This window comes from Agrobacterium vitis (genome assembly GCF_013426735.1).
GTDB lineage: Bacteria > Pseudomonadota > Alphaproteobacteria > Rhizobiales > Rhizobiaceae > Allorhizobium > Allorhizobium vitis_D.
Window position 1 is genome coordinate 171,186 of sequence record NZ_AP023272.1, and the last position, 56,540, is coordinate 227,725.

The 56,540-nt window shown below is 57.4% G+C and carries 57 protein-coding genes and 2 tRNA genes (2 of these 59 cut by a window edge); 26 read left to right on the forward strand and 33 right to left on the reverse strand.

Annotated elements, in window-relative coordinates:
* The 4 genes from H1Y61_RS00830 to H1Y61_RS00845 all read left to right on the forward strand — a co-directional run.
* Positions 1-453, forward strand: partial view of a glucokinase gene (locus H1Y61_RS00830; protein WP_174109650.1) — the 3' portion only. The gene continues 570 nt to the left of window position 1, outside the view; 453 of the gene's 1,023 nt are visible here — the last part of the coding sequence; the start codon falls outside the window, past its left edge; it ends in the stop codon at positions 451-453.
* Positions 454-557: 104 nt separating this feature from the next.
* Entirely contained in the window at positions 558-2,348 is a 1,791-nt protein-coding gene (locus H1Y61_RS00835) for an ABC transporter ATP-binding protein (RefSeq protein WP_180573438.1), read from the forward strand.
* 87 nt (positions 2,349-2,435) lie between these two features.
* On the forward strand, positions 2,436-3,248 hold the full coding sequence (dapB, locus tag H1Y61_RS00840) for a 4-hydroxy-tetrahydrodipicolinate reductase (RefSeq protein WP_174109816.1): 813 nt from the start codon (positions 2,436-2,438) through the stop codon (positions 3,246-3,248).
* A gap of 45 nt (positions 3,249-3,293) precedes the next feature.
* The gene (locus H1Y61_RS00845) at positions 3,294-3,929 is read left to right on the forward strand and encodes a 2,3-bisphosphoglycerate-dependent phosphoglycerate mutase (protein ID WP_174109648.1); all 636 of its coding nucleotides are present in this window, start codon (positions 3,294-3,296) and stop codon (positions 3,927-3,929) included.
* Between the two features lie 54 nt (positions 3,930-3,983).
* Here H1Y61_RS00845 and H1Y61_RS00850 read toward each other — a convergent pair whose 3' ends face one another.
* The 7 genes from H1Y61_RS00850 to H1Y61_RS00880 form a co-directional block, all read right to left on the reverse strand.
* Entirely contained in the window at positions 3,984-4,520 is a 537-nt protein-coding gene (locus H1Y61_RS00850) for a TIGR02281 family clan AA aspartic protease (protein ID WP_180573439.1), read from the reverse strand.
* A 129-nt stretch (positions 4,521-4,649) separates the two neighbouring features.
* Positions 4,650-5,279 carry a uracil phosphoribosyltransferase gene (gene upp / locus H1Y61_RS00855; RefSeq protein WP_060719365.1) on the reverse strand — a complete coding sequence of 210 codons (630 nt, stop codon included), beginning with the start codon at positions 5,277-5,279 and terminating at the stop codon, positions 4,650-4,652.
* 84 nt (positions 5,280-5,363) lie between these two features.
* Positions 5,364-6,362: an adenosine deaminase gene (locus H1Y61_RS00860; RefSeq protein ID WP_180573440.1), complete on the reverse strand. Its 999-nt coding sequence runs from the start codon at positions 6,360-6,362 to the stop codon at positions 5,364-5,366.
* The gene (locus H1Y61_RS00865) at positions 6,359-7,579 is read right to left on the reverse strand and encodes a phosphopentomutase (RefSeq protein WP_180573441.1); all 1,221 of its coding nucleotides are present in this window, start codon (positions 7,577-7,579) and stop codon (positions 6,359-6,361) included. The genes H1Y61_RS00860 and H1Y61_RS00865 overlap by 4 nt, the downstream gene beginning before the upstream one ends.
* 147 nt (positions 7,580-7,726) lie before the next feature.
* The gene (locus H1Y61_RS00870; RefSeq protein ID WP_087727021.1) at positions 7,727-8,311 is read right to left on the reverse strand and encodes a TadE/TadG family type IV pilus assembly protein; all 585 of its coding nucleotides are present in this window, start codon (positions 8,309-8,311) and stop codon (positions 7,727-7,729) included.
* Positions 8,308-8,931: a TadE/TadG family type IV pilus assembly protein gene (locus H1Y61_RS00875; RefSeq protein WP_180573442.1), complete on the reverse strand. Its 624-nt coding sequence runs from the start codon at positions 8,929-8,931 to the stop codon at positions 8,308-8,310. The genes H1Y61_RS00870 and H1Y61_RS00875 overlap by 4 nt, the downstream gene beginning before the upstream one ends.
* 226 nt (positions 8,932-9,157) lie before the next feature.
* On the reverse strand, positions 9,158-9,604 hold the full coding sequence (locus H1Y61_RS00880; RefSeq protein ID WP_409068151.1) for a pilus assembly protein N-terminal domain-containing protein: 447 nt from the start codon (positions 9,602-9,604) through the stop codon (positions 9,158-9,160).
* Positions 9,605-9,981: 377 nt separating this feature from the next.
* Here H1Y61_RS00880 and H1Y61_RS00885 point away from each other — a divergent pair, with 377 nt between their 5' ends.
* The 11 genes from H1Y61_RS00885 to H1Y61_RS00935 all read left to right on the forward strand — a co-directional run bounded on the left by H1Y61_RS00885 (position 9,982) and on the right by H1Y61_RS00935 (position 20,047).
* Entirely contained in the window at positions 9,982-10,167 is a 186-nt protein-coding gene (locus H1Y61_RS00885) for a Flp family type IVb pilin (RefSeq protein ID WP_174109643.1), read from the forward strand.
* Positions 10,168-10,352: 185 nt separating this feature from the next.
* Complete coding sequence (locus H1Y61_RS00890) at positions 10,353-10,538, forward strand: Flp family type IVb pilin (RefSeq protein WP_070147518.1); 186 nt, start codon at positions 10,353-10,355, stop codon at positions 10,536-10,538.
* Between the two features lie 203 nt (positions 10,539-10,741).
* A complete protein-coding gene (locus H1Y61_RS00895; RefSeq protein WP_174109642.1) occupies positions 10,742-11,260 on the forward strand; it encodes an A24 family peptidase in 519 nt (172 codons plus the stop codon).
* Positions 11,261-11,370: 110 nt separating this feature from the next.
* A complete protein-coding gene (cpaB, locus tag H1Y61_RS00900) occupies positions 11,371-12,180 on the forward strand; it encodes a Flp pilus assembly protein CpaB (RefSeq protein ID WP_174109641.1) in 810 nt (269 codons plus the stop codon).
* Positions 12,177-13,754 (forward strand): type II and III secretion system protein family protein, encoded by a 1,578-nt coding sequence (locus tag H1Y61_RS00905; RefSeq protein ID WP_180573443.1) that lies wholly within the window; start codon positions 12,177-12,179, stop codon positions 13,752-13,754. The genes cpaB and H1Y61_RS00905 overlap by 4 nt, the downstream gene beginning before the upstream one ends.
* Before the next feature lie 11 nt (positions 13,755-13,765).
* Complete coding sequence (locus tag H1Y61_RS00910; protein WP_174109639.1) at positions 13,766-14,458, forward strand: CpaD family pilus assembly protein; 693 nt, start codon at positions 13,766-13,768, stop codon at positions 14,456-14,458.
* A 27-nt stretch (positions 14,459-14,485) separates the two neighbouring features.
* Positions 14,486-15,772 carry a CtpF protein gene (locus H1Y61_RS00915; protein WP_087727018.1) on the forward strand — a complete coding sequence of 429 codons (1,287 nt, stop codon included), beginning with the start codon at positions 14,486-14,488 and terminating at the stop codon, positions 15,770-15,772.
* A gap of 49 nt (positions 15,773-15,821) precedes the next feature.
* A complete protein-coding gene (locus H1Y61_RS00920) occupies positions 15,822-17,300 on the forward strand; it encodes a CpaF family protein (RefSeq protein WP_180573444.1) in 1,479 nt (492 codons plus the stop codon).
* Between the two features lie 3 nt (positions 17,301-17,303).
* Positions 17,304-18,308 carry a type II secretion system F family protein gene (locus H1Y61_RS00925; RefSeq protein ID WP_180573445.1) on the forward strand — a complete coding sequence of 335 codons (1,005 nt, stop codon included), beginning with the start codon at positions 17,304-17,306 and terminating at the stop codon, positions 18,306-18,308.
* A 10-nt stretch (positions 18,309-18,318) separates the two neighbouring features.
* Entirely contained in the window at positions 18,319-19,299 is a 981-nt protein-coding gene (locus H1Y61_RS00930; RefSeq protein ID WP_180573446.1) for a type II secretion system F family protein, read from the forward strand.
* A gap of 370 nt (positions 19,300-19,669) precedes the next feature.
* Positions 19,670-20,047: a hypothetical protein gene (locus tag H1Y61_RS00935; RefSeq protein WP_180573447.1), complete on the forward strand. Its 378-nt coding sequence runs from the start codon at positions 19,670-19,672 to the stop codon at positions 20,045-20,047.
* Between the two features lie 94 nt (positions 20,048-20,141).
* Here H1Y61_RS00935 and H1Y61_RS00940 read toward each other — a convergent pair.
* A tRNA-Leu gene (locus H1Y61_RS00940) sits at positions 20,142-20,228 on the reverse strand.
* 395 nt (positions 20,229-20,623) lie between these two features.
* On the opposite strand from H1Y61_RS00940, the gene H1Y61_RS00945 reads away from it, so the two are divergent.
* Positions 20,624-21,037 carry a BA14K family protein gene (locus tag H1Y61_RS00945; protein ID WP_174109635.1) on the forward strand — a complete coding sequence of 138 codons (414 nt, stop codon included), beginning with the start codon at positions 20,624-20,626 and terminating at the stop codon, positions 21,035-21,037.
* Between the two features lie 250 nt (positions 21,038-21,287).
* On the opposite strand, the gene pheT is transcribed toward H1Y61_RS00945, so the two are convergent.
* From pheT to infC, 11 genes are all read right to left on the reverse strand, one after another.
* Positions 21,288-23,726 (reverse strand): phenylalanine--tRNA ligase subunit beta, encoded by a 2,439-nt coding sequence (gene pheT, locus H1Y61_RS00950; RefSeq protein WP_180573448.1) that lies wholly within the window; start codon positions 23,724-23,726, stop codon positions 21,288-21,290.
* Between the two features lie 92 nt (positions 23,727-23,818).
* Complete coding sequence (locus H1Y61_RS00955) at positions 23,819-24,451, reverse strand: 3'-5' exonuclease family protein (protein ID WP_180573449.1); 633 nt, start codon at positions 24,449-24,451, stop codon at positions 23,819-23,821.
* 3 nt (positions 24,452-24,454) lie between these two features.
* The gene (locus H1Y61_RS00960; protein WP_235680802.1) at positions 24,455-24,730 is read right to left on the reverse strand and encodes a DUF2442 domain-containing protein; all 276 of its coding nucleotides are present in this window, start codon (positions 24,728-24,730) and stop codon (positions 24,455-24,457) included.
* Positions 24,711-24,947, reverse strand: a complete 237-nt coding sequence (locus H1Y61_RS00965; RefSeq protein WP_180573451.1) for a DUF4160 domain-containing protein — start codon at positions 24,945-24,947, stop codon at positions 24,711-24,713. Before H1Y61_RS00965 ends, H1Y61_RS00960 begins: the two co-directional genes overlap by 20 nt.
* A 4-nt stretch (positions 24,948-24,951) precedes the next feature.
* Entirely contained in the window at positions 24,952-25,371 is a 420-nt protein-coding gene (locus H1Y61_RS00970; RefSeq protein ID WP_180573452.1) for an ASCH domain-containing protein, read from the reverse strand.
* Positions 25,368-26,453: a phenylalanine--tRNA ligase subunit alpha gene (pheS, locus tag H1Y61_RS00975; RefSeq protein ID WP_180573453.1), complete on the reverse strand. Its 1,086-nt coding sequence runs from the start codon at positions 26,451-26,453 to the stop codon at positions 25,368-25,370. Before pheS ends, H1Y61_RS00970 begins: the two co-directional genes overlap by 4 nt.
* A gap of 125 nt (positions 26,454-26,578) precedes the next feature.
* Entirely contained in the window at positions 26,579-26,983 is a 405-nt protein-coding gene (gene rplT / locus H1Y61_RS00980; protein WP_012654655.1) for a 50S ribosomal protein L20, read from the reverse strand.
* Between the two features lie 39 nt (positions 26,984-27,022).
* Positions 27,023-27,226 carry a 50S ribosomal protein L35 gene (gene rpmI, locus H1Y61_RS00985; RefSeq protein WP_012654654.1) on the reverse strand — a complete coding sequence of 68 codons (204 nt, stop codon included), beginning with the start codon at positions 27,224-27,226 and terminating at the stop codon, positions 27,023-27,025.
* A 227-nt stretch (positions 27,227-27,453) separates the two neighbouring features.
* Positions 27,454-28,809 (reverse strand): sensor histidine kinase, encoded by a 1,356-nt coding sequence (locus H1Y61_RS00990; RefSeq protein WP_180573454.1) that lies wholly within the window; start codon positions 28,807-28,809, stop codon positions 27,454-27,456.
* Entirely contained in the window at positions 28,803-29,471 is a 669-nt protein-coding gene (locus H1Y61_RS00995) for a response regulator transcription factor (protein ID WP_174109629.1), read from the reverse strand. Before H1Y61_RS00995 ends, H1Y61_RS00990 begins: the two co-directional genes overlap by 7 nt.
* Before the next feature lie 1,447 nt (positions 29,472-30,918).
* Positions 30,919-31,455 (reverse strand): translation initiation factor IF-3, encoded by a 537-nt coding sequence (infC, locus tag H1Y61_RS01000; protein WP_041696081.1) that lies wholly within the window; start codon positions 31,453-31,455, stop codon positions 30,919-30,921.
* A 203-nt stretch (positions 31,456-31,658) separates the two neighbouring features.
* Between infC and H1Y61_RS01005 the strand changes: the two genes are divergently transcribed.
* Positions 31,659-32,468, forward strand: coding sequence for an alpha/beta hydrolase (locus H1Y61_RS01005; protein ID WP_180573455.1), 810 nt, complete (start codon positions 31,659-31,661; stop codon positions 32,466-32,468).
* Positions 32,469-32,643: 175 nt separating this feature from the next.
* Positions 32,644-33,258: a transglutaminase-like cysteine peptidase gene (locus tag H1Y61_RS01010; RefSeq protein WP_174109627.1), complete on the forward strand. Its 615-nt coding sequence runs from the start codon at positions 32,644-32,646 to the stop codon at positions 33,256-33,258.
* 64 nt (positions 33,259-33,322) lie between these two features.
* On the opposite strand, the gene mbfA is transcribed toward H1Y61_RS01010, so the two are convergent.
* The 3 genes from mbfA to cmk form a co-directional block, all read right to left on the reverse strand.
* Positions 33,323-34,306 (reverse strand): iron exporter MbfA, encoded by a 984-nt coding sequence (mbfA, locus tag H1Y61_RS01015; RefSeq protein WP_180573456.1) that lies wholly within the window; start codon positions 34,304-34,306, stop codon positions 33,323-33,325.
* 160 nt (positions 34,307-34,466) lie between these two features.
* Positions 34,467-36,170 carry a 30S ribosomal protein S1 gene (gene rpsA, locus H1Y61_RS01020; RefSeq protein ID WP_041696077.1) on the reverse strand — a complete coding sequence of 568 codons (1,704 nt, stop codon included), beginning with the start codon at positions 36,168-36,170 and terminating at the stop codon, positions 34,467-34,469.
* A gap of 167 nt (positions 36,171-36,337) precedes the next feature.
* Complete coding sequence (gene cmk, locus H1Y61_RS01025) at positions 36,338-36,982, reverse strand: (d)CMP kinase (RefSeq protein WP_041697339.1); 645 nt, start codon at positions 36,980-36,982, stop codon at positions 36,338-36,340.
* 269 nt (positions 36,983-37,251) lie between these two features.
* Between cmk and H1Y61_RS01030 the strand changes: the two genes are divergently transcribed.
* The 3 genes from H1Y61_RS01030 to H1Y61_RS01040 all read left to right on the forward strand — a co-directional run bounded on the left by H1Y61_RS01030 (position 37,252) and on the right by H1Y61_RS01040 (position 39,685).
* On the forward strand, positions 37,252-37,638 hold the full coding sequence (locus H1Y61_RS01030; protein ID WP_012654645.1) for a TIGR02300 family protein: 387 nt from the start codon (positions 37,252-37,254) through the stop codon (positions 37,636-37,638).
* A 151-nt stretch (positions 37,639-37,789) separates the two neighbouring features.
* A tRNA-Ala gene (locus H1Y61_RS01035) sits at positions 37,790-37,865 on the forward strand.
* A gap of 440 nt (positions 37,866-38,305) precedes the next feature.
* Positions 38,306-39,685, forward strand: a complete 1,380-nt coding sequence (locus H1Y61_RS01040; RefSeq protein WP_180573457.1) for an MFS transporter — start codon at positions 38,306-38,308, stop codon at positions 39,683-39,685.
* Positions 39,686-39,766: 81 nt separating this feature from the next.
* Here H1Y61_RS01040 and H1Y61_RS01045 read toward each other — a convergent pair whose 3' ends face one another.
* Positions 39,767-40,237, reverse strand: a complete 471-nt coding sequence (locus H1Y61_RS01045) for a hypothetical protein (RefSeq protein WP_180573458.1) — start codon at positions 40,235-40,237, stop codon at positions 39,767-39,769.
* 300 nt (positions 40,238-40,537) lie between these two features.
* Between H1Y61_RS01045 and H1Y61_RS01050 the strand changes: the two genes are divergently transcribed.
* Positions 40,538-41,173, forward strand: a complete 636-nt coding sequence (locus tag H1Y61_RS01050; protein ID WP_156619226.1) for a trimeric intracellular cation channel family protein — start codon at positions 40,538-40,540, stop codon at positions 41,171-41,173.
* 64 nt (positions 41,174-41,237) lie between these two features.
* Here H1Y61_RS01050 and irrA read toward each other — a convergent pair whose 3' ends face one another.
* Complete coding sequence (irrA, locus tag H1Y61_RS01055) at positions 41,238-41,654, reverse strand: iron response transcriptional regulator IrrA (RefSeq protein ID WP_070147497.1); 417 nt, start codon at positions 41,652-41,654, stop codon at positions 41,238-41,240.
* A gap of 307 nt (positions 41,655-41,961) precedes the next feature.
* Here irrA and fabA point away from each other — a divergent pair, with 307 nt between their 5' ends.
* The 3 genes from fabA to fabI are packed head-to-tail and all read left to right on the forward strand — an operon-like array spanning position 41,962 to position 44,547.
* Positions 41,962-42,477 (forward strand): 3-hydroxyacyl-[acyl-carrier-protein] dehydratase FabA, encoded by a 516-nt coding sequence (gene fabA, locus H1Y61_RS01060; RefSeq protein ID WP_012654640.1) that lies wholly within the window; start codon positions 41,962-41,964, stop codon positions 42,475-42,477.
* A 34-nt stretch (positions 42,478-42,511) separates the two neighbouring features.
* Entirely contained in the window at positions 42,512-43,735 is a 1,224-nt protein-coding gene (fabB, locus tag H1Y61_RS01065) for a beta-ketoacyl-ACP synthase I (RefSeq protein WP_012654639.1), read from the forward strand.
* Positions 43,736-43,740: 5 nt separating this feature from the next.
* On the forward strand, positions 43,741-44,547 hold the full coding sequence (gene fabI, locus H1Y61_RS01070; RefSeq protein ID WP_180573459.1) for an enoyl-ACP reductase FabI: 807 nt from the start codon (positions 43,741-43,743) through the stop codon (positions 44,545-44,547).
* Between the two features lie 76 nt (positions 44,548-44,623).
* Here the strand turns inward: fabI and H1Y61_RS01075 are convergent, their stop codons facing one another.
* From H1Y61_RS01075 to rimP, 9 genes are all read right to left on the reverse strand, one after another.
* Positions 44,624-45,640, reverse strand: a complete 1,017-nt coding sequence (locus H1Y61_RS01075) for a class I SAM-dependent methyltransferase (RefSeq protein ID WP_180573460.1) — start codon at positions 45,638-45,640, stop codon at positions 44,624-44,626.
* Positions 45,641-45,813: 173 nt separating this feature from the next.
* Positions 45,814-47,958, reverse strand: coding sequence for a polyribonucleotide nucleotidyltransferase (gene pnp, locus H1Y61_RS01080; RefSeq protein ID WP_087727186.1), 2,145 nt, complete (start codon positions 47,956-47,958; stop codon positions 45,814-45,816).
* A gap of 420 nt (positions 47,959-48,378) precedes the next feature.
* Positions 48,379-48,648: a 30S ribosomal protein S15 gene (gene rpsO / locus H1Y61_RS01085; protein ID WP_060719398.1), complete on the reverse strand. Its 270-nt coding sequence runs from the start codon at positions 48,646-48,648 to the stop codon at positions 48,379-48,381.
* A gap of 204 nt (positions 48,649-48,852) precedes the next feature.
* Positions 48,853-49,782, reverse strand: coding sequence for a tRNA pseudouridine(55) synthase TruB (gene truB / locus H1Y61_RS01090; RefSeq protein ID WP_071202364.1), 930 nt, complete (start codon positions 49,780-49,782; stop codon positions 48,853-48,855).
* Between the two features lie 4 nt (positions 49,783-49,786).
* On the reverse strand, positions 49,787-50,200 hold the full coding sequence (rbfA, locus tag H1Y61_RS01095) for a 30S ribosome-binding factor RbfA (RefSeq protein ID WP_180573461.1): 414 nt from the start codon (positions 50,198-50,200) through the stop codon (positions 49,787-49,789).
* Positions 50,201-50,364: 164 nt separating this feature from the next.
* Complete coding sequence (gene infB, locus H1Y61_RS01100; protein WP_180573462.1) at positions 50,365-53,145, reverse strand: translation initiation factor IF-2; 2,781 nt, start codon at positions 53,143-53,145, stop codon at positions 50,365-50,367.
* 103 nt (positions 53,146-53,248) lie between these two features.
* Entirely contained in the window at positions 53,249-53,944 is a 696-nt protein-coding gene (locus H1Y61_RS01105; RefSeq protein ID WP_235680804.1) for an RNA-binding protein, read from the reverse strand.
* A complete protein-coding gene (gene nusA / locus H1Y61_RS01110) occupies positions 53,944-55,560 on the reverse strand; it encodes a transcription termination factor NusA (protein ID WP_012654630.1) in 1,617 nt (538 codons plus the stop codon). Before nusA ends, H1Y61_RS01105 begins: the two co-directional genes overlap by 1 nt.
* Before the next feature lie 58 nt (positions 55,561-55,618).
* Positions 55,619-56,233 carry a ribosome maturation factor RimP gene (gene rimP / locus H1Y61_RS01115; RefSeq protein ID WP_087727004.1) on the reverse strand — a complete coding sequence of 205 codons (615 nt, stop codon included), beginning with the start codon at positions 56,231-56,233 and terminating at the stop codon, positions 55,619-55,621.
* Positions 56,234-56,534: 301 nt separating this feature from the next.
* On the opposite strand from rimP, the gene H1Y61_RS01120 reads away from it, so the two are divergent.
* Positions 56,535-56,540: the 5' portion of an MFS transporter gene (locus H1Y61_RS01120; protein WP_012654628.1), read on the forward strand. 1,623 nt of this gene lie beyond the right edge of the window; only the first 6 of its 1,629 coding nucleotides appear in the window; the start codon lies at positions 56,535-56,537; the stop codon falls past the right edge of the window.

Genomic DNA, 56,540 nt, shown 5'->3' on the forward strand with positions numbered 1-56,540 from the left:
GAAGGCCGGATTTCTGGCGAGCAGATCCTGTGTGGGCGCGGCATCCTGCATCTTTACAATGCCATCTGCGCTGCCGATGGCATTGCGCCTGTATGGACCGATCCCGCCGATGTGACCCAGCATGCCCTGAAGGGCAATGATCCGGTCTGCGTGGAAACCATGACACTGTTCGTGACCTATCTTGGCCGGATTGCCGGTGATATGGCTCTGGTTTTCATGGCCCGTGGCGGCGTTTTCCTATCCGGCGGCATTTCGCAAAAGATTATCCCCTTGCTGAAGAGCCCGGTCTTCCGGGCGGCTTTCGAGGACAAGGCGCCGCATACCGAGATGATGAAGACCATTCCCACCTTTGTCGCTATTCACCCGCAGGCCGCCCTTTCGGGGCTGGCAGCCTATGCCCGCACGCCATCGAGCTATGGCGTGAAGCATGAGGGCCGTCGCTGGCAGCGTTGATTGCGTCGCGCATTGCTCTATGGTCAAAAGCAGCCGGACTGGCTATAGACCGGCTGGCGCGGCCATGACGGTCGCTATGACCAATCGAATGGGAAAGACATTTCTTGCGCGACACCATCAAGACCTCCCTGCCAGAATCGTCGGAAAGCATCACCGCCGTTCTCAAGCGGGTCATCGCCGAAAACGGCCGCGATCATGTCCGCGGCTATGTCTTCGCCATCATCTGCCTGGCAACCGTGGCGCTGACGACGGCCTTTACCGCCTGGATCATGGAAACGGTGATTAACGAGGCCTTCGCCAACAAGCGCGCCGATCTGGTCTGGATCATCTGCGTCTCGATCTTCATCGCTTTCTCGCTGCGTGGCCTTGCCAGCTATGGCCAGGCGGTGGCTTTGTCCAAGATCGGCAACAATATTGTCGCCCGCTATCAGAAGCGGTTGTTCAGCCATCTGATGACGCTGTCCATGGGCTATTTCAACGAGGCCCGCTCGGCGCATCTGGCCGCCCAGGTCAGCCAGAATGTCAATGGTATCAGAGATGTCCTGAACCTGACTGTCACCTCGACGGCGCGGGATCTGCTCAGCCTGATTGGCTTGATCGCGGTCATGCTCGCCAAGGACTGGGTGTTGACGCTGATCGTTTTCGTGGTGGCGCCGCCAGTTCTCTATTCGCTGCGCTATATTTCCAAGCGGCTGCGCAAGGCAACAACGGATTCCGTCATGCTCAACAGCCGGGTGCTCGGCGCCATGCAGGAAAGCGTCCAGGGCATTGCCGTCGTCAAGGCCTTCACCATGGAGGAAGAGCTTGGCCGCAAGGTGGAAGGCATTATCGACAGTGCCGAAAGCCGCGCCAACCGCATTGCCCGTCTGAGTGAACGCACGTCGCCGATTACCGAGAGCTTTGCCGGTCTCGCCATTGCTGCTGTGATTGCCTATGCCTCCTATCGCACCATCGCCGGTGGCATGTTGCCGGGCGCCTTCTTCTCCTTCATCGCCGCCCTGCTGATGGCCTATGAGCCTGCCAAGCGGCTGGCGAAATTGCAGATCCAGATGGAACGGGCCGTGGTCAATGCCCGGATGATCTATGCGATCCTCGACACCCAGCCGCACCAGCGCGACAAGGCCAGCGCTGGCGAATTGAAGGTCAGCGAAGCCCGCATTGAGTTCAAAAATATTCATTTCGCCTATGGCAACGGCCCTGAAATTCTGAAGGGCGTCGATATCACTGCCGAAGGCGGCAAGACCACCGCGCTGGTCGGGCCGTCGGGCGCTGGCAAATCGACGATCATCACGCTGATCCCACGCTTCTACGATCCGCCGCAGGGCCAGATCCTGATCGACGGGCAGGACATTGCCGACGTGACCAAGGCCTCGTTGCGCAAGCATATCGCCTATGTATCGCAGCATCCCTATCTGTTCGAAGGCACGATCCGCGACAATATCCGCTATGGCCGTCCGGACGCCACCGATGCAGACGTAGAAGAGGCCGCGCGCCTTGCCTATGCGCATGATTTCATCATGGCCCAGCCCTATGGCTATGAAACACCGGTGGGCGAAAACGGCCTGACGCTGTCCGGTGGCCAGCGACAGCGCCTGTCCATCGCCCGCGCTCTGGTGCGCAACGCGCCGATCCTGCTTCTGGACGAAGCGACATCCGCTCTCGACACAGAATCGGAAGCCGCCGTGCAGAAGGCACTGGACGAAGCCATGAACGGACGGACCGTCGTGGTCATTGCGCACAGGCTGTCCACCGTGGTCAAGGCCGACAAGATCGTCGTAATGCAGGATGGCCGGGTGGTTGAGGTGGGCAACCACAGGACGTTGACGGAAAGACCGGAGGGGCTTTACGCGCGGCTGAACAATATGCAGGCAACCAATGGAAGTCCTTCACTGTAAGCACAAAGCCTGCGGAGAAGGACGGATCAAGACGGAGAGAGAGGCATGACAGTTGCATTGAACACCGGTCCGACACAGACTGGCCCGATGAAGCTGGTCGTGGTAGGCGCCAGCGGACGCATGGGTCAGGCGCTGGTGCGGATCATCTGCGAGACGCAGGGTGCGGTGCTGCATGCGGCGGTGGGCCGTCCGGGCTCCGCCTCGATTGGCCGGGATGCCGGCGATCTGGCGGGCCTCGGTCCCCTGGGTGTTCCCGTCACCGACGATGCATTGGCCGCCTTCGTCAATGCTGATGGGGTCATCGACTTTACCAAGCCGGAAACCTCATTGGAGTTTGCCGCCCTCGCAGCCCAGGCCCGCATCGTTCATATCATTGGCACAACGGGATGCTCGCCAGCCGATGAGGCAAGGTTCGAGGCAGCAGCGCGCCATGCCAGAATCGTCAAATCCGGTAATATGAGCCTCGGCGTCAACCTGTTGTCGGTCCTGGTTGCCCAGGCTGCAAAGGCGCTGGAAGCCTCCGGCTGGGATATCGAAGTGCTGGAAATGCATCACAAACACAAGGTCGATGCGCCCTCGGGCACCGCCCTTCTTCTGGGAGAAGCCGCCGCCAAGGGGCGTGGCATCGACCTCAAGGACAAGGCCGTCAAAGTGCGCGACGGACATACCGGGGCGCGTGCGCCCGGATCGATCGGCTTTGCAACGCTGCGCGGTGGCTCTGTTATCGGCGAACATTCCGTTCTGCTGGCTGGCGAAGGCGAGATCGTCACGCTCTCCCATAGTGCTGGCGACCGCTCGATCTTCGCACGCGGCGCGGTCAAGGCCGCGCTCTGGGCGCAGGACAAGAAGCCCGGACTTTACTCCATGCTCGATGTTCTCGGGCTTTCATCTCCGCAATAATGTTTCCAGTAACGTCCCAGTAACGTAAATGAGAGGATTTAGTCGATGACCGGTACCCTCGTGCTCGTGCGCCATGGCCAGAGCGATTGGAATTTGAAGAACCTGTTCACCGGTTGGCGTGATCCCGACCTGACTGAACTTGGCGTGCAGGAAGCCAATGCTGGCGGAAAAGCGCTGAAGGAGTACGGCATTCAGTTCGATATCGCCTTTACCTCCGATCTTTCCCGCGCCCAGAAGACCTGCGGTATCATTCTCGACAATCTTGGCCAATCCGGCCTTGAAACCATCCGCGATCAGGCCCTGAACGAGCGTGATTACGGCGATCTTTCCGGCCTCAACAAGGACGATGCCCGCGCCAAATGGGGCGAGGAACAAGTGCATATCTGGCGCCGTTCCTACGACATTCCGCCACCGGGCGGCGAAAGCCTGCGCGATACCGGCGCCCGCGTCTGGCCCTATTACCTCACCGAAATCCTGCCGCGCGTGCTGCGGGGCGAAAAGGTGCTGGTGGCGGCCCATGGCAATTCGCTGCGCTCGCTGGTGATGGTGCTGGACAAGCTGACCAAGGAACAGATCCTCAGCGTCAATCTCGCCACTGGCGTGCCGATGGTCTACAAGCTGAACGCCGATTCCACCGTGGCCTCCAAGGACGTGCTCGGCGACATGTCTGGCGCCCATTGAGCAATGGTTCAACTATTTTCATCAATGACGTCAGGGCTCCTCCAAGAGGGGCCCTTATTTTTGACTAAGCCGCATCTGGCCATCTTCAACTTTGTAACTGCCGAGCTGTTTCAGGAATGTCATACCGATCAGCGTGCCGGACAGGGCCTTGTCCTTCAGCACCATGGCTTGAACCTGCGTGGCACGCACCCCGCCAACCTCCACCCGGTCAAGCGTCACCACCGCAGCCAAAGTGTCGCCATTGGCGGTATTGACCTTGTATTTGAAATTCAGATCATTGCCGCTGAAGCCAAGCCTGCGGGCGATGGTCTCGTTAATGGCAACCGTGCTTGCGCCGGTATCAATCATCGCATCGACGGTTTTGCCTTTGATGCGGAAGGGCGCGATGAAATGGCCCCGGCCATCGGCCTTCAGGATCGCCTGACCTGAACCGGCGACCGGCTGCGGTGCGACCGCGAGACGGGTTGCCTCAAGACTTGCCGCCTGCGATGACTTTTCCGGCGCGGTGTGCGTCCTGTCCTGCAAATAGGCAGGCAATTGCGTGGCGACGAGGACTGTCAGACCGGCAAAGACCAGAACCCTCATCAGCATCGCGTCAATCTCCCACCGTTTTGAAGATAAAAACGCTGACGGGCTTTCACTCCGGTTAACATCACCGTTCAAAAGCAAACCCCGGCGTCAGAAACGCCGGGGTCGAAGCCGTTCGTCGTTAAGAAAATTTTACTTGGTGCCGTACATCCGGTCGCCAGCGTCACCCAGGCCCGGCACGATATAGCCCTGCTCGTTCAGGTGACTATCAATCGAAGCCGTAAAGATCGGCACATCGGGATGGGCTTCGCGGAAATGTTTCAAACCTTCAGGGGCTGCCAACAGGCAAACGAAGCGCAGGTTCTTCGCTCCCCGCTCCTTCAGCTTATCGACGGCAGCGATTGAAGAATTGCCGGTGGCCAACATCGGATCGACGACAATCACCAGCCGCTCCGACAGGTTTTCCGGGGCTTTGAAGTAGTATTCGACCGGCTGCAAGGTCTCGTGATCGCGGTAGACGCCCACATGCGAGACACGGGCGGAGGGAACCAGATCCAGCATGCCTTCCAGCAGGCCGTTTCCGGCCCGCAGAATGGACGCGAACACCAGCTTCTTGCCTTCCAGCACCGGTGCTTCCATTTCCACCATCGGCGTTTCGATGGTTTCCACGGTCAGTTCCAGATCGCGGGTCACTTCATAGCAGAGCAGCGTCGAGATTTCCCGCAGCAGACGGCGAAAGCCCGCCGTCGAGGTTTCCTTACGGCGCATGAAGGTCAGCTTGTGCTGCACCAGGGGGTGATTGATGACTGTGACGCCGTCCATGGGAAACCTCTTGTCTCTTCCGCTCAATTCCTGACTGTGATGTTTCTTCCAACGAATCGGTGGGATGAGCAAGGCTTGCAGCCGTTAAATCGCTGCCTCATCCCCAGAACCAGCCGCTTGCAGCCGCTGCAACAGGTTTTGGCGGGTCGCCTCGTCCACGAAAGCCGCCTCAATGGCCGTGCGCGTCATGGCGTTGATCTCGGCGTTTGAAAAGCCCATCTCCGCAACGATGGCATAATCTCGTGCCAGTGATGTCTGAAAAAACGGCGGATCGTCGGAATTGATACACATTCGCACCCCGGCATCGGCCAGAGCCCGCATCGGATGACTGGCATAATCCTCAAACACCTTGAGCGCGATATTGGAGGCGGGGCAGACTTCCAGCACAACGCCCTCATCCGCCAGTCGCTGTACCAGATCGGCATCCTCAATCGCACGCACGCCATGGCCAATCCGGCTTGGGCGCACCAGATCCAGCGCGTCACGAACGCTGAAAGCTCCACAGAGTTCACCAGCATGGATGGTAATGCCGTAGCCCGCCTCACGGGCGATGTCGAAGGCCGGGGCGTAATCCGCCACCCGGTTCATGCGTTCCTCACCCGCCATATTGAAGCCGGTGATCAGCGGATGGTGGTAATCGGCCAGCCATTTCGCCCGACGCAAGACGTTTTCCGGCCCCAGATGCCGTTCACCAATAATCACCATCCGGCATTCGATACCGGTCTTGGCCCGTGCAGCGACAATGCCCTCTGCCAACCCTTCGATATAGGCTTCGGCGGACAGTCCCACCGCTTCGCCGTGATCAGGCGAAACGAATAGCTCGCTATAGATCGTATTGACGCCCGCCAATTCGCTCAGATAGGCCTCGGCCAAGGCGGCAAAATCCTCCTCGCTGCGAAACACCGAGGCGACGAAATCATAGGCGGCTATGAAACTGGTAAAGTCCTCCCAGACATAGCTTTCATTGCGGATAAAACTGCTGGCGTCTATGCCATATTTCTCGGCTTGGGCCGCGACCAGAGCCGGAGGTGCGGCACCTTCGATATGGCAATGCAACTCGGCCTTCAACAGGGACGCAGTCATAGGAAACTCCTGCCATAACCGCCCGGAGCAATGCCGAGATGGGCCGCAATTGTCTCACCGATATCGGCATAAGTGTCGCGAATGCCAATAGAACGCGCCCTGATGCCGGGACCGAACGCCATGATCGGCACCCGCTCACGGGTATGGTCGGTGCCGCGCCAGGTCGGATCACAGCCATGATCGGCGGTCAGAATCACCATGTCTCCAGGGATAAGCTTGCGGTAGACATCCGGCAGCCAGAGATCGAAGGCTTCCAGCGCGGCGGCATAGCCCGGCACATCGCGGCGGTGGCCGTACAGCATGTCGAAATCGACGAAATTGGTGAAAACCAGATCGCCGTCCGCTGCCTCATCCATCACCGCCAGCGTCGTCTCCATCAGTGCGGCATTGCCATTCGCCTTGATTTCGCGGCCTGTGCCCTGATGGGCGAAGATATCGCCAATCTTGCCGATGGCATGCACCGTGCGACCCGCTTCACTCAGCCGATCGAGCAAAGTCGGCTCCGGCGGCGGAACCGAATAATCCCGCCGATTGCCGGTACGCTGGAAATTCGAAGCACTGTTGCCGATAAAGGGGCGGGCGATCACCCGGCCGATCCTGTAGGGGGTGAGCAATTCCCGGACGATTTCGCAGAGCCGCAGCAAACGCTCCAACCCGAACACATGCTCATGGGCGGCAATCTGGAAGACGCTGTCGGAGGATGTATAACAGATCGGCTGGCCCGTGCGGCAATGCTCCTCACCCAAGCGGGCCAGGATGTCGGTGCCGGAGGCATGACAATTGCCGAGAATGCCGGGAAGATCGGCGCGTTTACAGATCTCGGCGACGAGATCGGCGGGAAAGGCATCGCCTTCTTGCGGGAAATAACCCCAGTCGAACATGACAGGTGTACCAGCAATTTCCCAATGGCCGGACGGTGTATCCTTGCCGCGGGAAATCTCATTGGCGGCCCCGTGGAGACCGAAGACCCGCTCCGGCAGGGCCATGCCCGCAGGCAGGCTACCGCTGGCCAAGCTGGCAATCTGCAACAAGCCCAGCGCCGATAGGTTCGGCAACATCAGCGACCCGGCCCGCAAACCATCGCGGTCTCCGGCACCGGCGGCGCAGAATTCTGCGATATGCCCCAGCGTGTCGGCGCCGTCATCGCCATAGGCTGGCGCATCCGGCGCGCCGCCGACACCAAAGGAATCGAGAACAAACAGAAAAGCCCGCGCCATGCTTCACCCATCATGCCCTGCCGTATCCTGCGCTTCACCATGCATCGCTTCGGGATTCAGATGAAATCAGGCCGTATCAGGCAGTTGACTATCAATCGGACGGATTGAATAGACATTTAGACAGGCAATGGCAAATCCCCCTTCGAATCAGCAATCCGAGCAGGCAATCTCGCCGTTTTCCCGCTGACGGAAGTAATAATCCCTGGCGATGGTAATGGTGCTGACGCTTGATCCTGTAAATCCAGGCAGATAGGTGACAAGCTCATGGGGAATGGTCAGTTCCGCGTGGACGAAAAAGGCATTGGCGGCGGCCATGCCTGATGGAAGTGTCACCGTTGCGCCGGTTGCATAGGGTTTAGAGCCGTCCTGCGCCCAGGACCAGGCAATCGTCGCTTTGACATTGCTATCAACCTTGATGCCGGTGATCTTCAGCGCATAGCCTGTCGTCGCTGTCGGCGCGAACATGGCTTTCAGCACATCTGGCATGGTCGCCAGAAAGGCCTTGTTGACCGTTTTCTGCTGACGCGCCACGATATCGGCGATGGCCCCGGCGCTGGTGGTGGCGCGCTGCGACACGCTGAGCGCCATGGTAAGCTCAAATGCCCCCAGATAGAGAACCAGCAACAAGGGCACGATCAGCGCAAATTCCACCGCGCCGACACCGGAACGATCCAGCGCCAATAGCCGGAAAGGTCTGCATAGAAGCAAAATCAGGGCGGGTTTCGACCTCATGGATAATTCTCATTTTGGAAGGCCAAGGTCGATACGATCAGGTAATCGGAATTGCTGGAAACACCAGGGCGATGGATCGTGGCAATATAGGGCCGGACGAGATCGGTGGTGACCGGCCAATAATAAAAGGCACGCAGCATATTGATCGAGCTTGCCCCGCCAGGCGTGAAGGCAAAACTGGACGTATCAAGGCTACCGGATGTGGTGGCAATTGTGGTGGGCATGGCGGAGAAAGCCGTATACGTGCGCACATCGAGCCAGAGCCGGTTGGGTGTTGCGACTTCCGCAGCATCGCAGGTGAGGAGAAAGGAAATCTCGTTGCAGAATAACTGGCGGAATTCCGTCGCCGTCTTGTCGGTGCTACGGGTCTGGTTATAGGTGATATTGCCGGTGCGCAATTGCCTGCCGAGCGTATCGACCGCTGCATTGACGGTCTGTTCGGCGATGAAAGCCACGAATGTTTCCAGAATGGCAAAAATGATCAGGAAATAAGGAATGGCCAGGATGGCGAATTCGATGGCCGCCGATCCGTCACGGGAGCGACGCAAACGCCTGGCCACTAATCTCCATCTGCGCCATCGTCCGTCGCGTTTGTCACGGGTGCCATCTGGAAAGACCATCGTCTGAATGCCGGTTGTTGTGCCTGATAGCAAGCTAGGGCTGGATCTATTTAATTTCCGTTGCCGAATTCCTTCAGTTTGAACAAGATGATACGGAAACGAGCAAAAAATTAATTTTAGATATTCTGAATAAATTCATATCATTACTGCATGATTTCTTATGCAGGAGTTGGTCGCGTAACGATACGGCAGTTAAAGTTTCACTGTCTCGCGCAGCGTCTTGCCGCTATTGGCCGGTTCCGCTGGACGCACTATTGCTGGAAGACGCATCTCCAGTGGAATTTCCAGACTGCGAATGCTGCTCGCAGCTTGGCGTGCAGGACAGGACCGTGCGTTGCGTCTGTTTGTACAGCCGAACTGTATTGGCTTCATCGATAGAGACAAGAATACGCTCGTCGAAAATGGCATTGCCCTGGCTGTCGAGCAGAACCAAATTCGTCGTCCCAAAGCTACGCCCTGTCAGCACGATGGTTTTTGGGTCGGCCACGGTGGCATCGGCGACTTTCTCATTCCCAATGATGACCTTACTGACTGGCCGGTCGAGTTTGAGAATGCGGGCCTGGTTCATCACCACGCGCAAAAGCGGGTCTTCAGCATGCGCTGTGCCGGAAACTGTCGCCATTCCGGCAAGCAAAAACGCAAAACAGCAGCGAAACAACATCGGCAGCGCCATGGAAAACATTTCTCTCGTGCAGATCAGGACCACAGATTGAGGTAAAATGGTAAATGAACCATAAAGCCGCTGCTTCCTCCCGAGACATAATACGGTTTATCTCATCATAAACACGGGTATGTCCACGGCCATAACTGACACATACTTGCATAATTTCGCATGTAAACATGCTGCAAGGTGGCCTTTTTTCCGGAGTGAATACAATTTTCCCGACTATCTTTCGGCTTCATTTACCACAATGAAATCAAGCGATCGTTCAAGGATAATTAACTTGTTTTCTTAAGGCGATAGCAATGCGGCGACCTGTAATTTCAGTTCAACCGCACAACAAAAAACAGTTGGCGGACAAGAAAAACCTTATGGAGCAGGAGAAGAGCATGTCCAAGATTTTCGCACGTTTTATGAAGGATGAATCCGGCGCGACCGCTATCGAATACGGTCTGATCGCCGCTTTGATTTCCGTGGCCCTGGTTGCTGGTGCAACATCGCTCGGCACAAGCTTGAACAGCACGTTCACCAATCTGACTACGCAGATGAATAAGGCGGCTACCGCATCCAAGTAAGCTTATTCCCAAATCCGAAAGGCTATTGGGGCATTTTCTCATCCGAAAATGCATAAAGCTTTAGAGTATTTCACCACTTCAATTCAGAGTGAAATAATTTACAAAATGCCGATCTTCAATTCTACACCAACCGATCAGTAAAAAATTGACTGATCAGAACAACACTTGTGGAGCATGAGAAGCGCATGTCCAAAATCTTCGCAGCTTTTATGAAGGATGAGTCTGGTGCAACGGCCATCGAATACGGCCTGATCGCCGCTCTGATTTCCGTGGCACTCGTCGCTGGCGCGACCACGCTCGGTACGAGCATTGGCAACACTTTTAATAATCTGACAACGCAGATGAATAAGGGTGCGGACGCAACCAAGTAAGCTTGAAACGAGCAGCCTCAAGGCTACAAGAGCCGCCTCGCAAGGGCGGCTTTTCTCTTGGATGTCGCTAGAGAGCATATCCTAAATATTTCCCGCCCCAAATATTCTGAGCGAGCAGTATTTTCAGTCCAGAGAATGATTCGGTAATGGCTTTACGCCATGGTCGATTTACTAAAATCACGTCGTCAAAGGGTTCATCCGCCATGCTGGCTGTTACGCTGTCACTGATCATGCCTCTTTGTCTGGCACTCGCGGCCTTTACCGATCTGTTCGAGATGAAGATCCCCAATGCGATCCCCCTTGTGCTGCTTATCGGTTTTGCCGCCCTCGCTCTGGTGTTGGGCCTGCCTATAGGATTGGCCGGCCTGCATTTCGCGGCGGGTCTGATCGTGTTTTTCGGTTGTTTCACACTGTTTGCCGTCAATGTCATGGGCGGCGGCGATGCCAAGCTTTTGACGGCTGCTGCCGTCTGGTACGGTTTCAATATCAGCCTGGTGGAATTTCTGATTGAAGTCGCGGTGTTTGGCGGCGTGCTGACCCTGATGATCCTGGCTTTGCGCAGCCAGGCCAATACCGTAATGGCCCTTGGACTGCGCCTGCCGCGTTCACTGATTGTCGAGAAAAAAATCCCCTATGGTATTGCTATCGCCATTGGCGGTTTTTGCAGTTTCCTCAGTGCACCAGTGGTGACATTGGCCTTGGCGACAGTTTCGCCGAAATAAATCCAGCAATATTTTGTTAACCACGCCAGTAAGGCGGTTGTTAACTATAATTACACCAATTTCTGTTCTTTTCGACCTTAAGAAAGCTTTCGCCGACTTAAGGACAGACCATGAAGCCCGCCCGCATTCTCATTCTCTTCGTCGCCGTGGCCGCGGCCGGTCTGGCCGGTCTGTTGGCCATGGGACTGAGCGGGCAAAAGCGCGTGGTGGTACAGCAATCCGAGCCTGTGGTGACGAAGGAACCGACCACCAAGGTGCTGATCGCCGCCGCCAGCCTGCCGGTCGGCGCCCGCCTGACCGATAAGGCAATGCGCTGGATGGACTGGCCGAAGACCGACCTGGTCGACGGTTTCGTGACGGAAGAGAACCGTCCCCAGGCCTTGAGCGACCTTGCCGGGCTAGTCGTGCGCCTGCCGATTTTCGAGGGTGAGCCGATCCGCATCGAAAAAATCGCCGACGCCTCCAGCCGCACCCTTTCAGCGCTGCTTCCAGCCGGAAAGCGGGCGATCTCCACGGAAATTTCCGTCGCAACCGGTGCTGGCGGTTTCATCCTGCCCAATGACCGCGTTGACGTGATCATGGTCCGCAAGGGCGATAATGACAATCATCTGACCGAAACCGTGCTGTCCAATGTCCGCGTCCTCGCGATCGACCAGCAGATCGAGGAAAAGAACGACGGCACCCGTTCGGTCATCGGCACCACCGCAACACTGGAACTGACACCGGAGCAAACCAAGGTGCTGACGGTTGCCCAGCAGATGGCCGAGCGCCTGTCACTGGCGCTGCGCTCCGTGGCGGATGCCCAGGAGCAGGACAACAGTGCTGCAAGCTACCTGCTGAGCGGCGATAGCGGCGGTCCACAGGTGCAGGTCATCAAATCCGGGCAGATCGTCAAGAGCGCGGGAGCTGCAAAACAATGAACGGACGATTTTCCATGCGCCTTGCCCCTGCCCGCCTGCTGCGTGTCATGATCACCGGCAGCCTTTCGCTAGGCCTGTCGATTACCGGCCTGCCGGGAGAAAATATGCTTGTCTGGCGTTCCGAGGCGCTTGCCGCCGGTGCCCAGAGCCTGGTGCGCATAGCCCAAACCGGCCCCGGTGTGCGGCGTGATCTGAAGCTTGGCCTCAACAAGGCCATCGTCGTCGATCTGCCGGAAGATGCGCATGATATCCTGGTGGCCGACCCGGAACTGGCCGATGCCGTCACCCGCACCTCGCGCCGGATCTATCTGTTCGGAAAGAAGGTTGGCCAGACCAATATTTTCATTTTCGGGGCGGATGGTCGCGAGATCGTCAGTCTCGATCTGCAAATCGAACGGGATATCGAGGGTCTTCAAACCAACCTGAGCCGCTTCATTCCAGAGTCCAATATCAAGGTCGAGATCATCTCTGACAACGTCGTGCTGAGCGGCACGGTGCGCACCCCGCAGGATTCGTCGCGCGCCGTCAGCCTTGCCAAGGCCTTCCTCCAGGGTGGTGAAGCCACCACCCGCGGAGAAACCGCAACCAGCAACAGCAGCGGCGACGGCGCAGTGGCCATCTATGCAGAAAACCGTCAAACCTCGCAGATCGTCAACATGCTGACCATCGAAGGCGAAGATCAGGTAACGTTGAAAGTGACCGTTGCCGAGGTCAGCCGTCAGGTGCTGAAACAGCTTGGTGTCAGCGCCAGCGCCACCGATGGCACCAGCGGTATCAGCTACGCCAATCCGTCCAACCTCGGCAATTCCGTCGACGTCGGCGGCACCGCCACAATTTCCAAGACATTCGGCAGCTTTGGCATCAGCGCCTATGTCAACGCCATGGAACAGGCGGGTGTGATGCGCACCCTGGCTGAGCCCAGCCTGACGGCAATTTCCGGCGAACAGGCGAAATTCTACGTCGGCGGCGAATATCGTCTGGCAGCTGGCCAGGAAATCAGCACCGACAGCACCACCGGGCAGAAAACCGTCTCTCGCACGACCTCAACCGTCGATTACGGCATTCAGCTGAACTTCCGACCGGTCGTGCTCTCTCCGGGCCGTATCAGTCTGGCAATCGAGACCAATGTCTCCGAGCCGACCTATGAAGGATCAGTGGTCACTGGCAATTCCGATGCGTCCATCCCCGGTTCCACCTATTTGTCGATCCGCAAGCGCGAGGCCTCGACCACGGTCGAGCTGCCCTCCGGCGGATCGATTGTGATTGCCGGTCTGGTCCAGGACAATGTCCGCCAGGCCATGTCCGGCCTGCCGGGTATTTCGAAAATCCCGATCTTCGGCACGCTGTTTCGCAGCAAGGATTTCGTGCGTAACGAAACCGAACTGGTGATCATCGCCACGCCCTATCTTGTCCGGCCTGTCACCCGCAATGCGCTGGCGCGTCCCGACGACAATTTCAATCCTGCTGGAGACGGCGCCATGTATTTCCTGAACCGTGTCAACAAGGTCTACGGCCGCAAGGAAGCCACGGCGAACGGCGCTTATCACGGCACAGTCGGCTATATTTACAAATGAGAGCGGACGCGATGACACCTCACCCAACCTTGTCCCTCACACGCCTTTGCGCGCTCCTCCTCGGATTGATGGCCATCCTGCCGCTTAGCAGTTGCGGCGGCATGAAAGACGAGATGTCCACCGGCTCGATTCCCGACGATTACCGTACCCGCCATCCGATCATCGTCACCGATGTCGAGCATTCGCTGGATCTTCCGATCGCGCAGGGCTCAAGCCGCCTGACGATCGGCATGAGCGATGCGGTGACGGGCTTTGCCCAGGATTACCGCAATGCATCCACCGGCTATGTGCAGATTCTGGTGCCGCAAGGGTCTCCCAATACAATGGCGGCCTCCAGCATCGCTCGCCAGGTGCGCAGCCTGCTGGTGTCCAAGGGCATTGCCGCCCCCAAAATCGTTGAGCGGCCTTACCGGGCTGGCGCAACAGGTGATGCCGCGCCGATCCGGCTGAGCTATGTCGCAACCACGGCGGTGGCCGGACCGTGTGGCCAATGGCCGGAGGATCTCTCCAACGACACGGCGCAGAACAAGAACTGGCAGAATTTCGGCTGCGCCTCCCAGGCCAATCTGGCGGCGCAGGTTGCCAGCCCGACGGACCTGATCGCGCCGCGCGGTATGACGCCGATCGATGCCGAGCGTCGCTCGACGGTGATCGACAATTATCGCGACGGCAAGGACACCTCAACCACGACATCCACGGATTGAGTGACAAGGATCGCGGGGGGCAGGCTGATGAATACGATCAAATACGATATCGCCGGATCGAAAGAAGACGGCCTGGCCGCGGAACCGGTGAGAACCGGTAATCTCGAGCAATTGCGGCCCTTGCCGCGCATTTCCGTCCATGCTTTCTGCATCTCGGACAGTGTGCTGGCGGTGATGGAAGAGGCCGCCCGCGACCGGCGCATGACCAAGGTCAGCATGCGGGTAACAAGCGGCGGCATTTCAGCAGCGGTCAATATGTTTGCCGGGGCACCGACCCCCAATCTGGTCATTCTGGAAACCGATGCGAAGCCTGAGAACCTTCTCTCCGAGCTGGCGCCGCTGGCCGATGTCTGCGATCCCTCGACCCGGGTCATCGTCGTCGGACGCTATAACGACATCGCTCTTTACCGCGAATTGATGCGCAATGGCGTCTCCGATTATATCGTTGCGCCGGTCAGCATGGCCGACGTCATCGGGGCCTTGTCATCGATCTTCATCGACCCGGACGCCGAGCCGCTGGGGCGCAGCATCGCCTTCATAGGCGCAAAAGGCGGCGTCGGCTCCTCCACCATCGCCCATAATGCCGCCTTCATGATCGCCTCGCTGTTTTCCTCCGAAACCATCCTGGCCGATCTGGACCTGCCCTATGGCACGGCCAATATCGATTTCGACCAAGACCCGGCCCAGGGCGTAGCCGAAGCGGTCTTTGCTCCGGAGCGTCTGGACGAAGTGTTTCTCGATCGCCTGCTGACCTCCTGTTCGCAGAACCTGTCCCTGCTGGCCGCCCCCTCCCTGCTGGACCGGGCCTATGATTTTGAGCGCGGCGCCTTCCTGCCGCTGTTGGAAACCCTGCAACGCAGCGCCCCGGTTGCGGTGCTGGACCTGCCGCATAGTTGGAACGAATGGACGCTGGCGCTGCTGTCGGAAGTGGATGAGATCGTCCTGACCTGCGTGCCGGATCTTGCCAATTTGCGCAACGTCAAGAACCTGCTCGATGCGCTGAAGCGGTTGCGACCGAACGACAAGGCACCGCATCTGATCCTCAATCAGGCTGGCATGCCGAAACGGCCGGAAATTTCGCCCAGCGATTTTTTCGAACCGCTGGACATGCAGCCAGCCGCGATCATTCCTTTCGATATTCAGCTGTTTGGCAATGCCGCCAATTCTGGCCGGATGATCGCCGAGATCGACGCGAAAAGTCCGACGGCGGAGACGTTCTCGCAGCTCGCCCATCTCATCACCGGACGGGTCAGTATCAAGAAGCCGAAAAAAGCGGGTCTCAGCACGATCTTCGCCATGCTGGCACGCAAGTAAACATGCAACCGAGGGCGTCTTTGCACAGGCGCCCGACTGGAACGACACAATGTTCGGTAAACGTGGAAATGAAGGGTCTGTAAAGTCCGGTTCCAGCACAGCGGTGCCGGTCTCGGCACTGTCATCGCCCGGCATGCCGGCGTCTGTGTCGGCCTCTGGACGGATCGAACCGGGCCGCGCCGAGCCACCCAGGCCAGCCGCTCCCACCGATCCCGCTCAGCGTCGTCGCCAGAACCGGACCGAGGATTATTACGATACCAAGAGCCAAGTTTTTTCGGCGCTGATCGACACGATCGACCTGTCGCAGCTTGCTAAGCTGGACGCGGAAAGCGCGCGCGAGGAAATCCGCGATATCGTCAACGATATCATTTCCATCAAGAATTTCGCCATGTCGATTTCCGAGCAGGAAGAACTGCTCGACGACATCTGCAATGACGTGCTGGGCTACGGCCCGTTGGAACCCTTGCTGGCCCGCGACGATATTTCCGACATCATGGTCAATGGTGCCGGCCAGACCTTTATCGAAGTCGGCGGCAAAACCATCGAATCCGAAATCCGGTTTCGCGACAATTCCCAGCTTCTCTCAATATGCCAGCGCATCGTCAGCCAGGTTGGCCGCCGCGTCGATGAGAGCAGCCCGATCTGCGACGCCCGCCTGCCTGACGGATCGCGCGTCAATGTGATCGCTCCGCCGCTGTCCATTGATGGTCCGGCGCTGACGATCCGTAAATTCAAGAAGGACAAGCTCAATCTCGACCAATTGGTCAAGTTTGGCGCCATTACGCCGGAAGGCGCGCAGGTCCTGCAAATCATCGGGCGGGTGCGCTGTAATGTGGTGATTTCCGGCGGCACCGGCTCGGGTAAAACCACCCTGCTCAATTGTCTGACACGCTATATCGACGCCGACGAACGGGTGATTACCTGCGAAGATACGGCAGAATTGCAATTGCAGCAGCCGCACGTCGTGCGTCTTGAAACGCGCCCGCCGAATATCGAGGGTGAAGGCGAAATCACCATGCGCGATCTCGTCAAGAACTGCCTGCGCATGCGGCCGGAACGGATCATCGTCGGCGAGGTGCGCGGATCGGAAGTCTTCGACCTGTTGCAGGCGATGAATACCGGCCATGACGGCTCGATGGGCACGATCCACGCCAATACGCCGCGCGAATGCCTGAGCCGCATGGAATCGATGATTGCCATGGGCGGCTATTCGCTTCCGGCAAAGACTGTCCGCGAGATTATTTCGGGCTCGATCGACATTATTATTCAGGCAGCTCGCCTGCGCGACGGCACACGCCGCATCACTCACATTACCGAAGTCGTGGGGATGGAAGGCGATGTGATCATCACCCAGGACCTGATGCGTTTTGAAATGGAAGGCGAGGACCTGACCGGCAAGATCATTGGCCGCCATATCTCCACCGGCATCGGCAAGCCACATTTCTGGGAACGCGCCCGCTATTACAACGAGGAACGGCGCCTGGCGGCGGCGCTCGACGCCATGGAACAGAAAACCGGTGTAGTATAAGCCATGACCATCAATGTGCTCGCCATCGTGCTTCTTGCAGCCCTCGCGGCGGGATCGCTGGCCTATGTCCTGTTGTTTTCACGGGTGCAAGCCGACAAGAAAACCGCCACACGCCTCGCCCGGGTGAAAAATGCGGAAGCCGATACCGCCAAAAAACAGGTGGCGCGCGACCGGGTTCAGGAGCTTTCCAAGCGACGCAAGTCCGTGCAGGACACGCTGAAGGAAATTGAGCGCAAGCAGAATGAGAAAAACAAGAAAATCTCCAGCCAGTCGCTGAAACAGCGGCTCGGCCAGACCGGCCTTGATATCAGCCTCACCCAGTTCAGCATTGCCAGCACCACCCTTGGCCTGGTGTTTTTTTGCCTGTGCTTTATCCTCGGCATGTCCCTGTTTGTGTCCTTGGGTATCGCCTTTACGGCGGGCGCTGGCCTGCCGCGCTGGATCGTCAGTTTCCTGATCCGCCGGCGCCAGGAAAAATTCCTGACCGAATTTCCCAATGCGCTGGACGTGATGGTGCGGTCAATCAAGTCTGGCCTGCCGCTCAATGATTCCTTGAGGATGATTGCCGTCGATGCGCAGGAGCCGGTCAAGACCGAGTTTCGCCGCGTGGTCGATGCGCAACAACTGGGCATAACGGTGCCGGAAGCCTGCGGGCGTATGTTCAACTCCATGCCTTTACAGGAGGTCAGCTTCTTTGCCATCGTCATCGCCATTCAGTCCCAGGCGGGCGGCAATCTCTCCGAAGCCCTGTCCAATCTATCGAAAGTGCTGCGTGAGCGGCGCAAGATGAAAGCCAAGGTCAGCGCCCTGTCCATGGAGGCCAAGGCATCAGCGGTCATCATCGGGGCGCTGCCCTTCATCGTCGCCTTTCTCGTCTACATTTCCTCTCCAGCCTATATCATGGTGCTGTTTATCGACCCGCGCGGCCATATGATTCTGGGGTTCTCGGCTTTCTGGATGTCTATCGGCATTTTCGTCATGCGTAACATGATCAATTTTGACATTTGAGGACGTGCCAATGTCTACAGATCTTGCCGCCACACTGACCAACCCGACCCTGCTGATCGCCGTATTGGTGGCCATTGCGGTTTTTGCCACCCTTTACACCCTGATTTCACCGCTGCTGGAGCGGAGTGACCTCAACAAGCGGATGAAGGCCGTATCCTCCGAGCGCGAACTGATCCGCGCTCGTGAGCGGGCCAGAATGAACAGCGAGGGCGGGCGCGGCAGCCTGCGCAATACCGATAACAGTTCGGCGCGCAAGATCGTCGAGCGTTTCAACCTGCGCAAGGCGCTGGTGGACGACAAGACCATGGACCGGTTGAAGACCGCCGGCTTGCGCTCCCAAAATGCCCTCAACATGTTTCTGACGGCCCGTTTCCTGCTGCCCTTCCTGTTTCTGGCCCTGGCAACCACCTGGATCTTCGCCTTGCACAACATGCAGTCCAGGCCGTTTGCCGTGCGTTTCCTGGCGGCGGTTGTGGCGGGTTATGTCGGCTTTTACCTGCCCAATATCTATATTTCCAACCGGATTACCAAACGGCAGCATTCGATCCGCCGGGCCTGGCCCGATGCGCTGGACCTGATGTTGATCTGCGTCGAATCCGGCATGTCGATGGAAGCGGCGATGCGGCGCGTCGCCGATGAAATGGCGTCTCAATCTCCGGCGCTGGCCGAGGAAATGGTGCTGACCACAGCGGAACTGTCCTTCCTCCAGGACCGCCGGACGGCCTATGAAAACCTTGGAAACCGAACCCAGCTGGAAATCGTCAAGTCTGTCTGCCAGGCTTTGATCCAGGCGGAACGCTATGGAACGCCGATCGGCCAGGCCCTGCGCGTTCTGGCGCAGGAGGGCCGCGACGAGCGGATGAATGCCGCGGAAAAGAAAGCCGCCGCCCTGCCCCCAAAGCTGACCGTGCCGATGATCCTGTTTTTCCTGCCGGTGCTGGTCGCCGTTATTCTTGGTCCAGCCGGTATTCGCGTCTCGGACCGGTTCTAAAGCGTGTCGCAGTGAATAGGATTCACTGCGACACGCTTTAGCTCTTATTTTGTCGCATGTAGGTTATCGTTTCATTGAGGGCAATGAAACGCGACATGCTTTAGGTATTTTGGTATAGCGAAGCGTTTGATGGATATCACAATCCGATACCAGCTGGCGAAACCGTGATCGGCAATGCCAACCTTATGCCCTTTTGCCCACGCGGCGGCCTTCCTATATCAGAGATGAAAGGCCCAGCTTTGGGCAGGCGCGCAACGGGCCATCGATTGTTTGTCAGGGATACCGCTCACCGATTTTCCTGAACCGACAAGCTTGAAAAGGGGACAGGATATCCGGTCCTTCGGCATGGTGTCAGCAAATGGAGATCGACATGCAGAACCGAGCAGCAAGATGGATGGCAGCGCTGGTGGCAGCAGGCTTGACCATGGCCGGGCCGGTTATGGCAGACCAGAACAAGAAGCCCGCTCTGGAGAACTGGTCGCAGCCCTTGAAAGGTTACAAGGACCTGCCCGGCGTGAAGACACAGGCCGAAATCGACCAGCAAAACCTCCAGCCAAGTTACCGTTGCAAGACCGAGACCGTGCTGATGCAAGGGCGCGGCACCCGCGATTTTCATTTTCTCGGCTCCGGCATGCCGCGAACCGTCTATCGCTGCACCACGGATGATGGAATTACCTATACGGGCAGCGAACCGCCACGTACCGGTGCATGGTTGCCGGGAATCAATCCGAGAGACGTCGGAGAATAAGCACTCAAACAAAGAAAAAACGCTAAAAACAAAAAAGCCCGGCGAACCGGGCTTTTTGTATTCATAAACCAAATCAAAGATTTGGCTTGGGAATTGGTGCCCAGAAGAGGACTCGAACCTCCACACCCTTTCGAGTACCAGCACCTGAAGCTGGCGCGTCTACCAATTCCGCCATCTGGGCGACGAGGAGGGATTTAGTAGGCCAGCCCGCGCCTGTCAACACGGTTTTTGAAGTTTTCATGTCAGGACCGATTTTTTTCCGATTGCCTCTATCCCGTTCATTTTGCAGCATCATTCAACATTCGCCCAAGCGCCTGAATCTAGAGGTTTTAATAGGGATAACCCACCACACAGAAAAAAAACTGGCGCCAATAAATGATTCATCTAATATACAAAGCGATCTCGCCCGAAAGACTGAGTTTTTGATAGGTGCAAGCGCAAGACAGATGGAATCATGTCGCCAGAGAAATTGCCTTGCCTTGAAATCGTCCCCACCCTCGAAGCTTGGGCCTTGAAGCTTGGGCGAGGAGATTTATGTAATTCGGCATGTCCGGTTTTAGTGTGAGGAGGCGTAGAATGCCATTGTTCCGCAATACCTTGGCTGGGGTTGCGTTCGCCGTTGTCGGCAGCCTGCCCGCTGTCGCCTCGGCGACCATGCCATTTGCCGTAGACCCGCCGAGTGGCGCCTCATCCCAGGTCATCGATATCCGCTATGTCTGCGATGTCTATGGTTGTTATGATCGGCCCGATTACGGCAGGCCACCACCGCCGCCGCCAGGTTATTACCGGCCAGTCCCACCGCCGCCGCCACCTGGCTACTATCGCCCAGCACCTCCACCACCGGGTTACTACCGTCCAGCGCCACCGCCGCGGGTATCGAACCGCCATGTCCGCTGGTGCATGGACCGTTATCGGTCCTATGATCCACAAACCAACCGCTATATTGCCGGGGATGGCCGCATGCGGGTCTGCCGCTCACCATTCCGATGATTTATACGAAGATTCATTGAAAATGACACTTCGTATTCCATTTGAAAATATCTCAAGCCTCTGGCGCATTTGAGATATTTTCAATTTTTCAAGTCGAGGATGCGTGAGCATCTTCGAGACTTGGTATTAAGCGTCTGACTGTGTTGAAAACCTGAGAAACGCAAAACCCCTCGAAATATTCGAGGGGTTTTTACAATCACGATAAAAACAGCGGGACAAAGCTCCCGCCACCTGGCCCTGAAGACAGGTGTCAGGCGCGTAGCGCACCGCCTGTGGTTTTCTCCACATTGCCGACGATCTTCTTGGTCAGCGCGTCAAAATCCTCATCGGTCAGGGTCTTATCCGATGGTTGGATCAGCACTTCGATGGCAACCGATTTCTTGCCTTCGCCAACGCTTGCCCCCTCAAACACGTCAAACACGTTGACGCCCGTGATCAGCTTGCGGTCGGCGCTGGTGGCGGCCTTGATGATTGCGCCCGCTTCGACAGAGCGTTCAACCACAAAGGCAAAATCGCGCTTCACCATCTGCAAGGGCGAGAGATCCAGTGCTGGCTTGGTGCGAGTGGGTTTTTTCTTCGGCTCCTGCATGGCATCGAGATAAATCTCGAAACCGCAGAGCGCACCGGAAACATCCAATGCTGCCAGCGTCTTGGGGTGGAACTCGCCAAAGTAGCCGAGCACGACCTTTGGACCCATCTTGATGGTGCCGGAGCGGCCCGGATGGTACCATTCCGGCCCACCCTGCTCGATCTGCACATTGCCCATCGGCAGGCCGCAGGCTTCCAGCACGGCCAGCGCATCCGCCTTGGCGTCATAGACATCCACTGGCTTGCCGCCGCCCTTTGTGGTGTTGGACCACATACGACCAGCACCTGCCAGCGATGCCGTACCACGGCGCACGCCGCCTGCCGCGCGGCGCTGACCTTCTGGCGTATCGCCTTCATAGGTGCCGGAGACTTCGAAAATCGCCACATCGCCAAAGCCACGGTCGGCATTGCGTTGGGCAGCGGTGAGCAGGCCCGGCAGCAGCGATGGGCGCATGTCGGACATATCGGCTGCAATCGGGTTAACCAGCTTCAACTCCGGCTTGCCACCGCCAAACAAGGCGGCCTGTTCTGCCGAAATGAATGACCATGTGACGGCTTCCATCATCCCACGGCTGGCCAGCGCCCGCTTGGCTGTGCGGGTGCGGATCTGCAAGGTGGTCAGGATTTTGGTGTTGACCGCGCTCATGGAGGGCAGCGGCTCTGGCGTGATCTTATCCATGCCATGCATCCGCATAACCTCTTCGACCAGATCGGCCTTACCGTCCACATCTGGCCGCCATGATGGCACAGCCACCTTGACCACGTCGCCCTCGCCCGACACCTCAAAGCCAAGGCCAGTAAGGATGGAGCGGGATTCATCGGTGGAGACATTCAGCCCGGTGAGGCGCTTGACTTCTGAGAATGGGAAATCAACCAGCTTCTTCGTGTGGCCCTGATAGCCAACCACCTTGGCGCTCGCAGCCACACCGCCGCACATGTCCAGCACCAGTTCGGTGGTGCGCTCAAGGCCGGGGATCATATATTCAGGGTCAACACCGCGCTCAAACCGATAGCGGGCATCGGTGATGATACCGAGCGAGCGGCCCGATTTGGCAATGTTGATCGGGTCCCACAGGGCCGATTCGATCAGCACATTACTGGTGTTTTCATCGCAGCCGGAATGCTCGCCGCCCATGATGCCGCCAATGGATTCAACGCCCCCGGATTCTAAGCCATTGTCATCAGCAATCACCACGGTGTTGGGTGTCAGCTTATAGGTGCGGGTGTCCAGCGCGAGAATTTCCTCGCCATCCTTGGCACGGCGAACCGTGAGCGCACCCTTCACCTTATCGGCATCAAACACATGCATGGGGCGACCTTGATCGAAGGTCATGTAATTGGTCACATCCACCAGCGCCGAGATCGGGCGAAGGCCGATGGCAAGCAGCCGCTTTTGCATCCAGACCGGGCTTGGACCATTTTTCACACCGCGCACGAGGCGATAAGCAAAGCCGGGGCACAGCTTGGCATCATCCAGCTCCAGTTTGACCTCAACCGAGGTCTCACCTTCTACCGCAAAGCTTGGAGCTTTTGGCTGCTTCAACGTGCCAAGGCCGGAGGCGGCCAGATCACGGGCAATGCCGAAAATGCTGGTGCAATCGGGCCGGTTGGGCGTGAGATTAATCTCGATGACCGGATCATCAATGCCTGCATAGGCGGCGAAAGAGGTACCGACAGGCGCATCATCCGGCAGATCGATAATGCCATCATGATTGTCAGACATGTTGAGCTCTTTTTCAGAACACATCATGCCATGGCTCTCGACGCCACGAATATTGCCCACCGCCAGCGTCACATCCAGCCCCGGCACATACATGCCCGGACGGCCAAACGCGCCAATCAAGCCTGCCCGCGCATTCGGCGCGCCGCAAACCACCTGAACAGGTTTACCATCACCAGCATCGACCGAGAGAACTTTCAGACGATCGGCAGACGGATGCTTTTCCGCGCTCAAAATCTTGGCAATCACAAACGGCTTATAGGCCGCCTTGTCATCAACATCCTCAACTTCAAGGCCAATGGCGGTAAGGCGCTCGCAGACCTGATCCAGCGTGGCATCGGTGTCCAGATGGTCTTTCAACCAGGAGAGTGTGAATTTCATGAATCAGTCTTCCGTATCGTCGGTTTTGTGTCCATTCCCAGACAAAACACACAGGCATCCATTTTCATTCATATTTCGGAATTCGCGGCACTTCACCCCATCGACTTCGCCATAAAATCGTGAGGATTCGGCGGAAGCTCACGCGCCACGGTAAAAAGTCTGGACAGAAGCGAAGCGTAACCACGGGCATCATCAATCGCATGATGCGTGTGCGGATGATTGCCCAACCAATCTGGCGGCAGCTTGACCCTGGCATCATGCGGATTAGTTCTGCCAAAGACGCCAGATGTATAGGTGCCTATATCAAGGGGGCTTGCATTGAAAATGCACCGCCCCCAATAGCCCACATCCAGCACAAAGCAGCCTGCAAAGTCGCGCAAGTAACGATCAATCCAAAACCCGTCAAACATCAGCGGTCGCGCAGCAAAGGCCCGAATTCCATCAAAACTTTCTACCCAGTCAGCATAGCGCTTCATCACCTGCTCAGGCTCTTCAGCATTGCTGGTTGCGGCTTCCCAAGCTTGCGGATGTTTCGCCCACCAATTCATGGTGCCTTTGTCGGCAACGCGACCAGGCCGTGGCTTAAGAACACCTTCGAACTCGCCGCAAAGCACGCCATCTTCCCGCAACACGACTGTTGCGAAACTCAGCATCGAATGCAGCGCTGGATCAGGGCCATCTGTTTCGATGTCCGTGACGAAATAATAAGCGGGCTTTTGCTCCATCACTCAGGCCACCTTCTGCGGAGCGGTCGCCCCCGGTGCTTTCCAGCCAAGGAGCAACGCCTTGACAGAAACGCCTTCATCCAACTCAGGCCACCAGACACCAGAAAACTCCAGCTCAATCTCCGCTCGCTGCGCTACGCTGGCCTTATCCAGAAACGGATACCACCAGAGCGGCGCACGAATTTGCCGCCCATCTGCCAGTGTTACATAGACAAAAAGGGAATCGCAGACCGCCGACACAGGCCGCATCTCTTCGGTTTCAAATTCCAAAGAAGTCATTCCAGCTCTCCATCCAGCCATCACGATGTTCCGCTATCTTAGCAGAAAACTCCGCAATTTCACGGGCATTGTAACCGTGCGCATATTCCATTTCCAAGCTTTTCAGCCAGATTTTTGCAGACTTGTCGTCCTTGACGATATGCACATGGGGCGGCTCCGGTCCGTCTGACGCGTAGAACCGGAATTTATAGCCATGCCAAATCAACAAGGTCGGCATGGCGTCACACCTTACCCCGTTCTAAAACCTCGACGAGGCGAAACCGCTCACAAACCAGTTCCATATCAGGCTTAAACCCACCATTACGGGCGAAATACGCCGAGTGCCCAATACGCCAAGCTTCCAGTGTTTGATCATTCTCGCCTTCATTATAAGCGAATTCGGCGTCAACTTCGTCAAACCGCCGAATTGTGACCTCTACCGTCTCAATCACCGCAGCCGGGTTTCTTGCACCATCCAGAACAACATCGCGACGGCCAACCACCGGAAGCGGCTCGCCTTCTGGGTCGAAGTCGCGCAAAGCCCCGCAAGTCGCCGTTTTCTTACCTGCAATCACCAAAGCCAAGAGCGAGTCTGCCAGCGCAGGCGAATCGCCAAACGCAAAACTTACAGCGCCTTGATATTGGTCAGGCACACCAATCATACCGAAAGACCACCAAACAATGTCGGCACATCCAGCGGGCGGAAGCCGTAGTGGCTCATCCAGCGGACGTCGGCATTGAAGAAGTCGCGAAGGTCCGGCATGCCGTATTTCAGCATGGCGATGCGGTCGAGGCCCATGCCCCAGGCAAAGCCCTGGTATTCATCGGGGTCGAGGCCGCCGGCGCGCAGCACGTTGGGGTGGACCATGCCGCAGCCGAGGATTTCCATCCAGTCCTTGCCTTCGCCGAATTTGACGATCGGGCCGCTGGAGCGGTCGCACTGGATATCCACTTCGAACGATGGTTCCGTGAACGGGAAGAACGATGGGCGAAAGCGCATGGTGACGCTATCGACTTCAAAGAAGGTCTTGCAGAACTCTTCCAGAATCCAGCGCAGATGGCCGACATTGGCGGTCTTGTCGATCACCAGACCTTCGACCTGATGGAACATCGGCGAATGGGTGGCGTCGGAATCCTGCCGGTAGGTCTTGCCCGGGATGACGATGCGGATCGGCGGCTTTTGCGCTTCCATGGTGCGCACCTGCACCGGCGATGTATGGGTGCGCAGCACTTTGCGCTCGCCATTGGCGTCGGGGTGCAGGAAAAATGTGTCGTGCATTTCGCGGGCCGGGTGGCCTTCGGGGAAGTTCAGCGCTGTGAAATTGTAGTAGTCGGTCTCAATATCCGGGCCTTCGGCAATGGAAAAGCCCATGTCGGCGAAGATGGCGGTGATTTCATCGACGATCTGGCTGATCGGATGAATACGGCCACGCTCGGCAGGCGAAGAGCGCACGGGCAGCGACACATCCAGCGTTTCAGCCTTCAGGCGTGCATTGATGGCGGCATCCTTCAGCTCAGTCTTCTTGGCAGTCAGCTGTTCGGTAACCTCGTTTTTCAGCGCGTTGATTGCGGCGCCACGGGTCTGGCGCTCTTCCGGCGTCATGGAGCCCAACGTTTTCAAAAGCTCGGAAACCGAGCCTTTCTTGCCCATGGCGGCAAGACGCACAGCTTCAATGCCCGCCTCGTCGCTGGCAGCGGCAATATCGGCCAGAAGGGATGTTTTCAAACTCTCGAGATCGGACATTGTCGTCTTTCCTGCCCATGTTCGGCCAGCGGATGTGTCGCCAGTATCAAATAAAAAAGAAAAAACCCGCGCCAGTTCTCCCAGCGCGGGTTTCCCAATACCAAATTCAGTTTGGGATGCGCTGGTTACTTAACCGCGGTCTCAAACTCGTTCTTGGTGCCAGTGTCCTTGAGGTAGGACAGAGCCTTCTTGGAGGCTTCAACCAGCGCGCCGAAAGCTGCCGGCTCATGGATGGCCATGTCGGACAGAACCTTACGGTCAACTTCAATGCCAGCCTTGTTCAGGCCGTCGATGAAGCGGCCATAGGTCAGGCCGGATTCGCGGACAGCTGCGTTGATACGCTGAATCCACAGGGCGCGGAAGTTGCGCTTGTTGACCTTGCGGTCGCGGTAGGCGAACTGCTTGGAACGATCCACCGCAGCCTTTGCAGCGCGGATGGTGTTCTTGCGGCGGCCGTAAAAGCCCTTGGCGGCCTTCAGAACCTTCTTGTGCTTGGCATGAGCGGCAACGCCGCGTTTTACGCGTGACATGTCATGATCTCCTTAAATGATCCAAAAAGCGAAAGGGTCTCAGAGACCGTTAGGCAGGTAGTTCTTGATGACTTTCTTGCCGTCTGCTTCGGCAAGTACCATCGTTCCGCGTGCATTGCGGATGAACTTATTGGACCGCTTGATCATGCCGTGACGCTTGCCAGCGGCAGCAGCCAGGACCTTGCCGGAGGCAGTGATCTTGAACCGCTTCTTGGCGGAGGACTTCGTCTTCATCTTGGGCATTTTGCTACTCCATTGTTCTTGTATCGAAACAGGCAGACGAGGCCTGTTTTCAAGCATAAAGAACGGCCACGGCATGCCCTGCCGGACCGTTCGGACGGGCGCTTATAACCGCAGGCCCGGTAAAGTGCAACGGGATTCAAGTGTGCGAGGCAAAAATCGCTTCTGCGGCCTGCCGACACCAGAAAATCGACGGCATAAGCCAATTATCCAGGCCAAGTGTCCCACCGTTAGATCGGGTGAGCTGGAATCTGACGGCCCCCGTTGCGGGGAAATTGCAGCGTGACAAGCAAGCCGCCAATATCGGCCTGATCCAGACTGAGATTGCCGCCATAAGCGGTCATAATATCAGCGCAGATCGCGAGCCCCAGACCGGAACCGCCTTGGTCTGTGTCCAGAAATTCGCCCCGGCGTAACACCTGCTGCCGGTCTTGCGGGCGCACACCCGGCCCATCATCACCAATGACGATCATCGCCATGTCCCGATCCCCAAAAGCGCGGACGTGAATGACTGAGGAGGCCCATTTCGTTGCATTGTCGAGAATATTGCCGATCGCTTCGGCAAGATCGGCAGCGTCGGCCTCAATCGCCAAGCCTTGCTCCACCTCGACATCCCAGGCAAGCTCTCGCGCCCGGGCAATCGGGTCAAGAACCTTGACCAGTTTGCCTATCAGGCTTTCCATGTCGGTGACCTGCATCTGCTCGACACCAAGGCGGGCAGCCTGCAATTGCCGATCGGCTCGCTGGCGCACCAGGTTGATTTGCTCGAAAGCCGCTTCTCGCTCGGCGGAAGGCAGATGCTGCACCATTTGCGCCAACACCGTCAGTGGTGTTTTCAATCCATGCGCCAGGTCGCTGGCCCTGCTACGCGCCTTCTCGATCGTGTATTGCCGTTCGGTGAGCAAGAGATTGATCTCCTCGACAAGCGGCATCACTTCAAGCGGCACGCCGTCATCCATCACCCGCAACTGACCGGCCCGGACCATCGACACCTGGTTTCGCACACGTGTCAGTGGCTGCAATACCACTCGAGCCTGGAGCAGCGCCGCACCCAGCAAAACCAGGGCAGTGATCAGCATGACGGAACGCGAGCGCTCCCGATGCTGATCGAGCGGCTCCATCAGGTTGGCCAAAGGAAATCCGGCATAGATGATAACCGGATAGTCTATGCCCTCATCCGAGATTTTGATTTCGCTGCGGAGCAGCAAAATATCCTCACCATCGGGTCCCTGCGCGCGACTGAAATCGAATGGACCTTCCTGATGCAATCCAGTTCGGGGCAGTTCCACATCCCAGAGCGACCGCGACCGCAAGCTGCGGCCATCAGGCGTCCATACTTGCCAGTAACGCCCGCCGCTGACCGTGGAAAAGCGTGGATCTGCTGGCGGCGAGACGATATCAATCCTGCCATTTTCCACCTTGAGGCGGGAGGCAATGGTATTGATGGTGACATTCATCTCGGTTTTGAATTGCTGACCGACATAGTTGATGAACAAATAACCGACCGAGAACCAAAGGACCATCAGCGCCAGCCCGATTGCCAGGAAGGAACCGATCGCGAGCCTGAGGCGCAGTGATCTCAGCATGAATTTTCGTCTGGCACGACGTAACCAAAGCCGCGCCGTGTTTCGATAGCACTGGCATCCGTTTTCTTGCGGATCCGCGCCACCATGGCTTCGACTGCATTTTTCGAAGCATCGTCATCGCGGCCCTGGATCTGGGTGGCGATCTCATACGCTGAAAACACCCGGCCCTTGTTTTGGACGAGAATCTGGATCAATCGAAACTCCAGCGGGCTAACCTCTAACAAGGCACCATTGAAGGTGACGGTCCGACCGGCCTCATCCACCTGAAAACGCCCGGCTGAAAACAGGGTATGGCTGGTTTTTCCAGCGCGCCGCAACAATGCGCGAAGCCGGGCCAACAACTCCTCTGTGCGGAACGGTTTCGGAAGATAGTCATCCGCCCCAGCATCGAAACCATCGACCCTTTCCATCCAGGACCCTCGCGCCGTCAGGACCAGAACGGGTGTTTGAATCCTATCCTTGCGCCATCGTCTTAAAATCGAAAGGCCATCCAGCCCAGGCAAACCGAGATCGAGAATAATGGCGTCGAGGCCGGTATCCTCTCCAGCCTCCCAGACATCCGGCCCCTTGTTGACCAAGGTTACCTCGTAACCCTCACCTCTCAGCGTCTCCGCCACATGGCGCCCGATATTAGCATCGTCTTCAGCCAGTAAAATACGCAAGATTCAATGCTCTCCAAAAGACCGCCGTGAAAGAAGTTACAATCCGCGCAAGACTATATCATGCATGGCGCTGTGGGATTTTGTTTTTGCATCATATTGTCCAAAACCCGGGGTTTCCACTTTTCAATATGATGCCGTGTAGACAGTCGCTCTCAGCTTCATCGTGCCAGTTTTCCGGTTCGCGCATCCACTTTCAAGGTGCGAAACCGCCCGGAAATATCCTTTACGGTCAGCAAGTAAAAATCACCGTTGGAGAGAGAACGTAAATCCACGTCGATCAAACGCGAACCTTCAGGCAGTTTGAGATTGCCAAGCACCTCTCTCAACGAACGATAGCGACCGCTTTTGACGCCGTCCAGTACCTGGGGCCGGACGATGCTCGGATCGTCATCTGTAAACGAGCCGTTCGGAGTTCCGCCTGGACCTCCCCCTCCGGGCCTGCTGCCAAAAGGCCCGGGAGCGCCTGAAAAACCAGGAGGGCCGCCACTCGGCGGATCGCCGCCTCGCCCTCCACCTGGGGGGCCACCTGGAGGGCCGCCGCCTGGAGGGCCACTGCGATTGTCGGAGGCCATGGCGAGACTTGTAAAGAACAGGGATACAAGAAACAGAATTACCGCCACGCCGCGACCGTAGACGCGGCAGCCGTCTTGCCCGTCTTTCGCAAACCATCTCAGACACAAAAGTTGGCGCCGGATTGCTCTGGCGACCTCCTTTTTTCCATCTTCCGTTGAGCTGCTTCTCATGGCCATTCCGCTATAGGCACAGGGCGCACTGGCTGACAAACTTTAATCGGCGCTCGATTGCCTGTATTCAGTCATAAAATCCCATTGGACCTCAGATAAATTATCCAGTCAACGCGATGTGTGATGCGCAAGGCTATCCGACGGCATCCTCAGGTTGATTCGTATAGTGGCATTTGAATACAGAGGCCGCCAACAGGTGTAAAGTTAAATGACAAATGACACAAAGGGTTTCACTAGTATTTTTTGACTTTTTTGAGATTCTTCCGATGAAAAATTTGATAAATTTCAATTAAATTAAATTTCTATTTCCAAATTAACTCTCATCGGAAAATATAAATTAAACAATCTATTTGGATAGACCACAAGAGTGCATAATTCTGCACATTCCCCAACAAGGAACTCCGCCGTTCCATTTAGAGACGGCGGAGTTTCCAATAGGCTAATAGCCTTGGTTGTCACCCAGGGGCATAGGATGACATAACAGACCGGGAACGTTGTGGGGACGTGGGGTAAATCCCGTCTGCTGAAAATGACAATGCCAAAACACCGCTGACATCGCGCTGACGTCATTGTCAGTATTTTGTCAGGTTACGCGTTCGAAGCGAAACAAGGACTTTATTATAAAAAAAGCGACCTGCGCTCGATAAAACGCATGTCGCTTTAAACTGGCAGATGGTGGCGGGTCCGACTGACACGCCCCTGGCTTATTTAGGGGCCAGCACCATCATCATCTGGCGACCTTCGAGCTTGGGTTCAGCTTCAACCTTGGCAACTTCGACGGTGTCTTCCTTCACCTGCATGAGCAATTTCATGCCCAGTTCCTGGTGGGCCATTTCGCGGCCACGGAACTTCAGGGTGACCTTCACTTTGTCGCCGTCTTCAAAGAACCGCGACATCGACTTCATCTTCACCTCATAGTCATGGGTGTCGATGTTCGGGCGCATCTTGATTTCTTTGACTTCAACGATTTTCTGTTTCTTGCGCGCTTCTGCCGCCTTCTTCTGGTTGGCGTATTTCAGCTTGCCAAGGTCCAGGATCTTGCAAACGGGCGGTTCAGCGTTCGGCGAAATTTCGACCAGATCGAGACCGGCTTCTTCCGCCATGCGGAGCGCCTGGTCCGTCGGCACGGCGCCGAGATTCTGGCCTTCTGCGTCAATCAACTGGACCTTTGGAACCCGGATCTCCCGGTTGGAGCGCGGCCCGTCCTTAACGGGGGCATCGGCTTTGAACGGTCTGCGAATGGTCGTATTCTCCTCAATAATTTCGGATAGTCATATAGGCGATTTCTGAACGTCAAATAGGCCCGATTGCCCCGCCTTGCAAGGCTGGACACTCTCTCGGACCACTGTTCAGAGGTTGATAGCATAGTTTTTTAAAAAAATCACCTGCTGTCGTGAAGAGAAGAATCTGTTTTATACCTTATAGGCCAGAGCAGGAGACAATCATGACCAATGTCGGACGCCCAATAGAAACCCATGCAATCACCGTCGGACAGGGAAGCGATGCCCGCAGCATTTCCGCACTGGTACGGGCGCCAGCGCAAGACGAACGGCCCACCTGCATCTGGCTTGGCGGCTACCGGTCCGACATGACGGGCACCAAGGCGTTGGAAATGGACGACCTGGCCGCGTCTCTTGGAGTTGGAGCGATCCGCTTCGATTATTCCGGACATGGCGCCTCTGGTGGGGCCTTTCGCGACGGCACTATTTCCCGCTGGCTGGAGGAATCTCTTGCCGTTCTCGATCACTTCAAACCGCAAAAGGCCATTTTGGTCGGCTCCTCCATGGGTGGCTGGATTGCATTGCGACTGATCCAGGAGTTGAAGGCGCGCCGCGAAAAGCCAAGCCAGGTGTCCGGAATGCTACTAATAGCACCAGCGCCCGACTTCACGTCGGACCTGATCGAGCCACTGCTTGGCGACCAGGAGCGGAAAGACCTAGCCGAGAAAGGCTATTTCGAGGAAATCTCTGAGTATAGCCCGGACCCGAATATCTATACGCGCGGGTTGATCGAAGACGGGCGTACTAATCGGGTGATGACCGGCATGATCGATACCGGATGCCCCGTCCATATCCTGCAAGGCATGGCCGATCCTGACGTTCCCTACCAACATGCGCTGAAACTGGTTGAACACCTGCCCGCCGACGATGTTGTGTTGACATTGGTGCGTGACGGCGATCATCGCCTGTCGCGTCCGCAGGACATCGGCCGGATGCGCAATGCCATTCGCGCCATGATCGAACCAAGGCCATGAAGGCCAAAACTAAACCCACGCCTCTTGAGCCATTCGGCAAAAATGCGACAAAAACTTCACACTCATTAACGGATTTTAACCATATTGGCCAATTGAGCCGCCCCTCGACCTTGGAACGATTGACTCTCTGCCCTTGGTAATCTTAACTCTTTGTTAAGAATTCAAGGGACGTCTCATGACCTTCAGGCTTTCAGCTCTGGCAGCATTTCTGGCACTTCCGCTGTTTTTCGCGGGCAATGCGGCTGCGGATATGACATCGGCTGTTCCAGCCTCGATGGTTACCGGCGGCATCACCTCGCAGCCCATCGGTCATTATGAATTTTGCCTGCGCTACAAGGCCGAATGCCAGGTGCGCAGCAAGCCCGCCCCTGCCCGCCAGGTTACGGAACACGGTTGGGATATCGTTCACGCCGTCAATATGGATGTAAACAAATCCATCACTCCGATGACCGATATGGACGTCTATGGTCGCGAGGAATGGTGGGAATATCCTGTAGATGCCGGCGATTGCGAAGATTTCGTTCTCTTGAAGCGCAAGCGCCTTCTCCAGGCCGGATTTTCTGAAGCGGATCTGCTGATTACCGTCGTGCGTAAACCCGATGGTGAAGGTCATGCGGTACTGACGCTGCGCACATCCGTAGGCGACTATATTCTCGATAATCTGGTTGATGATGTAAAACTCTGGAGCGCAACCTCCTACACCTATCTGAAACGGCAGGCGAGCTTCGATACCGGTCGTTGGGTCACGATTGAAAGCGGCAAGGATGTTCCGGTCGCGGCGTTGAAATAGGGTAACAGACAATCGGCAAAAGGCCTGGATGTGGAAACGCTCCAGGCCTTTTTCATGGACTATTTCAACCGCTGCCGATCAAGATACCGGCGGCCAACACCAATGATCCCCCCAGCACCACCTGCATGGCCGCACGCCAGAACGGCGTTTCCATATATTTGTTCTGAATGAAGGCAATAGCCCATAATTCGATGAACACCACCACGCCCGCCGTTGCCGTTGCCGTCCAGAAATGTGGGATGAGATAGGGCAGCGCATGGCCAAGGCCACCCAGCGCTGTCATGATACCGCAGGCTAGGCCGCGCTTGATCGGCGAACCTCGGCCGGAAATCTTGCCATCGTCATGGGAGGCTTCTGTGAAGCCCATGGAAATACCCGCCCCCACCGAGGCCGAGAGGCCGACCAAAAAGGTCTGCCAGGTATCACCGGTAGCAAAGGCCGCCGCAAAGATCGGCGCGAGCGTCGAAACCGAACCATCCATCAATCCGGCAAGGCCCGGCTGCACATAGGTGAGAACGAACTGCCGCTTGGCGGTTTCCTGTTCCAGTTTCTGAACATCCTCCGGCCGGTGCTTTTCGCCCAACATATGGGCCACATCCTCGTGCCCCTGTTCCGCCATCGCCAGATCGCCGAGAAGCGTCCTTGTGCGGGCATCCGAGACATGTTTCTGGGCCTCGACATAAAAGTTATACGCAGAACGCTCCATGGCTTCCGCCTCTTCGCGCACCTGATCGACGGAAAGCTGGGCCTGAAGCCAATCGGGCTTGCGCGCCATGAAACCCTGGACATGCTCCCGGCGGATCAGAGGGATGTGCTCGCCAAACCGCTGGCGATGCATGTCGATCAGCATGTTGCGGTGAGCGTGCTCCACCTCCGCCATATCCTGGAAGACTTTGGCGGATTGGGGATATTGGTCTTTCAACCGATCCGCATAGGCCAGATAGATCCGCGCATCGTCTTCCTCGGAAGAAATTGCCAGCGCGAGGACCTCCTGTTCGGTGAGGCTATCCAGACGCCGCTTCGCAGGGGCGAATAAGGTGCGAAACATGATGGCTGCTCTCCAATTTAGAATAATTCTAAATTTAGAGCATTGTTCGATGGGCGGCAAGAGCCCTTTTCGGCATTCCGTCGCCAGTCCCATCACCCCAAACAAAAAACCCGCCGGACATTGCTGTCCGGCGGGTTTTTAATCTTCTAAACCGCGACGATTAGTCGTTGCTGCGGTTCTTCAGGGCTGCACCCAGGATGTCGCCGAGCGAAGCACCACTATCGGACGAACCGAACTGAGCAACGGCTTCCTTCTCTTCAGCGATTTCCAGCGCCTTGATCGACAGCATGACCTTGCGATCCTTCTTGGAGAAGTTGGTGACGCGAGCGTCAAAAACCTGGCCAACGGAGAAACGCTCAGGGCGCTGGTCGTCACGGTCACGAGCGAGGTCGGCGCGGCGGATGAAGGACACGATGTCTTCATGGTTGACGAGCTTGACTTCGACGCCACCGTCATTGACCGCGATCACTTCGCAGGAAACAACAGCATTCTTGCGCAGATCGCCGGAAGCGGCGGCATCACCAACCGCGTCCTTGCCGAGCTGCTTGATGCCGAGCGAGATACGCTCCTTTTCGACATCCACATCGAGAACAACGGCGCGAACGACGTCGCCCTTGTTGTATTCTTCGATAACCTGCTCACCTGGACGGTTCCAGTCGAGATCCGACAGGTGAACCATGCCGTCAACGTCGCCTTCGAGGCCGATGAACAGGCCGAATTCGGTCTTGTTCTTGACTTCGCCTTCGACTTCAGCGCCAGCCGGATGGCTGTAGGCAAATGCCTGCCATGGGTTTTCGAGGGTCTGCTTCAGGCCAAGCGAGATACGACGCTTGGACGGATCGACTTCGAGAACAACCACGTCAACTTCCTGGCTTGTGGACAGGATCTTGCCGGGGTGTACGTTCTTCTTGGTCCAGGACATTTCGGAAATGTGGATCAGGCCTTCGATGCCCGGCTCCAGCTCAACGAATGCACCGTAGTCGGTGATGTTGGTCACGGTACCGGAGATCTTCTTGCCAACCGGGTACTTGGCAGCAATGCCATCCCAAGGATCCGACTCGAGCTGCTTCATGCCGAGCGAGATGCGGTGGGTTTCCTGGTTGATACGGATGATCTGAACCTTGACCGACTGGCCGATGGACAGGATTTCCGAAGGATGGTTCACACGACGCCATGCCATGTCGGTGACATGCAGCAGTCCGTCGATGCCGCCGAGGTCAACGAACGCACCGTAATCGGTGATGTTCTTGACGACGCCTTCAACAACCTGGCCTTCTTCGAGGTTCTGAACGATTTCAGAACGCTGCTCGGCGCGGGACTCTTCCAGAACCGTACGGCGCGAAACCACGATGTTGCCGCGACGCTTGTCCATCTTGAGGATTTCGAAGGGCTGCGGGTTGTGCATCAGCGGGGTCACGTCGCGGATCGGGCGGATATCCACCTGGGAGCGCGGCAAGAAGGCAACGGCACCATCCAGATCGACGGTGAAACCGCCCTTGACCTGGTTGAAGATAACGCCTTCGACGCGCTCGCCAGCTTCGAACTTGGCTTCGAGCTTGATCCAGCTTTCTTCGCGACGGGCCTTTTCGCGCGACAGAACAGCTTCGCCCAGCGCGTTTTCAATGCGCTCGACGTAAACTTCAACTTCGTCGCCAACTTTCAGCTGGCCGTCCTTGGCGCGAGCGCCAAATTCCTTCAGCGGAACGCGGCCTTCGACCTTGAGGCCGACGTCAACGATAGCGACGTCCTTCTCGATGGCCGTAACGATGCCCTTGGCAACATAGCCTTCGGCCAGATCGGTCTTTGCGAAGGATTCTTCCAGCAGGGCCGCGAAATCGTCCCGTGTCGGGGTAGAAACAGACATGAAATCTCCTAATCGCATCCCCTTGGGAATGCGCAGTGCGCCGGTGGGTTGGTGTTGATAACGGCCGATCCCGCGTCCGCCCTTATAAAAGGACAACCCGGCGCAAGGACGCTGGTTTCGGCTGGTCCAGACAAAACCGGTCGTCGGTCCTGTCTGCTGAATGCATGCTAATTGTTTTTCAATGCCGCATCGATCAAGGACCGCGCAGCCTGAAACGCCGCCTCTATACTCATTTCAGACGTATCTAGCAAGTGCGCGTCTTCAGCAGGTTTCAACGGACTGTCGGCGCGGCCCATGTCGCGGTCGTCACGCCGCTTCACATCCTCAAAAACTGCGGGATAATCAGCCACGCCACCATGAGCAACAATCTCGTCAAAGCGACGCCGGGCGCGCACCTCCGGAGAGGCCGTGACATAGAGCTTAACCGCCGCATCCGGGCAGACAACCGTGCCGATATCGCGTCCGTCCAGCACCGCACCGGGGGCTTTCAGCGAAAACCGTCGCTGCGCCTCGACCAGAGCGCGGCGCACCGCGGGCATGACGGCGATTTTCGACGCCGCCTCACCGATATCGTGCTTGGCCAGAACCTCCCGGTCCAGACCGGAAAGATCGAGCCCCAGCGCCACCTGTTCGGCCACAGCCTCATTATCGAGCGGCAGGCTTTTTTCCAAAAGCGCCTTGGCCGTGGCGCGGTAGGTCAGGCCCGTGTCCAGATGATGAAAGCCGTAACTGTCGGCGATCCGGCGCGACAGCGTTCCCTTGCCGGCAGCCGCAGGACCGTCGATGGCGATTACAAACGTGTTTTCCGTCACCTCAGTCAAACGGCTACCCTCTTCCTGTCTGCATACCCCATGTTGCACGGCCCCGTAGCACACCAGATGCTCAAGGTCATCCCCGCTTCATCGCTCGACATTCCTGTCTCTTGCTGGCGCGAAAGCGGCAAGCTTGCGGATCGGCCAGCCAGTTTGCCTTTGACAGAAGCCAGCACAACGATTAAGGGACCGACGATAGTTGGACCGGCCTTCGGGCCCGGGTCCTCGGCGCATGCCCTCTTTTCCAACGATTTCATGAGGCTTTGACAGTGGCGAATGCAGAACTTGGAACCAAACGCACTTGCCCCGACACCGGCAAGAAATTCTACGATCTGAACAATGATCCGGTCGTATCCCCCTATACGAAGAAATCCTGGCCGCTCTCTTACTTTGAAGAGACCTCGGTAGCCGCCATCATGGAAAAGGCTGAAGAGGAAGAGGTCGCGGAAGTCGATACCGAGAACACCGATGTCGAGCTGGTTTCGCTGGAAGACGCGGACGATGCAGCCGGTGGCGACGACATTCCTGATATCGGCGATGACGATGTCGAAATCGGCGACGACGATGACGACACCTTCCTGGAAGCCGATGAAGACGACGAAGACGACGACATGTCCGGCATTATCGGCGTGACCGGCGACGACGACGAAGTCTGATTTAACAGCTCTGCGCGTCCGGATGATAAAAAAACATCCGGGTGCGCATTTTTTGGCTTGTCATGTGCAAAAGCAGCACGTATGAAGCCGCCACACCGGACGAAGCAGTGCTTCACACGGTTCCCGGACCCGGCAAATGCCGGACCCTTATGGGGCTATAGCTCAGCTGGGAGAGCGCTTGCATGGCATGCAAGAGGTCAGCGGTTCGATCCCGCTTAGCTCCACCAAATCTCCTTTATGTATATGGTTGTCTATTTTGCGATCTGTATCGTGAGACAGTCTCGCTATGAATATTCAGCGAATCGAATTTTCTGAAATTGACGCTTTCTCCATCAGAGCGCTTGTTAACGATTATCCATTCTGCCAACGGGGATTCGGCAAAAGCAATAATCCGAGCGTCCAGTTCACCCATTCAAAGTCAAGAGCAACCAGGCCCCACAGGATTACGCATTCGGCTTGATGCTCCATCATTGACCTGAAGGACATTGGCGCTTTTGGGTTGTACATCTGCTTTAACCTTATTATGGTCGGACAGATTTTTCGGTTGTAATAAACTATTCTACTATCATTGGTGGGTAAAATTGCGTTCATTGAATTGTCACCGGAGGGTTGGCAATGTGGCTGTTCCTCTTCCCACTGATGAAATGCTTGTTGGGAGGAAATAAACATGTCCTTTGATCGTGAAAAGGCACACAGACAATCTCGTGTCGCCACTGCCAGCGGCTGGATTGGCTCCGCGCTGGAATATTATGATTTCTTCATTTACGCCACAGCCGCGGCACTGGTCTTTCCTCAGCTGTTTTTTCCATCTGTAGATCCGACGACAGCGATTGTCGCATCATTGACAACCTACGGCGTGGGCTATGTCAGCCGCCCAATCGGTGCGTTTGTTCTGGGGCATATGGGCGACGTTTACGGTCGCAAGAAAATGATGCTGACCTGCCTGTTTCTCATGGGCTTTTCGACATTGATGGTCGGCCTGTTGCCCACGTATGCGCAAATCGGCATCTGGGCTCCGATTTTTCTGGTCGTGCTGCGCCTGATCCAGGGATTTGCGGTTGCAGGAGAAATCTCCGGCGCCTCATCAATGATTCTGGAACACGCACCGAATGGACGAAGGGGATTTTTCGCATCCTTTGCACTTCAGGGCGTCCAGGCCGGACAAATTCTGGCTGCCGCCGTGTTTCTGCCGCTCGCCCACTATATGGACCCGGCAGCATTCAACAGCTGGGGCTGGCGTATTCCCTTTCTCCTGTCGATCTTCGTGGTAATCGTCGGCTTTGTCATCCGCCGTCTGGTTGAGGAAACACCGACCTTCATCAACGCCAGCGAAAGCGGCGCCGTCTCGAAAGCGCCCATCGTCGAGGCCTTCCGCCATGGCTGGGCCGATATCATCCGCGTTATGTGCATGTCGCTTATGAACGTCATTCCAACCGTGACAACGGTGTTCGGCGCGGCCTATGCCGTGCAGCCAGCGTACGGTGTCGGCTTCAGCAAGGACGTCTATCTATGGATTCCGGTGCTCGGCAATATTGTTGCCGTTCTGGTCATTCCCTTTATCGGCGGACTTTCCGACCGTATTGGCCGCAAGCCACCGATCATCATCGGCGCATTGCTGTCTGGCGCTTTGTCGTTTGGCTATCTCTATGCGATCAGCATTCACAATGTCCCGATGGCCATTGTCATGTCGCTGTTGATGTGGGGGGTGATTTATCAGGGATATAATGCCGTCTTCCCGTCCTTCTATCCGGAATTGTTCCAGAGCCGCATCCGCGTCTCCTCAATGGCCATCGCGCAGAATGTCGGCACGGCAATCACGGCCCTCTTCCCTGCCCTGTTCACGGCCGTTGCACCGCCCGGCTCGCTGAATATCCCCATCGTCATCGGCTGCTGGACGCTGGCCATTACCGTGATTTCAGCGCTGGCCGCCCTCTCGGCCCGGGAAACCTACCGAATCAGTATCGATGAGCTCGGCAACAAGACGGCAAAGCCAATCACCAAGGACGAATACGATCGTATGCGTGCGCAATCCATGGCAAAGGCGTAGCCCAAGCGCAATCGCGCTCAGACAAACGTTGCGACAGCATGATGCACTCTGCCAAATGCACCGTGCTGTCGCTGTTTCAGACTATTTCTTGACGATCGTCACGAACATCACGCCGCGCACCCGCACCGTCATTTCGCATTGCGGACCATCGGTGCGGTCGCAGAAATGCGGCGGCATTTTCAGCACGAAAACCTTGTTGCCGTAGCGCTGGATGAAGTCATAGCCAAAGATCTTGGCGGTGGCGATCATCAGATAGCCGCCTTCCTTGACCTGCACATAGAAATTATAGGGGCAGCCTTCAGCATCACAGTCGGGGCCGCGCTTGCCATCGCAGGTCAGCGCGCCTTCGTTGACGATTGCATCGACAATGCCATCATTGTTGATATCCAACCGGGTGACGTAGTTGTCATCGAACTCAGCTTTTGTGCAAACCTTACGGAAATGATCCTTCTCATAGATTTCCGGGTCACTGACCAATTGCTGTTGCGCCAGGGCGACCGAGGTAGACAGGGGCAACAACAGGCACAGGAGCAGGCGAAGAAGCAATGTCACGGCATGAACCTTCGATAGGATTGCAGCCCTATGGCGAGAACGAAAATCTAGCGCATTACGGACCATCCGCACTGCCAAAGATCCCGATAGCGCAATCAGCTTGCGCCGCCCTTGCCATCAATCTTGTTTGCGACGGCCAGGTTGGCGGTGATTGGTTGGCGCAGGCAAGGGCGACACTTATTGAAACCGTAATCCTTATGCCTTGGGTAACGCATGATATTGTAAAATAGTCCGCATCCACCCCAGCGCCGCACATTTCGCGTCCATTCATCGGCAGATCATCGCAACGTCAGGGCCACTATGTCGCTTCTTCTTTATCTGGATTATGCAGGCGTTGCGCTGTTTGCCGCCACCGGAGCTTTGGCCGCCTCACGCAAACAACTGGATCTGATCGGCTTCCTGTTTTTTGCCACGGTCACCGGCACAGGCGGCGGCACAGTGCGCGATATCATTCTTGGACGCCTGCCGGTGTTCTGGGTGGTCAACCCAAGCTATATTCTGATCTGCTGCGCTGTCGGCGTGCTGGTGTTCTTCACCGCGCATCTGGTGGAATCGCGCTACAAGTTGCTGATCTGGCTCGATGCTATCGGGCTTTCCGCCTATTGCGTGATGGGAGCGGCTAAGGGGATGGCCGCGACAGGCTCGCCTACCATCGCCGTCGTCACGGGCATGATGACGGCTACCCTGGGCGGCGTGCTGCGCGATCTGTTGGCCAATGAGCCTTCGGTGCTGCTGCGCCCGGAAATTTACATCACCGCAGCCTTGATCGGTGCCTGCGTGTTTACCGGGGCCTTCATGCTGGCCGCGCCCTTATACTGGGCTTCCGCAGGTGGCGTCCTGGCAGCCTTTCTGGTGCGCGGCGGCGCATTGTATTTTGGCTGGACATTTCCGCGATATGGGCACCAGGCCGGGCGCCATCCTGATGACGTGATGTGAACCGGATATGGTCGTAGCCGATCATGGTCTCCACAACAGGCTTGGAAATCAGGCTGCCTTTAGATCAGGCCTTGGGACGCAGCCGGATCACCACGTCGACGTGAGAAATTTCCATGCCTTCGGGCGGCGCAGGCAAGTTGCCGATTTCGATATTGCTGACTGGAATATCCAGAACCTCGTTTCGGCCCTCCACGAAAAAGTGGTGGTGGTCCGACACATTGGTATCGAAATAGGTCTTGTTGCTCTCAACAGCCAAAACCCGGATCATGCCGGCCTCGGTAAACTGATGAAGCGTGTTGTAGACGGTGGCGAGGGACACAGGCACGTCGGCGGCAACCGCTTCTTCGTGCAGTTCCTCGACGGTCAGATGCCGGTCTCCCTTGGCAAACAACAGCGAAGCCAAGGCAACCCGCTGCCGTGTCGGCCTCAGGCCCGACCGACGCAGTTTTGCTTCCACGTCCCTAGAGGCTTGCGCCATCATACCGGCGATCTCCGCATTGTCCCTTGAAATCTCACTGTCATCGTACTGATATACCTGCTGACGGGCCTGCTTTCAATAGTTTGACGGCGGGTAAATCCAGTGAAAGCCCTTATATTGAGGCGGTTGACCGATTTTAGCACTGGTGGAGTATGGACGCTTCCTGTATTCGGTCGGCGGAAAGCGGCCAGGACAGAGGCCATACGACACTGCGTAAAGCGTTGGAATGAATTGGCATCGGCTTCAATTCGTCGCCATCTTGCTTTAAGTCTCCTAAGCGGAACGCCTGAAGGGGGGAATTGAAAGACCGATGAACGAAAAACAGACAAGCTATAATTACGACGAGATTCTCGCCTGCGGTCGGGGTGAACTGTTCGGCCAGGGCAATGCGCAATTGCCGCTGCCGCCTATGCTGATGTTCAATCGCATCACCGATATTTCGGAAACCGGCGGCCCACATGACAAGGGCTATATCCGCGCCGAGTTTGACATCACCTCCGATCTCTGGTTCTTCCCCTGCCATTTCCAGGGCGATCCGGTCATGCCGGGATGCCTTGGCTTGGATGCCATGTGGCAATTGACCGGCTTTTACCTCGGCTGGCTGGGCGAACCCGGCAAGGGCCGGGCCATTTCCACCGGCGAAGTGAAATTCACCGGCATGGTTACGCCCTCCACCAAGCTGGTGGAATATGGCATCGACTTCAAGCGCGTCATGCGCGGGCGTCTGGTGCTGGGCATTGCCGACGGCTGGATGAAGGCCGATGGCGAGGTCATCTACAAGGCAACTGATCTGCGTGTCGGGCTTTTCAAGGAAAAGGCCGACTGAGCGCATCACCCCCATCAAGCAAAAGGTCGATTACATGAGACGGGTAGTAGTTACGGGTCTGGGCATTGTGTCCTCCATCGGCAATAATGCCGCGGAAGTGACGGCATCTCTCCGCGACGCCAGGTCCGGCATTTCCTTTTCTCCCGATTTTGCCGAGCATGGCTTCAAATGCCAGGTCTGGGGTCAACCTTCACTGGACACGACCGACCTTGTCGACCGTCGTGCCATGCGCTTCCTGTCACAGGGCGGCGCCTGGAACCATGTGGCGATGAAACAGGCGATTGCCGATTCGGGCCTGGAGGAAAAGGATTATTCCGCCAACGAGCGCACCGGCATCATCATGGGATCGGGCGGTCCTTCGACCCGCCAGATCGTCGAGGCGGCGGATATCACTCGTCAGAACAAGAGCCCGAAGCGTATTGGGCCGTTCGCCGTGCCGAAAGCCATGTCATCGACGGCATCTGCGACGCTTGCCACCTGGTTCAAGATCCACGGCGTCAACTACTCGATCTCGTCGGCCTGCTCGACCTCGGCCCATTGCATCGGCAATGCCGCTGAAATGATTCAATGGGGCAAGCAGGACATCATGTTCGCAGGCGGTCATGAGGATCTCGATTGGTCGATGTCCGACCTGTTCGATGCCATGGGCGCAATGTCTACCAAATACAACGAGACGCCAGCTCTGGCTTCGCGTGCCTATGACACCAACCGCGATGGCTTCGTCATCGCTGGCGGCGCCGGTGTGCTGGTTCTGGAAGAACTGGAACATGCCAAGGCGCGTGGCGCCAAGATTTATGCCGAACTTACCGGCTATGGCGCGACCTCGGACGGTTACGACATGGTCGCTCCGTCTGGCGAGGGCGCCATCCGCTGCATGCGCCAGGCGCTCTCAACCGTTAAAGGCGACGTGGATTACATCAATACCCACGGCACATCGACACCCGTCGGCGACAGCAAGGAAATCGGCGCGATCCGCACCGTATTTGGTGACAAGATCCCACCGATCCAGTCCACCAAGTCGCTGACCGGCCATTCGCTGGGAGCGGCAGGCGTACAGGAATCGATCTACGGCCTGCTGATGATGCAGGAAGGCTTTATTGGCGAAAGCGCCCATATTACCGAGCTCGATCCAGAATTCGAAGGCGTGCCGGTCGTGCGCAAACGGATCGACAATGCCAAGATCGACACAGTGCTGTCCAATTCCTTTGGTTTTGGTGGAACGAATGCGACGCTGGTGTTTCAGCGTCATAACGGATGACAGCGATGATCGCTTCCATGCAAGGTAAACGCGGGCTCATCATGGGCGTTGCGAACAATCACTCCATTGCCTGGGGCATTTCTCAGGCTCTCGCCTCAGCTGGTGCCGAACTGGCCTTCACCTATCAGGGCGAAGCGCTTGGGAAGCGCGTCAAGCCGCTGGCCGCCCAGCTCGGCTCGGATTTTGTTCTGCCGTGTGATGTCGAGGATCTGGCCTCGGTCGATGCGACCTTCACCGCACTTAGAGAGCGTTGGGGCAAGCTGGACTTCGTCGTTCATGCTATAGGCTTTTCCGACAAGAACGAGCTGAAAGGCCTCTATGCCGACACATCAAGGGAAAATTTCACCCGCACCATGGTGATCTCCTGCTTCTCCTTCACGGAAATCGCCCGGCGTGCAGCCGACCTTATGCCAGACGGCGGATCGCTGCTGACGCTCACCTATGGCGGCTCCACGCGGGTCATTCCCAATTACAACGTTATGGGCGTTGCCAAGGCGGCGCTGGAATCCTCCATGCGCTATCTGGCCAGCGATTACGGCCCGCGCGGCATTCGCGTCAACGCCCTTTCGGCTGGCCCGGTCCGCACGCTTGCCGGTGCAGGCATTTCCGATGCAAGGGCCATCTTCAGCTGGAACCAGAAAAATGCGCCGCTACGCCGCACGCCCACCATCGAGGATATCGGCGGGTCGGCTCTCTATCTGCTGTCGGATCTGTCGAGATGCGTAACGGGCGAAATCCACTACGTCGATGGTGGCTATAACATCACGTCGCTGCCAGCGCTGGGCGTGCTGCGCAGCAATGACGCAGAATAGGCACTGACTTCACTTCTCAAACAAAAAGGCGCCAGGATCTCTCCCGGCGCCTTTTTTGTTTATAAGCGTTTTCGGCCTATTTCTTCGCCCACAGCACCTTGTAGCGTGCATTGCGGCAGGTCTCGCCATGCTGACGAAAATTGGCCCCCAGAACCGGCTCATAGGCCAGACCGCGATTGGCCACCATCAGCAGATCTCCACCACCCCGCAAGGCGTCACTGGCCGCCTTGATCATGGCCTCGCCAATCGATGGCTCCGTCGCATGCCCCTCATGGAAGGGCGGGTTCATGATAACAAGATCGTATTTTTCCTTGGGCGGTTCAGCGCCCAGATCCTGCCAGAAGAAGCGTGCCGTGAGATTGGGGCAGTTGCGGGCCAGATTCTTCTTGGCCTGCTCAAGCGAATCATAATTGGCCTCGAACAAGTCGATCCGGTTGGTGCGCCGTGCCTTCTCGGCCAGCATTACCGACAGATAGCCCCAACCAGCGCCGAAATCGGCGGCATTGCCATCGAAATCGTCCGGCAACCGGCTGACCAGCAGTTCAGAACCGGGATCGGCATGCATATGGGAAAACTGCCCGGCATAGGTTTCAAACCGGCCCTCGACCATGACCGGCTTGGAAGCGAGCGCGGCAACCGCGGCAGCCTTATCCTCCGGCACGGTGAACCACACGGCAATGCCGTGATATTTTGGCAGCGATTGCGGCTCAAGACCAAGGCGGTCGATCTGCTTGCGCAGCGGCTGAATCCCGTCTTCTTTGGCACCAGCCACAATGATGACGCCACCGGCCCGGACACGCGCCAGCGCTTCCGCGACGCGGTTTTCGTTGAGGCCCTTGTGTTTGCCAGCCAAAACCAGCGCGCCGTCATAGTCCTCACCTGCGACAACAGGAACCGGCGTCTGACGGGCCGCCTCCAGGCGACGAAAATCGGGGCGGAAACCTTGGACCACCGTCAATTCGGCACCAAAGCCTTCCGGCTTCACGAAGCCTGCCTCGGCGCCGAGAAACAGGAAGCGTTCGTCTTCGCCTGGAAGAGCAACGGCTTCGGTGACAAAGGGATGAAAAATGGTCTTCAGGGTTTCGCGGCTCATGGCTCGGCAATCTCGCAATTAGACTCTGTCGGTTTCCTACTGAAGCTGACAGTCTCTATTTTCTCTTGTTTTCGTTTGTCTTCGGGAAACCCGGTTTCCACGTTTTCTGACAAACTCCCGGATAAAAAAAGGCGCGGAAAATCTCCCGCGCCTTGTCATAGGATTACCCCCGCTTATTCAGCGGCAGCGTCGCCTTCGGCCTTTTTGTCGCCAACGATTTCCTTACCGGTTGCCTGATCGACAACCTTCATGGACAGGCGAACCTTGCCGCGCTCGTCAAAGCCCATCAGCTTGACCCAAACCTTGTCGCCTTCCTTGACCACATCCTGGGTCTTGGCAACGCGGTCTACAGCCAACTGGCTGATGTGGACGAGGCCGTCACGCGAACCGAAGAAGTTGACGAAAGCGCCGAAGTCAGCAGTCTTGACGACCGTGCCTTCATAGACAACGCCGATTTCAGGCTCGGCAACGATCGAGTGAATCCACTTGCGGGCGGCTTCGATTTCCTTGCCGGAAGCAGAGGCGATCTTGATCGTACCATCGTCTTCGATGTTGATCTTGGCACCGGTCTTTTCGACGATTTCGCGGATAACCTTGCCGCCGGAACCGATGACTTCACGGATCTTATCGACCGGGATGGTCATGACTTCGATGCGCGGTGCGAATTCACCGAGCTGCGAGCGACCTTCGGTGATGGCATTGGCCATTTCGCCGAGAATGTGCTTGCGGCCATTCTGGGCCTGCGCCAAGGCAACCTTCATGATCTCTTCGGTAATACCGGCGATCTTGATGTCCATCTGCAACGAGGTGATACCGGCTTCGGTGCCAGCTACCTTGAAGTCCATGTCGCCGAGATGATCTTCATCGCCGAGAATGTCGGAGAGAACGGCAAAACGCTCGCCTTCCAGGATCAGGCCCATGGCAATACCAGCCACCGGCTTAGCCAGCGGAACGCCGGCATCCATCAGCGCCAGCGAGGTGCCGCAAACGGTTGCCATCGAGGACGAGCCGTTCGATTCGGTGATCTCGGAGACGACGCGCAGCGTGTAGGGGAACTGTTCCGGCGAAGGCAGCATCGGGCGAATGGCGCGCCATGCCAGCTTGCCATGGCCGATTTCGCGGCGGCCCGGGGAGCCCATACGGCCAGTTTCACCAACCGAATAGGGAGGGAAGTTGTAATGCAGAAGGAAGCGTTCCTTGTACATGCCCGTCAGGCTGTCCACATACTGCTCATCTTCACCGGTGCCGAGCGTGGCAACCACGATCGCCTGGGTTTCGCCGCGGGTAAACAGCGCCGAACCGTGCGTACGCGGCAGGATACCGACTTCGGAGACAATCGCGCGGACCGTTTCGAGGTCACGGCCATCGATACGGCTCTTGGTGTCGAGAATGTTCCAGCGAACGATCTTGGCTTGCAGGTGCTTGAAGACCGCGCCGATCACTTCGTTAGTGTATTTAGGCTCTGCACCCTCTGGGAAGAAGTGTGCCTTAACCTTGGCCTTTACGGCATCGACAGCAGCATAACGATCAGCCTTCTGGGTGATCTTGTAGGCGTCGCGCAGTTCGGCTTCGGCAATCGAGAGCATTTCGGCTTCGAGAGCGGAATGATCTTCCGGTTCGAATTCGCGCGGCTCCTTGGCAGCCACTTCGGCGAGCTTGATGATCGCGTCGATGACCGGCTGGAAGCCACGATGACCAAACATCACTGCGCCGAGCATGATGTCTTCGTTCAGTTCCTTGGCTTCGGATTCGACCATCAGGACGGCGTCCTGCGTACCGGCAACCACGAGGTCGAGAACGGACTCATCCATCTCGTCGAGATGCGGGTTGAGAACGTATTCCCCATTGATATAGCCGACGCGTGCGCCGCCGACCGGGCCCATGAACGGTACGCCAGACAGTGTCAGGGCAGCCGAAGCGGCAACCATCGACAGAACGTCCGGATCGTTTTCAAGGTCATGCTGAATAACGGTAACCACGACCTGAGTGTCGTTCTTGTAACCTTCCGGGAAGAGCGGGCGGATCGGGCGGTCGATCAGACGGGAAACCAGGGTTTCCTTTTCGCTCGGACGGCCTTCGCGCTTGAAATAGCCACCCGGGATCTTACCCGCGGCATAGGTCTTTTCCTGATAGTTGACGGTGAGCGGGAAGAAATCCTGACCCGGCTTCGGCGACTTGGCGGAAACGACGGTGGCCAGAACAACGGTTTCGCCGTAGCTGGCGAGAACGGCGCCGTCAGCCTGACGGGCGATCTTGCCGGTTTCCAGCTTCAGCGGCCGGCCGGCCCACTCGATTTCAACGCTGTGAACATTAAACATATCTTGTCCTTCATATGCGCTGGCGGCTTTTCTGCCAAAGACATCAAAGCCGCGTTCAGACGCATCGTGCTGAACCATCACGGGCAAGACAGCGGGAGGCTTCTATCGATCCATGCGGACCGTCCGGCGCCTTTCGGCTGAAGCATCCAACAATCCTGCCCCATGACAGGCCATCGGTTGTCGTCGGCAGTACCGGCCCATCCGGACTGCCTGGTTTGCAACGCCTTGCGCTTGGAAAACCCATGGCATTGCAACATCTCCATGCATCGCATGGCTTTTCCCGGATCCATATGACCCAGGTTTCATTCAGTCTGTCAGCGGGCAGAATTGCCGCGCAAACCTTTCAAGCCGGAGCCTTTTCAGCGCCCCGGAAAAAGTACCGGCGGGTCCTTCCTTATCGGAAGCCCGCCGGTCCAGTCTTTAGCGGCGAATGCCGAGGCTCGCAATCAGCTTGCTGTAACGGCCTTCGTCCTTCTTCTTCAGATAATCAAGAAGCGAACGGCGGGTGGATACCAGCGTCAGAAGGCCACGACGGGAGTGGTTGTCCTTCTTGTGGCCCTTGAAGTGCTCGGTCAGGTTGGTGATCCGCTCGGTCAGGATAGCAACCTGAACTTCCGGTGAACCAGTGTCACCTTCGTTGGTTGCGTATTCCTTGATGAGGGCTGCCTTGCGTTCTGCGGTAATCGACATCGTATGTCCTTTCTTGAAAGGGAGGATTAGGTCGCCTGCGGCCGGGATGTCGTCCAGCGGAGGCCATGAATGCACGCATAGTTCTGCAATGCTGGGGCCGCCTATATACTATTCCGGCAGCCAAGGGAAGAGGCGTGCCCGGTTAGCCGATCACGCCGCAAGCATGAGACTTTCCCGTCCAATAATAGACGGAAAAGCTGACTGTCAGGCAAAAACCCGTTTCGGGCGGAACTCGCCCTCGCCGATCTCTCCAATCGCCACCAGCTTGCCACCGGCCAGGGCCACCGCTTCCGGTTCGGCCACCGGTGCATCGCGGCCGCGTAGGATAATCGGATTGCCCATCCGCAACCGATGGGCCTGATCGTCGCTGATCCGGATCTGCGGCAGCGCCATCAGCGCCTCGCCGGTATCGAACAGGAAAGCATCCAGGGCTGCAAGCCGCTCGTCACGATCCTCGATCTTTTCCAGTTCTACGAGATCTTCGAGCGGCACCATCATATCCTCGGCAAACGGCGCGACGAAAGAGCGTCGCAGCTCCGAAATATGCCCGTAGCAGCCAAGATCCCGGCCCATGTCGCGCGCCAGCGAGCGCACATAGGTGCCCTTACCGCATTCGACCTCGAAATAAGCGCAGTCAAGGTCAGCCTTCAGCAAGGTCAGCCGATGGATTTCCACCTCGCGGGAGGGAATATCGACCACCTCGCCTTCACGGGCCAGATCATAAGCGCGCTCCCCGGCAATCTTGATGGCCGAAAACTGCGGGGGGATCTGGTTGATCACACCAGTATAATCCGGCAGCAAAGCGCGGATCTGTTCTTCGGTCGGGCGTTGGTCGGAGGTTTGGGTTGCCTCACCTTCCAGATCGTCGGTCGAGCGTTCTTCGCCCCAGGTGACGGTAAATTCGTAGATCTTGCGGCCATCCATGACGTAGGGAACCGTCTTGGTGGCATCGCCCAGCGCAATCGGCAACATGCCGGAGGCCAGCGGATCAAGCGTTCCAGCGTGACCTGCTTTCTGGGCATTGAACAGCCACTTGATCTTGCCGACGGCTTCGGTCGAGCCGTAATCCACCGGCTTGTCGAGGATCAGCCAGCCGGAAACCGGACGGCCCTTGGGTTTTCTGGGTTTGGACATCGTCTTATTCGTCTTCTTGCTTGTCTTCGTCTGGCCCCAGATCGCGCGCCACTTCCGGCGAGCGCAGCAGCGCATCGATCTTCTGATAATTGTCGAAGCTGGAATCGTCGCGGAACCGCACTTCCGGCATATATTTCATCTGCCGTAGCTGGCCGCCGATCCGGCCGCGAATATACTTCGCATGGCGGTTCAATGCAGCGATCACCGTGTCATGGTCGCTGACGCCAAGCGGCGAGACATAGGCGGTGGCGACCTTCAGATCAGTCGACATCCGCACTTCGGAAATCGAAATGACGGTCTTTTCGATCAGGTCATCACGCACTTCGCCGCGTTGCAGAACCTGGGTAATGGCGGCGCGGACCTGTTCGCCAACGCGCAGCATGCGCTGCGATGGCGCGGAATTTGTTGGTTTGCTCATTATCGTTTCTCATTTGCCTTCAAACAGGCGGGTGGGGATCGAACCCTGGGACTGATGAACCTCATCTTCCTCAAGAAGATAGGGGCCTCAAACAGCTGTCGTTTTCACGTATGTGAACAGAAAGGCCGCTCCGAAAAGCGGCCTTTCTGGATGGTAACCGCTGATTACAGCGTACGGGTGATATGCTCGACGCGGAAGCACTCGATGGTGTCGCCAGCGCGGATGTCTTCGTAGTTTTCGAAGGCCATGCCACATTCCTGACCCATCGGCACATCTGCCACTTCGTCCTTGAAGCGCTTGAGCGTCTTGAGCTTGCCTTCGTGGATGACAACGTTGTCGCGCACCAGACGCACACCTGCGCCACGCTCGACCTTGCCCTCGACAACACGGCAACCGGCGACCTTGCCCGTTTTCGTGATGTTGAACACTTCGAGGATCTCGGCATTGCCGAGGAAAGTTTCGCGGCGTTCCGGCGACAGGAGGCCCGACATCGCTGCCTTCACGTCATCCACCAGATCGTAGATGATGTTGTAATAGCGGATTTCGGTGCCTGTGCGCTCGGCCAAGGCCCGAGCCTGAACGTTGGCACGAACGTTGAAGCCGATGATCGCAGCGTTGGATGCTTCGGCAAGCGAAATATCCGATTCCGTGATGGCACCGGCGCCCGAATGGACGATCCTGGCCCTCACTTCGTCGGTTCCCAGCTTATCAAGCGCTGCGACGATTGCTTCGACAGAACCCTGAACGTCGGCCTTGATGACCAGCGGGAATTCCTTGAAGCCGGTATCCTGGAGCTTGCTCATCATCTGCTCGAGCGAACCGCGCTGACCGGACTGGCGGGCAGCGGCCTTGTCGCGGGCCAGACGCTGACGGTATTCCGAGATTTCACGGGCGCGGGCTTCGCTTTCAACCACGGCGAACTTGTCACCGGCGGCAGGTGTACCCGACAGACCGAGAACCTCGACCGGCATGGCAGGTCCTGCTTCCTTGACGTGACCGCCCTTGTCGTTGACGAGGGCGCGCACGCGGCCCCATTGATCGCCAGCGACAATGATCTGACCGGGACGCAGCGTGCCCTTCTGAACCAGAACGGTGGCAACGGCACCACGGCCCCGATCAAGCTGTGCTTCAATGACCAGACCTTCGGCAGTCCGGCTTGGATCTGCCTTCAGGTCGAGAATTTCGGCCTGAAGAAGCACGGCTTCCAGCAGCTTGTCGAGATTGAGCTTGTTCTTCGCCGACACTTCGACGTCGAGCACTTCACCGCCCATGGATTCGACGAACACCTCGTGCTGGAGCAATTGCTGGCGCACTTTTTCCGGGTTGGCCTCATGCTTGTCGATCTTGTTGATCGCCACGATGATCGGCACATTGGCAGCCTTGGCGTGGTGGATCGACTCGATCGTCTGCGGCATGACGCTGTCATCGGCGGCAACCACCAGAATGGCAATGTCGGTCGCCTGAGCGCCACGAGCACGCATAGCCGTGAAGGCGGCGTGGCCGGGGGTGTCGATGAAGGTGATCTTGTGGCCGTTCTGCTCCACCTGATAAGCACCAATATGCTGGGTAATGCCACCGGCCTCACCTGAAACGACGCTGGTCTGACGAATGGCGTCGAGCAGCGAGGTCTTGCCATGGTCAACATGGCCCATGATGGTCACGACCGGCGGACGCGACACCATTTCGCCAGCGTCGTCCTTGACGTCGAAAATGCCTTCTTCAACGTCGGATTCGGAAACGCGCTTGACGGTATGGCCGAATTCGGTGGCAATCAACTCGGCCAGATCGGCGTCGATGACGTCGCCCGGCTTCATCATCTGACCTTCCTTCATCAGGTACTTGATCACATCGACGGCCCGTTCGGACATGCGCTGCGACAATTCCTGAATAGTGATGGTTTCCGGCAGAACCACTTCGCGCATGACCTTTTCGCGCGGTTCCTGCATCTGGCTGCGGCGGAATTTCTCCTGGCGACGGCGCATGGCCGACAGCGAACGGCCACGCGCATTGCCGTCTTCATCGACAGCGGCGGTGGTGACGGTCAGCTTGCCACGGCGGCGCTCATCCTCGGTTTTGGGGCGCGCCGGAACCTTGGCGGGCTCAGGACGCACGACCTTGCCGCGCACCGGACCACCACGGGCGGGGCCGCGATTTTCATCGTCTTCACCTTCAGGCTTGCGACCGCGCACGAAGCTCGGAGCGGGTGCACCGGCAGCCGGCTTTGCACCAGCAGGCGATGGCGCACGGGGTGCCGGATCGGCGGCGCGTGGCGTTTCTGCCACCGGAGCGACTGGCTCTGCAACAGGCTCGGGGGCGTTTTTGGCTTCGAGCGCGCGGACCTTATCCTCTTCGGCCTGACGAATGGCTTCCAAAGCGGCCAGGCGCTGACGCTCGACTTCTTCGGCCTGACGACGAACCTCTTCCTCGGCACGACGCTTGGCGTCTTCGACTTCGCGGACCTGAGCTTCGGCCAGAGCGCGGCGGCGAGCATCCATTTCGCTGGCGGACAGATCGTGCAGCACGGCTCCGCGCGGCCGGTCAGGCTGGCGGCTCGGCTGGCTCGACGCCTGCGGACGGTTCTGCTGGCCTGGATGGCGCTGCTGCGAATATTGATTTGTCTGTTGAACGCGCTGCGCAGGAGCCGCTGGGCGCGGTGCCTGCGGTGCGGCGGCGACTGGCGCCGGAGCCTGCACGGGGGCTGGCGTCTGCACGGGGGCAGCAGCTGCCGTTGCCGGTGCATCATCGCCAACGCGGCCCTGGGGCTGGCCTGCACGTTCGTCTTCAGGACGGGTCGGGCGGCGCTTGCGCGTCTCGACCACAACGGCCTTCGTGCGACCGCGACCCATATCTTGGCGCACGGTACCCTGGTTCACTCCCGTCGGCTTGAGCGTGAGTGTCTTCTTGCCCGTAACGCTGAGTGTCTTGTCGTCTTTGCTGTCGGTCATTCCGTTCCCGTTCCTTCGAGCGAGGCCGGATGACTACCGCATCAGACCACGCCGTTCACATACTGTCCTACACCACGGAGGCCGGTTTTCACCGGTGACCGCGTCATTGTGGTTTACGGCCAGCGCTACTCGCCATCCGCGGCGAAAGGCCACGATAGGTTTCAAGCAGAGTTGCGCGCTTCACTACACCTTCACCCGCCTGTCCTGCAAGCGCGCAGGCATGGATAAAAGCGTTCTGGCCCATCAGTTCTTGCATTTCCGCCTCGGAAAAGAGCCGATAAGAGGGAATTTCCTCGTCCGTTTCCATTCCGAGATGCCAGGCCTTGCGGGCCTGGTCCAGTTTTCGAACGCCATCTGCGGCGGCATCGGTGGCGTGAAACACGCCAAGCGCGGCACCGCTGCGGATCGCGAGATCGACCTTGGCCGACCCAGTTACAAACTGGCCCGCCTTGCGCGCCAGGTTCATCATTCCCGCCAGCTGCTGGACAAGCAGCCTGTCCACACGCGCTCCCATTTCGGGATCGACGGTGACATCCATCTTCAAGGCACGGGCGAAAAGCTTTTTCGCCACAGCCTTGTCCACGGCCTCGCGGGAAACAGACACCCAGCAGCCACGGCCGGGCAATTCCCGTTTCAGATCCGGCACGAGCGTCCCATCAGGGCCTGCCACGAACCGGATCAGTGTATCTGGCGTTCCCGGCTGGCGGGTGACGATGCACGTCCGGTCGTTCTGACCGTCCTTTACCGCCTTCACCGGATTTGCCGGACGCCCTTCCTCCAAAGATGGATCGGAGGCCATCACGAGCCCTGCTCAGCCTCTTGCGCCTCATCCTCGACGACTTCTGCCTCAGCCTCGGCGGCAATATCCGCTTCGGTGATCCAGCCAGCCGCAAGGCGAGCCTGAACGATCATCTGTTCCGCTTCGGTGCGAGAAATGTCGATTTTCGAGAACAGGCCCTCGAATTTCTTGGTCTCGCCATCCTTACGCTCACTCCAGCCGATCAGGTCGTCAGCAGCGCAGCCGGCGAAATCCTCGACCGTCTTGATGCCGTCTCCCCCGAGCGCAACCAACATTTGCGTTGTCATGCCATCAATGCTGCGCAGCTCGTCGGACACGCCGAGCGCCTTGCGCTTGGCATCAAGTTCGGCTTCCAGCTTTTCGAGATATTCGCGGGCGCGGGTCTGGATTTCTTCTGCGGTATCGCCGTCAAAACCATCGATGGAAGCGATTTCCTCCAGATCGACATAGGCAAGCTCTTCAACCTGGGCAAAGCCTTCCGATGCCAGAACCTGGCCGACCATTTCGTCCACATCGAGCGCGTCCATGAACAGATTGGTGCGCTCGTTGAATTCCTTCTGGCGGCGCTCGGATTCCTCCGCTTCCGTCATGATGTCGATATCCCAGCCGGTCAGCTGCGACGCCAGACGAACATTCTGACCGCGACGGCCGATGGCCAGCGACAGCTGCTCATCGGGAACAACCACTTCGATGCGCTCGGCATCCTCGTCCAGCACCACTTTGGCAACTTCTGCCGGTTGAAGCGCGTTGACGATGAAGGATGCCGGGTCTGCCGACCACGGAATGATATCGATCTTTTCGCCCTGCAATTCACCAACCACGGCCTGAACACGCGAACCGCGCATACCGACGCAAGCACCGACCGGATCGATCGAGCTGTCGTTGGAGATAACTGCAATCTTGGCGCGAGAACCCGGGTCACGGGCCACCGACTTGATCTGGATGACGCCGTCGTAAATTTCCGGCACTTCCATGGTGAACAGTTTCACCATGAACTGCGGATGGGTGCGCGACAGGAAAATCTGCGGGCCACGCTGTTCGCGGCGCACGTCATAGACATAGGCGCGAACGCGGTCACCGTAACGCATGGTTTCGCGCGGGATCATTTCATCACGGCGGATAATGCCTTCGCCACGACCGAGGTCGACGATAACATTGCCATATTCGACGCGCTTGACCGTGCCATTGATGATTTCGCCGACGCGATCCTTGAACTCATCGAACTGCCGATCACGCTCGGCTTCGCGCACTTTCTGCACGATAACCTGCTTGGCGGACTGGGCGGCGATACGGCCGAAATCCATCGGCGGCAGCGGATCGGCAATGTAATCGCCCAGCTTGGCGTCGACATTGCGGTCACGTGCCAGTTCGAGTGCGATCTGGGTGCCGTAATCCTCGACGGTTTCGACCACTTCGAGCAGGCGCTGCAGACGGATTTCGCCGGTCTTGGAGTTGATGTCGGCGCGAATATTGGTCTCGGAACCGTAACGCGAACGCGCGGCCTTCTGGATGGCGTCAGCCATCGCAGCAAGCACGATTTCGCGGTCGATGACTTTTTCGCGTGCGACCGCATCCGCGATCTGCAACAGCTCGAGCCGATTAGCACTGACTGCCATTGTTTAAAGTCTCCGTCTTCCTGCCTGGGGCATGCTCGCCTGCCAGGCGTGTTATCGGTTATTGGTCTTCGCCGGTTTCGTCGTTCTGGTTTGCAGCTTCAGCCGCTGCCTTTGCCTGCTTGTCGGCGCGCAGCGCATCGCGGACCAGATCATCCGTCAGGATCAGCTTGGCCTCGGCCAATGCCGTAAACGGGATGGTGAGCCGTGGCTCTTCCCCGTAAGCAACCTGATCGCGCTCCAGAACGAAACCGTCAGGGGTGACATCGGCAATCTTGCCACGAAAACGCTTGCGATTGTCGATCAGAATGGACGTTTCGCATTTCAGCAGGTTGCCCTGCCAGCGCGAGAAATCGGATGCGCGCACCATCGGACGGTCGATACCGGGCGACGAGACTTCCAGATGATACTCCTTATCGACCGGATCTTCCACATCCAGAACCGGAGAAATCGCCATGGACAGTTCTTCGCAATCCTCGACGGTCATCGTGCCGTCCTTGCGCTCGGCCATGATTTGCAGCGTCATGCCGTTCTGGTTGAGGATCCGCACGCGAACGAGCTTGAAACCAAGTTCGACAATAACAGGCTCGATAATATCGGCGATGCGCCGGTCGAGGCCGGTTTCGGTAATCAGACGTGGCTCGGGCGCCTCATCGGCTGGCACGTGTTCGGACAAACCTGTCCTCCTCGGTATGGAGCTTCATGGTCCATCGCCAACAAAAAAGAGCGGGTCCTTGCGGGCCCACTCTTCATCTGGCGATCAAGAATTTGAACGCCGTATACGCCCTTAGTGCCAACAATGCAAGCATTTCAGAAAAGACGATCCAATCGCCTTTAAACGCAGACGTGAGCTGATTTTGCCCAAATAAGGACTGTTTTCTTGGTTTCAAGAGACTAGGTTGTGCAACAAGCGAGTCGCCTCTCGGTCGGCTGCCCTTCATCGCCATCCCAGCCTGCAACCGATCGAGCGGAAAACCGTGCCG

What these genes read in the sequence shown, in the direction of transcription:
- dapB (WP_174109816.1), top strand. Translation starts at nt 2,436, where the DNA reads ATGAAGCTGGTCGTGGTAGGCGCCAGCGGACGCATGGGTCAGGCGCTG.
- H1Y61_RS00845 (WP_174109648.1), top strand. Translation starts at nt 3,294, where the DNA reads ATGACCGGTACCCTCGTGCTCGTGCGCCATGGCCAGAGCGATTGGAAT.
- H1Y61_RS00850 (WP_180573439.1), bottom strand. Translation starts at nt 4,520, where the DNA reads ATGCTGATGAGGGTTCTGGTCTTTGCCGGTCTGACAGTCCTCGTCGCC.
- upp (WP_060719365.1), bottom strand. Translation starts at nt 5,279, where the DNA reads ATGGACGGCGTCACAGTCATCAATCACCCCCTGGTGCAGCACAAGCTG.
- H1Y61_RS00860 (WP_180573440.1), bottom strand. Translation starts at nt 6,362, where the DNA reads ATGACTGCGTCCCTGTTGAAGGCCGAGTTGCATTGCCATATCGAAGGT.
- H1Y61_RS00865 (WP_180573441.1), bottom strand. Translation starts at nt 7,579, where the DNA reads ATGGCGCGGGCTTTTCTGTTTGTTCTCGATTCCTTTGGTGTCGGCGGC.
- H1Y61_RS00870 (WP_087727021.1), bottom strand. Translation starts at nt 8,311, where the DNA reads ATGAGGTCGAAACCCGCCCTGATTTTGCTTCTATGCAGACCTTTCCGG.
- H1Y61_RS00875 (WP_180573442.1), bottom strand. Translation starts at nt 8,931, where the DNA reads ATGGTCTTTCCAGATGGCACCCGTGACAAACGCGACGGACGATGGCGC.
- H1Y61_RS00880 (WP_409068151.1), bottom strand. Translation starts at nt 9,604, where the DNA reads ATGGCGCTGCCGATGTTGTTTCGCTGCTGTTTTGCGTTTTTGCTTGCC.
- H1Y61_RS00885 (WP_174109643.1), top strand. Translation starts at nt 9,982, where the DNA reads ATGTCCAAGATTTTCGCACGTTTTATGAAGGATGAATCCGGCGCGACC.
- H1Y61_RS00890 (WP_070147518.1), top strand. Translation starts at nt 10,353, where the DNA reads ATGTCCAAAATCTTCGCAGCTTTTATGAAGGATGAGTCTGGTGCAACG.
- H1Y61_RS00895 (WP_174109642.1), top strand. Translation starts at nt 10,742, where the DNA reads ATGCTGGCTGTTACGCTGTCACTGATCATGCCTCTTTGTCTGGCACTC.
- cpaB (WP_174109641.1), top strand. Translation starts at nt 11,371, where the DNA reads ATGAAGCCCGCCCGCATTCTCATTCTCTTCGTCGCCGTGGCCGCGGCC.
- H1Y61_RS00905 (WP_180573443.1), top strand. Translation starts at nt 12,177, where the DNA reads ATGAACGGACGATTTTCCATGCGCCTTGCCCCTGCCCGCCTGCTGCGT.
- H1Y61_RS00910 (WP_174109639.1), top strand. Translation starts at nt 13,766, where the DNA reads ATGACACCTCACCCAACCTTGTCCCTCACACGCCTTTGCGCGCTCCTC.
- H1Y61_RS00915 (WP_087727018.1), top strand. Translation starts at nt 14,486, where the DNA reads ATGAATACGATCAAATACGATATCGCCGGATCGAAAGAAGACGGCCTG.
- H1Y61_RS00920 (WP_180573444.1), top strand. Translation starts at nt 15,822, where the DNA reads ATGTTCGGTAAACGTGGAAATGAAGGGTCTGTAAAGTCCGGTTCCAGC.
- H1Y61_RS00925 (WP_180573445.1), top strand. Translation starts at nt 17,304, where the DNA reads ATGACCATCAATGTGCTCGCCATCGTGCTTCTTGCAGCCCTCGCGGCG.
- H1Y61_RS00930 (WP_180573446.1), top strand. Translation starts at nt 18,319, where the DNA reads ATGTCTACAGATCTTGCCGCCACACTGACCAACCCGACCCTGCTGATC.
- H1Y61_RS00935 (WP_180573447.1), top strand. Translation starts at nt 19,670, where the DNA reads ATGCAGAACCGAGCAGCAAGATGGATGGCAGCGCTGGTGGCAGCAGGC.
- H1Y61_RS00945 (WP_174109635.1), top strand. Translation starts at nt 20,624, where the DNA reads ATGCCATTGTTCCGCAATACCTTGGCTGGGGTTGCGTTCGCCGTTGTC.
- pheT (WP_180573448.1), bottom strand. Translation starts at nt 23,726, where the DNA reads ATGAAATTCACACTCTCCTGGTTGAAAGACCATCTGGACACCGATGCC.
- H1Y61_RS00955 (WP_180573449.1), bottom strand. Translation starts at nt 24,451, where the DNA reads ATGGAGCAAAAGCCCGCTTATTATTTCGTCACGGACATCGAAACAGAT.
- H1Y61_RS00960 (WP_235680802.1), bottom strand. Translation starts at nt 24,730, where the DNA reads ATGACTTCTTTGGAATTTGAAACCGAAGAGATGCGGCCTGTGTCGGCG.
- H1Y61_RS00965 (WP_180573451.1), bottom strand. Translation starts at nt 24,947, where the DNA reads ATGCCGACCTTGTTGATTTGGCATGGCTATAAATTCCGGTTCTACGCG.
- H1Y61_RS00970 (WP_180573452.1), bottom strand. Translation starts at nt 25,371, where the DNA reads ATGATTGGTGTGCCTGACCAATATCAAGGCGCTGTAAGTTTTGCGTTT.
- pheS (WP_180573453.1), bottom strand. Translation starts at nt 26,453, where the DNA reads ATGTCCGATCTCGAGAGTTTGAAAACATCCCTTCTGGCCGATATTGCC.
- rplT (WP_012654655.1), bottom strand. Translation starts at nt 26,983, where the DNA reads ATGTCACGCGTAAAACGCGGCGTTGCCGCTCATGCCAAGCACAAGAAG.
- rpmI (WP_012654654.1), bottom strand. Translation starts at nt 27,226, where the DNA reads ATGCCCAAGATGAAGACGAAGTCCTCCGCCAAGAAGCGGTTCAAGATC.
- H1Y61_RS00990 (WP_180573454.1), bottom strand. Translation starts at nt 28,809, where the DNA reads ATGCTGAGATCACTGCGCCTCAGGCTCGCGATCGGTTCCTTCCTGGCA.
- H1Y61_RS01005 (WP_180573455.1), top strand. Translation starts at nt 31,659, where the DNA reads ATGACCAATGTCGGACGCCCAATAGAAACCCATGCAATCACCGTCGGA.
- H1Y61_RS01010 (WP_174109627.1), top strand. Translation starts at nt 32,644, where the DNA reads ATGACCTTCAGGCTTTCAGCTCTGGCAGCATTTCTGGCACTTCCGCTG.
- mbfA (WP_180573456.1), bottom strand. Translation starts at nt 34,306, where the DNA reads ATGTTTCGCACCTTATTCGCCCCTGCGAAGCGGCGTCTGGATAGCCTC.
- rpsA (WP_041696077.1), bottom strand. Translation starts at nt 36,170, where the DNA reads ATGTCTGTTTCTACCCCGACACGGGACGATTTCGCGGCCCTGCTGGAA.
- H1Y61_RS01040 (WP_180573457.1), top strand. Translation starts at nt 38,306, where the DNA reads ATGTCCTTTGATCGTGAAAAGGCACACAGACAATCTCGTGTCGCCACT.
- H1Y61_RS01050 (WP_156619226.1), top strand. Translation starts at nt 40,538, where the DNA reads ATGTCGCTTCTTCTTTATCTGGATTATGCAGGCGTTGCGCTGTTTGCC.
- irrA (WP_070147497.1), bottom strand. Translation starts at nt 41,654, where the DNA reads ATGATGGCGCAAGCCTCTAGGGACGTGGAAGCAAAACTGCGTCGGTCG.
- fabA (WP_012654640.1), top strand. Translation starts at nt 41,962, where the DNA reads ATGAACGAAAAACAGACAAGCTATAATTACGACGAGATTCTCGCCTGC.
- fabB (WP_012654639.1), top strand. Translation starts at nt 42,512, where the DNA reads ATGAGACGGGTAGTAGTTACGGGTCTGGGCATTGTGTCCTCCATCGGC.
- fabI (WP_180573459.1), top strand. Translation starts at nt 43,741, where the DNA reads ATGATCGCTTCCATGCAAGGTAAACGCGGGCTCATCATGGGCGTTGCG.
- H1Y61_RS01075 (WP_180573460.1), bottom strand. Translation starts at nt 45,640, where the DNA reads ATGAGCCGCGAAACCCTGAAGACCATTTTTCATCCCTTTGTCACCGAA.
- pnp (WP_087727186.1), bottom strand. Translation starts at nt 47,958, where the DNA reads ATGTTTAATGTTCACAGCGTTGAAATCGAGTGGGCCGGCCGGCCGCTG.
- rpsO (WP_060719398.1), bottom strand. Translation starts at nt 48,648, where the DNA reads ATGTCGATTACCGCAGAACGCAAGGCAGCCCTCATCAAGGAATACGCA.
- truB (WP_071202364.1), bottom strand. Translation starts at nt 49,782, where the DNA reads ATGTCCAAACCCAGAAAACCCAAGGGCCGTCCGGTTTCCGGCTGGCTG.
- rbfA (WP_180573461.1), bottom strand. Translation starts at nt 50,200, where the DNA reads ATGAGCAAACCAACAAATTCCGCGCCATCGCAGCGCATGCTGCGCGTT.
- infB (WP_180573462.1), bottom strand. Translation starts at nt 53,145, where the DNA reads ATGACCGACAGCAAAGACGACAAGACACTCAGCGTTACGGGCAAGAAG.
- H1Y61_RS01105 (WP_235680804.1), bottom strand. Translation starts at nt 53,944, where the DNA reads ATGGCCTCCGATCCATCTTTGGAGGAAGGGCGTCCGGCAAATCCGGTG.
- nusA (WP_012654630.1), bottom strand. Translation starts at nt 55,560, where the DNA reads ATGGCAGTCAGTGCTAATCGGCTCGAGCTGTTGCAGATCGCGGATGCG.